This window comes from Halopenitus sp. POP-27, from assembly GCF_029889855.1.
Classification (GTDB): Archaea; Halobacteriota; Halobacteria; order Halobacteriales; family Haloferacaceae; genus Halopenitus; species Halopenitus malekzadehii.
The window spans coordinates 55,851-109,663 of sequence record NZ_JARANU010000010.1 but is presented as its reverse complement, the minus strand read 5'-3'; the positions used below and the strand labels follow the sequence as shown (position 1 = coordinate 109,663).

Annotated in this window: 56 protein-coding genes, 2 tRNA genes and 1 pseudogene (1 of these 59 only partly in view); 32 read left to right on the top strand and 27 right to left on the bottom strand. The window is 67.9% G+C overall.

Annotated features, from left to right (window positions below):
- Positions 1-34: 34 nt before the first annotated feature.
- A complete protein-coding gene (locus OQF70_RS08095) occupies positions 35-1,108 on the bottom strand; it encodes a nucleoside recognition protein (RefSeq protein WP_280536894.1) in 1,074 nt (357 codons plus the stop codon).
- A 191-nt stretch (positions 1,109-1,299) separates the two neighbouring features.
- A pseudogene (locus OQF70_RS08090) lies at positions 1,300-2,420 on the bottom strand (aminopeptidase).
- 146 nt (positions 2,421-2,566) lie between these two features.
- On the opposite strand from OQF70_RS08090, the gene OQF70_RS08085 reads away from it, so the two are divergent.
- Both OQF70_RS08085 and OQF70_RS08080 read left to right on the top strand, forming a co-directional pair.
- On the top strand, positions 2,567-3,139 hold the full coding sequence (locus OQF70_RS08085) for an HIT domain-containing protein (protein WP_280536888.1): 573 nt from the start codon (positions 2,567-2,569) through the stop codon (positions 3,137-3,139).
- 62 nt (positions 3,140-3,201) lie between these two features.
- A complete protein-coding gene (locus tag OQF70_RS08080; RefSeq protein WP_280536887.1) occupies positions 3,202-4,068 on the top strand; it encodes a TatD family hydrolase in 867 nt (288 codons plus the stop codon).
- 28 nt (positions 4,069-4,096) lie between these two features.
- Here OQF70_RS08080 and OQF70_RS08075 read toward each other — a convergent pair whose 3' ends face one another.
- Entirely contained in the window at positions 4,097-4,840 is a 744-nt protein-coding gene (locus OQF70_RS08075; RefSeq protein WP_280536886.1) for a DUF1405 domain-containing protein, read from the bottom strand.
- Between the two features lie 170 nt (positions 4,841-5,010).
- Between OQF70_RS08075 and OQF70_RS08070 the strand changes: the two genes are divergently transcribed.
- Positions 5,011-5,685, top strand: coding sequence for an FxsA family protein (locus tag OQF70_RS08070; RefSeq protein WP_280536885.1), 675 nt, complete (start codon positions 5,011-5,013; stop codon positions 5,683-5,685).
- A gap of 120 nt (positions 5,686-5,805) precedes the next feature.
- Positions 5,806-5,879, top strand: a tRNA-Ile gene (locus tag OQF70_RS08065).
- A gap of 502 nt (positions 5,880-6,381) precedes the next feature.
- Here OQF70_RS08065 and OQF70_RS08060 read toward each other — a convergent pair.
- Both OQF70_RS08060 and OQF70_RS08055 read right to left on the bottom strand, forming a co-directional pair.
- Positions 6,382-6,630 (bottom strand): type II toxin-antitoxin system HicA family toxin, encoded by a 249-nt coding sequence (locus tag OQF70_RS08060; RefSeq protein ID WP_280536884.1) that lies wholly within the window; start codon positions 6,628-6,630, stop codon positions 6,382-6,384.
- Positions 6,631-6,633: 3 nt separating this feature from the next.
- On the bottom strand, positions 6,634-6,930 hold the full coding sequence (locus OQF70_RS08055) for a type II toxin-antitoxin system HicB family antitoxin (protein ID WP_280536883.1): 297 nt from the start codon (positions 6,928-6,930) through the stop codon (positions 6,634-6,636).
- Between the two features lie 905 nt (positions 6,931-7,835).
- On the opposite strand from OQF70_RS08055, the gene OQF70_RS08050 reads away from it, so the two are divergent.
- Positions 7,836-8,087, top strand: a complete 252-nt coding sequence (locus OQF70_RS08050; RefSeq protein WP_092817427.1) for a hypothetical protein — start codon at positions 7,836-7,838, stop codon at positions 8,085-8,087.
- 106 nt (positions 8,088-8,193) lie between these two features.
- A complete protein-coding gene (locus OQF70_RS08045; protein WP_280536882.1) occupies positions 8,194-9,069 on the top strand; it encodes a homoserine kinase in 876 nt (291 codons plus the stop codon).
- Between the two features lie 176 nt (positions 9,070-9,245).
- Here OQF70_RS08045 and pdxS read toward each other — a convergent pair whose 3' ends face one another.
- A complete protein-coding gene (gene pdxS, locus OQF70_RS08040; RefSeq protein ID WP_280536881.1) occupies positions 9,246-10,154 on the bottom strand; it encodes a pyridoxal 5'-phosphate synthase lyase subunit PdxS in 909 nt (302 codons plus the stop codon).
- 218 nt (positions 10,155-10,372) lie between these two features.
- On the opposite strand from pdxS, the gene fer reads away from it, so the two are divergent.
- Entirely contained in the window at positions 10,373-11,083 is a 711-nt protein-coding gene (gene fer, locus OQF70_RS08035; protein ID WP_280536880.1) for a ferredoxin Fer, read from the top strand.
- Positions 11,084-11,146: 63 nt separating this feature from the next.
- Here the strand turns inward: fer and OQF70_RS08030 are convergent, their stop codons facing one another.
- Positions 11,147-11,680, bottom strand: coding sequence for a J domain-containing protein (locus OQF70_RS08030; RefSeq protein WP_280536879.1), 534 nt, complete (start codon positions 11,678-11,680; stop codon positions 11,147-11,149).
- 85 nt (positions 11,681-11,765) lie between these two features.
- On the opposite strand from OQF70_RS08030, the gene mutS reads away from it, so the two are divergent.
- The gene (gene mutS, locus OQF70_RS08025) at positions 11,766-14,567 is read left to right on the top strand and encodes a DNA mismatch repair protein MutS (RefSeq protein ID WP_280536878.1); all 2,802 of its coding nucleotides are present in this window, start codon (positions 11,766-11,768) and stop codon (positions 14,565-14,567) included.
- A 35-nt stretch (positions 14,568-14,602) separates the two neighbouring features.
- Complete coding sequence (locus OQF70_RS08020; RefSeq protein WP_280536892.1) at positions 14,603-16,420, top strand: DNA mismatch repair endonuclease MutL; 1,818 nt, start codon at positions 14,603-14,605, stop codon at positions 16,418-16,420.
- A 6-nt stretch (positions 16,421-16,426) separates the two neighbouring features.
- Here OQF70_RS08020 and OQF70_RS08015 read toward each other — a convergent pair whose 3' ends face one another.
- The 5 genes from OQF70_RS08015 to OQF70_RS07995 all read right to left on the bottom strand — a co-directional run bounded on the left by OQF70_RS08015 (position 16,427) and on the right by OQF70_RS07995 (position 21,530).
- Complete coding sequence (locus OQF70_RS08015; RefSeq protein ID WP_280536877.1) at positions 16,427-16,606, bottom strand: hypothetical protein; 180 nt, start codon at positions 16,604-16,606, stop codon at positions 16,427-16,429.
- Position 16,607: 1 nt separating this feature from the next.
- A complete protein-coding gene (lysS, locus tag OQF70_RS08010; protein ID WP_280536891.1) occupies positions 16,608-18,302 on the bottom strand; it encodes a lysine--tRNA ligase in 1,695 nt (564 codons plus the stop codon).
- An 18-nt stretch (positions 18,303-18,320) separates the two neighbouring features.
- Positions 18,321-19,034, bottom strand: coding sequence for a UMP kinase (pyrH, locus tag OQF70_RS08005; RefSeq protein WP_280536876.1), 714 nt, complete (start codon positions 19,032-19,034; stop codon positions 18,321-18,323).
- A gap of 85 nt (positions 19,035-19,119) precedes the next feature.
- On the bottom strand, positions 19,120-20,154 hold the full coding sequence (locus OQF70_RS08000) for a lysylphosphatidylglycerol synthase transmembrane domain-containing protein (protein WP_280536875.1): 1,035 nt from the start codon (positions 20,152-20,154) through the stop codon (positions 19,120-19,122).
- A 119-nt stretch (positions 20,155-20,273) separates the two neighbouring features.
- Positions 20,274-21,530: a glycosyltransferase family 2 protein gene (locus OQF70_RS07995; protein ID WP_280536873.1), complete on the bottom strand. Its 1,257-nt coding sequence runs from the start codon at positions 21,528-21,530 to the stop codon at positions 20,274-20,276.
- A 173-nt stretch (positions 21,531-21,703) separates the two neighbouring features.
- Here OQF70_RS07995 and OQF70_RS07990 point away from each other — a divergent pair, with 173 nt between their 5' ends.
- The 6 genes from OQF70_RS07990 (at position 21,704) to OQF70_RS07965 (ending at position 26,700) form a co-directional block, all read left to right on the top strand.
- Positions 21,704-22,576, top strand: coding sequence for a molybdopterin synthase (locus OQF70_RS07990; RefSeq protein ID WP_280536872.1), 873 nt, complete (start codon positions 21,704-21,706; stop codon positions 22,574-22,576).
- A 66-nt stretch (positions 22,577-22,642) separates the two neighbouring features.
- Positions 22,643-23,068, top strand: a complete 426-nt coding sequence (gene sdhC, locus OQF70_RS07985) for a succinate dehydrogenase, cytochrome b556 subunit (protein WP_092817439.1) — start codon at positions 22,643-22,645, stop codon at positions 23,066-23,068.
- Position 23,069: 1 nt separating this feature from the next.
- Positions 23,070-23,441 (top strand): succinate dehydrogenase hydrophobic membrane anchor subunit, encoded by a 372-nt coding sequence (locus OQF70_RS07980; protein ID WP_280536871.1) that lies wholly within the window; start codon positions 23,070-23,072, stop codon positions 23,439-23,441.
- A gap of 10 nt (positions 23,442-23,451) precedes the next feature.
- The gene (locus tag OQF70_RS07975; protein ID WP_280536870.1) at positions 23,452-24,342 is read left to right on the top strand and encodes a succinate dehydrogenase/fumarate reductase iron-sulfur subunit; all 891 of its coding nucleotides are present in this window, start codon (positions 23,452-23,454) and stop codon (positions 24,340-24,342) included.
- Positions 24,343-24,371: 29 nt separating this feature from the next.
- The gene (locus tag OQF70_RS07970) at positions 24,372-26,231 is read left to right on the top strand and encodes an FAD-binding protein (protein WP_280536869.1); all 1,860 of its coding nucleotides are present in this window, start codon (positions 24,372-24,374) and stop codon (positions 26,229-26,231) included.
- 241 nt (positions 26,232-26,472) lie between these two features.
- Complete coding sequence (locus tag OQF70_RS07965) at positions 26,473-26,700, top strand: helix-turn-helix domain-containing protein (RefSeq protein ID WP_280536868.1); 228 nt, start codon at positions 26,473-26,475, stop codon at positions 26,698-26,700.
- Between the two features lie 191 nt (positions 26,701-26,891).
- Here the strand turns inward: OQF70_RS07965 and OQF70_RS07960 are convergent, their stop codons facing one another.
- Positions 26,892-27,053 (bottom strand): hypothetical protein, encoded by a 162-nt coding sequence (locus tag OQF70_RS07960; protein WP_280536866.1) that lies wholly within the window; start codon positions 27,051-27,053, stop codon positions 26,892-26,894.
- Between the two features lie 125 nt (positions 27,054-27,178).
- Between OQF70_RS07960 and OQF70_RS07955 the strand changes: the two genes are divergently transcribed.
- The gene (locus OQF70_RS07955) at positions 27,179-27,814 is read left to right on the top strand and encodes a uracil-DNA glycosylase family protein (RefSeq protein WP_280536865.1); all 636 of its coding nucleotides are present in this window, start codon (positions 27,179-27,181) and stop codon (positions 27,812-27,814) included.
- A 42-nt stretch (positions 27,815-27,856) separates the two neighbouring features.
- Here OQF70_RS07955 and OQF70_RS07950 read toward each other — a convergent pair whose 3' ends face one another.
- Complete coding sequence (locus tag OQF70_RS07950; protein ID WP_092817443.1) at positions 27,857-28,051, bottom strand: hypothetical protein; 195 nt, start codon at positions 28,049-28,051, stop codon at positions 27,857-27,859.
- Positions 28,052-28,119: 68 nt separating this feature from the next.
- Here OQF70_RS07950 and OQF70_RS07945 point away from each other — a divergent pair, with 68 nt between their 5' ends.
- The 11 genes from OQF70_RS07945 to OQF70_RS07895 all read left to right on the top strand — a co-directional run bounded on the left by OQF70_RS07945 (position 28,120) and on the right by OQF70_RS07895 (position 37,542).
- Entirely contained in the window at positions 28,120-28,881 is a 762-nt protein-coding gene (locus OQF70_RS07945) for a hypothetical protein (RefSeq protein ID WP_280536863.1), read from the top strand.
- 178 nt (positions 28,882-29,059) lie between these two features.
- Positions 29,060-29,143, top strand: a tRNA-Ser gene (locus OQF70_RS07940).
- A gap of 166 nt (positions 29,144-29,309) precedes the next feature.
- The gene (sod, locus tag OQF70_RS07935; RefSeq protein ID WP_280536861.1) at positions 29,310-29,912 is read left to right on the top strand and encodes a superoxide dismutase; all 603 of its coding nucleotides are present in this window, start codon (positions 29,310-29,312) and stop codon (positions 29,910-29,912) included.
- A 137-nt stretch (positions 29,913-30,049) separates the two neighbouring features.
- On the top strand, positions 30,050-30,394 hold the full coding sequence (locus OQF70_RS07930; RefSeq protein ID WP_280536859.1) for a DUF5827 family protein: 345 nt from the start codon (positions 30,050-30,052) through the stop codon (positions 30,392-30,394).
- Positions 30,391-31,308, top strand: a complete 918-nt coding sequence (locus OQF70_RS07925; protein WP_280536858.1) for an ATPase — start codon at positions 30,391-30,393, stop codon at positions 31,306-31,308. The genes OQF70_RS07930 and OQF70_RS07925 overlap by 4 nt, the downstream gene beginning before the upstream one ends.
- Positions 31,309-31,453: 145 nt before the next feature.
- Complete coding sequence (locus OQF70_RS07920; protein WP_280536857.1) at positions 31,454-33,217, top strand: GTP-binding protein; 1,764 nt, start codon at positions 31,454-31,456, stop codon at positions 33,215-33,217.
- A gap of 129 nt (positions 33,218-33,346) precedes the next feature.
- On the top strand, positions 33,347-33,916 hold the full coding sequence (locus OQF70_RS07915; RefSeq protein ID WP_280536856.1) for a magnesium transporter: 570 nt from the start codon (positions 33,347-33,349) through the stop codon (positions 33,914-33,916).
- Positions 33,916-34,494 carry a magnesium transporter gene (locus OQF70_RS07910; RefSeq protein ID WP_280536855.1) on the top strand — a complete coding sequence of 193 codons (579 nt, stop codon included), beginning with the start codon at positions 33,916-33,918 and terminating at the stop codon, positions 34,492-34,494. Before OQF70_RS07915 ends, OQF70_RS07910 begins: the two co-directional genes overlap by 1 nt.
- A 119-nt stretch (positions 34,495-34,613) precedes the next feature.
- Complete coding sequence (locus tag OQF70_RS07905) at positions 34,614-36,272, top strand: CTP synthase (RefSeq protein WP_280536853.1); 1,659 nt, start codon at positions 34,614-34,616, stop codon at positions 36,270-36,272.
- Complete coding sequence (gene guaA / locus OQF70_RS07900) at positions 36,272-37,189, top strand: glutamine-hydrolyzing GMP synthase (protein WP_092817451.1); 918 nt, start codon at positions 36,272-36,274, stop codon at positions 37,187-37,189. The genes OQF70_RS07905 and guaA overlap by 1 nt, the downstream gene beginning before the upstream one ends.
- A 2-nt stretch (positions 37,190-37,191) precedes the next feature.
- Positions 37,192-37,542 carry a CTP synthetase gene (locus OQF70_RS07895; protein WP_280536851.1) on the top strand — a complete coding sequence of 117 codons (351 nt, stop codon included), beginning with the start codon at positions 37,192-37,194 and terminating at the stop codon, positions 37,540-37,542.
- 73 nt (positions 37,543-37,615) lie between these two features.
- Here the strand turns inward: OQF70_RS07895 and OQF70_RS07890 are convergent, their stop codons facing one another.
- The 9 genes from OQF70_RS07890 to cofH all read right to left on the bottom strand — a co-directional run bounded on the left by OQF70_RS07890 (position 37,616) and on the right by cofH (position 43,965).
- A complete protein-coding gene (locus OQF70_RS07890; RefSeq protein ID WP_280536849.1) occupies positions 37,616-38,215 on the bottom strand; it encodes a GTP-dependent dephospho-CoA kinase family protein in 600 nt (199 codons plus the stop codon).
- A gap of 30 nt (positions 38,216-38,245) precedes the next feature.
- On the bottom strand, positions 38,246-38,443 hold the full coding sequence (gene spt4, locus OQF70_RS07885; protein WP_092817454.1) for a transcription elongation factor subunit Spt4: 198 nt from the start codon (positions 38,441-38,443) through the stop codon (positions 38,246-38,248).
- Positions 38,443-39,027: a DNA-directed RNA polymerase gene (locus OQF70_RS07880; protein ID WP_280536848.1), complete on the bottom strand. Its 585-nt coding sequence runs from the start codon at positions 39,025-39,027 to the stop codon at positions 38,443-38,445. Before OQF70_RS07880 ends, spt4 begins: the two co-directional genes overlap by 1 nt.
- A gap of 8 nt (positions 39,028-39,035) precedes the next feature.
- Positions 39,036-39,482 (bottom strand): twitching motility protein PilT, encoded by a 447-nt coding sequence (locus OQF70_RS07875; protein WP_280536890.1) that lies wholly within the window; start codon positions 39,480-39,482, stop codon positions 39,036-39,038.
- Positions 39,483-39,573: 91 nt separating this feature from the next.
- Positions 39,574-40,797: a translation initiation factor IF-2 subunit gamma gene (locus OQF70_RS07870; RefSeq protein ID WP_092817476.1), complete on the bottom strand. Its 1,224-nt coding sequence runs from the start codon at positions 40,795-40,797 to the stop codon at positions 39,574-39,576.
- A 239-nt stretch (positions 40,798-41,036) separates the two neighbouring features.
- On the bottom strand, positions 41,037-41,477 hold the full coding sequence (locus OQF70_RS07865) for a DUF5809 family protein (protein ID WP_280536846.1): 441 nt from the start codon (positions 41,475-41,477) through the stop codon (positions 41,037-41,039).
- A 47-nt stretch (positions 41,478-41,524) separates the two neighbouring features.
- Positions 41,525-42,022 carry a DUF5810 domain-containing protein gene (locus tag OQF70_RS07860; RefSeq protein WP_280536845.1) on the bottom strand — a complete coding sequence of 166 codons (498 nt, stop codon included), beginning with the start codon at positions 42,020-42,022 and terminating at the stop codon, positions 41,525-41,527.
- A gap of 65 nt (positions 42,023-42,087) precedes the next feature.
- On the bottom strand, positions 42,088-42,342 hold the full coding sequence (locus OQF70_RS07855; protein ID WP_092817457.1) for a DUF2250 domain-containing protein: 255 nt from the start codon (positions 42,340-42,342) through the stop codon (positions 42,088-42,090).
- 219 nt (positions 42,343-42,561) lie between these two features.
- Positions 42,562-43,965 carry a 7,8-didemethyl-8-hydroxy-5-deazariboflavin synthase subunit CofH gene (gene cofH, locus OQF70_RS07850; protein WP_280536842.1) on the bottom strand — a complete coding sequence of 468 codons (1,404 nt, stop codon included), beginning with the start codon at positions 43,963-43,965 and terminating at the stop codon, positions 42,562-42,564.
- A gap of 334 nt (positions 43,966-44,299) precedes the next feature.
- Between cofH and OQF70_RS07845 the strand changes: the two genes are divergently transcribed.
- A complete protein-coding gene (locus OQF70_RS07845; RefSeq protein ID WP_280536840.1) occupies positions 44,300-45,937 on the top strand; it encodes a COG1361 S-layer family protein in 1,638 nt (545 codons plus the stop codon).
- 3 nt (positions 45,938-45,940) lie between these two features.
- A complete protein-coding gene (locus tag OQF70_RS07840; protein ID WP_280536839.1) occupies positions 45,941-48,421 on the top strand; it encodes an MMPL family transporter in 2,481 nt (826 codons plus the stop codon).
- A gap of 34 nt (positions 48,422-48,455) precedes the next feature.
- Here OQF70_RS07840 and OQF70_RS07835 read toward each other — a convergent pair whose 3' ends face one another.
- The 3 genes from OQF70_RS07835 to OQF70_RS07825 all read right to left on the bottom strand — a co-directional run bounded on the left by OQF70_RS07835 (position 48,456) and on the right by OQF70_RS07825 (position 49,907).
- Positions 48,456-48,905 carry a hypothetical protein gene (locus OQF70_RS07835; protein WP_177167493.1) on the bottom strand — a complete coding sequence of 150 codons (450 nt, stop codon included), beginning with the start codon at positions 48,903-48,905 and terminating at the stop codon, positions 48,456-48,458.
- A 265-nt stretch (positions 48,906-49,170) separates the two neighbouring features.
- Positions 49,171-49,602: a hypothetical protein gene (locus OQF70_RS07830; protein WP_092817462.1), complete on the bottom strand. Its 432-nt coding sequence runs from the start codon at positions 49,600-49,602 to the stop codon at positions 49,171-49,173.
- Between the two features lie 23 nt (positions 49,603-49,625).
- Positions 49,626-49,907, bottom strand: a complete 282-nt coding sequence (locus OQF70_RS07825) for a DUF6516 family protein (RefSeq protein WP_092817463.1) — start codon at positions 49,905-49,907, stop codon at positions 49,626-49,628.
- A gap of 257 nt (positions 49,908-50,164) precedes the next feature.
- Here OQF70_RS07825 and OQF70_RS07820 point away from each other — a divergent pair, with 257 nt between their 5' ends.
- Positions 50,165-52,345 (top strand): BGTF surface domain-containing protein, encoded by a 2,181-nt coding sequence (locus tag OQF70_RS07820; RefSeq protein WP_280536838.1) that lies wholly within the window; start codon positions 50,165-50,167, stop codon positions 52,343-52,345.
- 175 nt (positions 52,346-52,520) lie between these two features.
- Positions 52,521-53,066, top strand: coding sequence for a hypothetical protein (locus tag OQF70_RS07815; RefSeq protein WP_280536837.1), 546 nt, complete (start codon positions 52,521-52,523; stop codon positions 53,064-53,066).
- Positions 53,067-53,084: 18 nt separating this feature from the next.
- Here the strand turns inward: OQF70_RS07815 and OQF70_RS07810 are convergent, their stop codons facing one another.
- The gene (locus OQF70_RS07810; RefSeq protein ID WP_280536836.1) at positions 53,085-53,342 is read right to left on the bottom strand and encodes a ribbon-helix-helix domain-containing protein; all 258 of its coding nucleotides are present in this window, start codon (positions 53,340-53,342) and stop codon (positions 53,085-53,087) included.
- 305 nt (positions 53,343-53,647) lie between these two features.
- Between OQF70_RS07810 and OQF70_RS07805 the strand changes: the two genes are divergently transcribed.
- Positions 53,648-53,813 carry the 5' portion of a hypothetical protein gene (locus OQF70_RS07805; protein ID WP_280536834.1) on the top strand. 74 nt of this gene lie beyond the right edge of the window, so only the first 166 of its 240 coding nucleotides appear in the window; its start codon is at positions 53,648-53,650; its stop codon lies off the right edge, out of view.

The following is a 53,813-nucleotide window of genomic DNA, read 5'->3' as shown; positions in this document are numbered from 1 at the left end:
CCCCGCCTCCGTCCCCAGCCTCCAGTCCTTCCGCTTACGGCGCCAGCAGCAGGCCCGTGATTGCGACCGAGATGAACACGAGCTTCATCGCGGTGTTGACGGCGATCACCTTCAGGCCGAATTCGGGCCCCCAGATCCCGAACTGGAAGGGGATCGACCGCTTGAACGTCGAGACCGCAAAGGAGACGATCCCGCCAAGCAGCATCGTCACCACCGCGGTCCGCGGGGTGAACGTCTCGCCGATGAGCGGCGCGATCGCGACCGCCCCGGCCGTGGTGTCGAGCGAGTAGACGGCCACGATCGCGACCGACGCGCCGGGCAGCCCGAGCGCTGCGGTGAGGGGCTCGGCGACGCCGGTCAGCGCCTCGACGTCGACGTGGGTGATGAGCGCGATCACGAGCGTGTAGACCACGGCCAGTCTGGGGACGATCCGCCGGAGCGTGCCGGCGGTCTTCCGAGCGGCTTCCCGAGCCCGGTCGCGGGGGGAGTCGGGTGAGCCCTCGGCGTCATCGGACTCGCCGTCGTCCGCTGTGCCGTCCGTCTCGGACTCGCCATCAGCCGATCCACCGTTCCCGTGGCCGGTCTCGAGGTCCGCGAGCGCCGACCGATCGACGTTCCGCGAGGAGAGGACGACGCCGCCGATGGCCACGCCCGCGATCGTGATCGCCAGCGAGATCCCGGCGCGGATCGAGACGTAGAGGACGCCCGTGTGAAACCCGAGGATCGGGATGAGGACGGGGACGTAGTAGGTGAAGACGTGTTGGACGAACCCGAAGAACGTGTTTATCATCACGGCGACGATCGTCGCACGGTCGTCGAGCAGCCCTGACTCGCGGTACTCCGCGAGCGTCGCGTAGCCGGCGGTCGTCGACGCCGCGGTCGTCAGGATCGCGGTGCCGACCTCGTCCGGGAGGTTGGCCGGTCGGGTGAGATACCCCGCGACGCCGGCGATGTACCGGATCAGCCCGAATGAGACGACGAGGTTGGCGAGAAAGACGCCGAGCGCGATGAAGACCGTGATCCGGGCCAGTCGCGGCAGGACCTCACGGAGGAGCGCGATCGTCTCGGCGGCGATCGTGGTCGCCGACACGGACTGAAGTCCGACCATCAACTGGTGTCCGATCACCGACTGGGTCCCGACCATCAACTGGTGTCCGATCACCGACTGGTGAACCGTCCAGAGCGTCGGGTCGGTGATCGCGGCTCCGAACACGGGCTTCCTTCACGATCGGTCGTCAAAGGTGCATCGGACCGGTCCGATCGTCATCCACCGAACGATGGTCATCTCCCGAACGATGGTCATTCCTCGAAGCCGTCCTCCCACCGGAAGGTCCCGTCCCGCTGGATCACCTCGCCGTCGATCGCGATCGACGCGTCCGCCGAGACGTCGGCGATCAGATCGACGTGGACCGCCGAGTCGTTGCCGGACTCGCCCTCGGGCAGGCAGGCGTCGTAGGCGCGGCCGAGCGCGAGGTGCACGGTGCCGGCCATCTTCTCATCGAAGAGGATCGAGTCGGTGAACCGGTCGATCCCGCGGTTCATCCCGATCCCGAGCTCCCCGAACTGCCGAGCGCCCGCGTCGGTTTCGAGGATCGACGCGAGCGCGTCCTCGTTCGTGGCGGTCTCGAAGTCGACGACCTCGCCGTCGGCGACCTCGAGGCGAACGTCCCGGACGCGGCGCCCGGAGATCGTCATCGGCACGTCGAAGCAGACGGTCCCCTCGACGGTCGCCGGCGCGGTGAACACCTCGCCGGAGGGGAGGTTGTGGGAGTCGTAGGCACGGAGGCCGCGGAGTTGACCGCGGTCCGGTTCTCGATCCCGACGGTCAGATCCGTCGTTGGGCGGTCCTCGGGATCGATCCGGATCCGGACCTCCGAGCCGGCATCGAGGCGGTCCTTGAGCCGGTCCATCTCCGCGGCCAGCGACTCCCAGTCGCGCAACACCGCGCCGTAGACGAACTCCCGATACGCCTCGATCGACATCCCCGCCTGCTGGGCGAGGCTCCGGGTCGGGTGCACCGTCGAGACCCAGTCGGTGTCCATTCGCGCCTCACGGATCCCGGTCCGGGATCGGGCGTGCGCCCGGCGCGTCTCGGGGTCGACGTCCGCGGTCGCCATCGTGTTCCGGCCGCCGCCGAGTCGGAGGTACGCGTCGGCCGCCTCGAAGAGCGCGAGCGAGTGGTCCGGGTCCGCCTCGAACGGTTCGTCCCCGTTCTCGCGCCCCTTTAAATACGCCCGGGAGATTTCGCCGGAGCCGTAGGTCACTTCGACGTTCGCTCCGCGCTCGCCGAGCGCCTCGACGACCGCGACGGCCAGGTCGTGTGCCCCCTCGTCGACGTCGACGATCACGTCGTCGCCGGTCTCGATGCGCGCGCTCCAGTCGACGAGCGTCTCCGCGTGGTCGCGTACGCGTGGATCCATTACTCTCGACGTCGGCGTGCGTGGACAAAAACCATCGCTTCGGTCGAGACTGGATCGACGGCCGATTCCGGACCGGCGGCCGACCCTGCCCGGCCGGCGTGGGAATCGACGGAACCCTTCAAGACCCGCCCGCCCACATCGACGGTATGGACCAGATCTACGCCCCCTGGCGGATCGAGTGGGTCGAACGCGATCAGGATCCGATCGACGGCTGTCCGTTCTGCGTCCTTCCCGAGCGCGGCGACGACGTCGACGCCCGGATCGTCGCTCGCGGCGAGCACAACTTCGTCCTCCTGAACAACGCCCCCTACAACCCGGGCCACGCGATGGTGATCCCGTACGATCACGTCGCCGAGTGGGGCGCGCTCGCTGACGACGTGATGCTCGAACACGGGCGGCTCAAGGCGGCGACGATCGCGGCGCTGGAGGGCTCCTCCGGCCCGGACGGCGTCAACACCGGGATGAACCTGGGTGGGTCGGCCGCCGGCGGCTCGATCGACGACCACATCCACACGCACGTGATCCCGCGGTGGAACGGCGACACGAACTTTATGCCGGTGGTCAGCGACACCAAGGTGATCGTCGAGGCGGTCGAGCGGACCTACGAGCACCTCCACGCCGCCTTCGGCGACCTCGAGGCCGCGGTCGAGGTCCCGCCGATCGAAGGGGATGACGCGGACGCCGACGAGGTTGCCGGAGCGGTCCGACTCTCCTTCTGATCGCGGTCACGCCGTCCTGCTGATCGCGGGCACTTTTAGGCGGCCGGCCGAAGACCTCGCCGATGACGGACCCCGACCTTCCAACGCCCGTGCTCGACAACCACCTCCACCTGGATCCGCGACACGGCCGCGGGATGGACGCCGTTAGGGACTTCCGGCACCTCGGCGGCACACACCTGCTCGTGGTGAACAAGCCCTCCTGGCACCTCGGCGTCGAGGCCGGCGAGCCCGCCGACTTCCGGGCGGTTTTCGAGGAGACGATCGACGTCGCGGGCGCGGCGGACGAGCTGCTCGATGGCGGCGCCTGGCCGGTCCTCGGCGTGCATCCGGGGCTGATCAGCCGACTGGTGGACGAACGCGGGTTTTCACCCGACGAGGCGCGCGAGCTGATGCAGGGCGGGCTCTCGGTGGCGGCCGAGTACGTCGCCGGCGGTGACGCGCTCGCGCTCAAGTCGGGGCGGCCACACTACGAGGTGTCCGACGCCGTGTGGGACGCCTCGAACGCGGTCACGAAACACGCCTTCACGCTCGGTGCCGAGCACGACTGTGCGGTCCAGCTGCACACGGAGGCCAGCGAGGACCTCTCCGAGCTGGCCGCGTGGGCCGACGAGCGCGGGCTCGCCCCGGAGCGCGTCGTCAAACACTACGCCGCCGGCCGGCTCCGCGGACCGACCCCGAGCGTGATGAGCGAGCCCGACCGGCTCGAACGCGCCGCCGAGCGCGCGAGCGATCACGGCGACCCCTTCCTGATGGAGACCGACTTCGTCGATGACCCCGACAAACCGGGCGCGGTCCTTGGTCCGAAGACCGTCCCGCGGCGCGTTCGCTGGCTGCTCGAGGAGGGGTACGATGACGCGGTCCGGATCGCCCACGTCGAGACGCCGAAGCACGTCTACGGTATCGATACCGAGGCGACGCTCGACCGGTAGGTACGCATCGACCGCGTCGTCGCGAGGGTCACTCCCAGACGTGTCCGTCGGCGGCGACGATCCGGATTCGGGTCGCCAGCAGCCACGCGATCGGGGCGATCGTCAACACGACTGCGCCCGCCGCCGCGACCTGGAGCACGGTCGTCGTGAACCACGGCGTCGATCCCGCGTACGGAACCGACGTGTGCGTGACCTGCCCGCCGAGCGGGACGAAGTAATCGAACAGCAGGTCGACCGTGTACCACGTCGCGGCGATCGCGATCGCGTGCAGCGGGAACCCCGATATCCGGTGGAGGACGAACGCCTGCACCGCCATCGCGATGTGGCTCCAGAACAGAAAGAGATACATCGGGATCGGGGTGAACTCGAGGAATCCCGGCGCGAACGCCACGAGGACGTACGGCGTCCACAGGCCGAGTTTGATGTTGCCGATGAACGCGAGCGACGCGAGCGTGTCGTTCGGTCGCCCGAGCGCCCACGCCGCGAGCGCGAGCGCGATGAACAGCGTCGCCCCGGGACTGTCCGGGACGAACAGCCACCACTGCGGCTCGATCTGCTGGAGCTGGAACCGGTAGTACCAGAAGCCGAAGGCCGTTCCGAGCAGGTTGATCGCGACGATTACCCAGACCCATCGCAACGCGATCGCCTCGAGTCGGGCCGGCAGCGGGGCGGCCCACCGTGGAAGCGACACCCGCGTCGGCTGCTCCCGCGGCGTTCCTCGTTCCCGCGGATCGGCGGCATCGGTCGATCCGGATGCTGACCCCCGTGACATATCCGTGGGTCGTCGCCGCCTCACAAAGCGGTGGCGGTCCGTTCCGGGCCGGACCGGATCCACCAGCCGTCGTACCGGGCCGATTCGCGGTCTCCAGAGCCGTCTCTCGCCGGAACCCGTGGTCGTCGCCGACGAAAAGGGCTATGGGTCCGCGAGTTGAACCCGGGGATATGCGCCTGCGCTATCTGATCGCGCTTCTTCTCGTGATCCCGCTTGCGGACGCGCTGTTCCTCGTCGTCGTGGCCGACCACCTCGGCTGGCAGCTCACCGTCGCGCTGGTCGTGCTCACGGCATTGTTGGGGATGTTGCTGGTCCGTGCGGAGGGCCGCAACACCCTCGCCCGACTGCAGCGAAAGGCCGCCCGCGGCGAGCCGCCGACCGACGAGCTGCTCGACGGCGCGCTGCTCATCGCCGCGGGCGCCTTCCTGCTCACTCCCGGGCTGGTCACCGACACGATCGGGTTCCTGCTGGCGTTCCCGCCGACGCGGATCCCGATCCGGGCGGTGACGAAGCGCTTCGTCCTCGTCCCGTACCTCGAGCGCCGGACGGACGGCTTCCTGAGCGGGAACGTGTACATCGGCGGCTTCCCCGACGGCGAGGGATTCGACGGGTCCGGCGGCGCGTTCGGCGGTGGATTCACGCCGCCCGGCGATGGCGGCAGCCCCGGAGACGGCGGTGCCGCCGGGTCGGGGCCCCGATCGCGGTCCGGTTCCGGCTCGAGTACCCGGTCCGACACGGCAACGGGAACCGCGGACGGGGCCGACGACGTCGTCGACGTCGACTACACGGTCGAGGATACCGCCGACGACCGCGACGACGATCGCCGGTCTCCCGACGAACGGTGACCCTCGACGGTCGCGTGAATGCGTGGATCGATACCGTGCCGAAAACCGACTGACTGCGCGACGATCTTCAAAGGGAAACCCTTAAACTCTTACCCGCGCAAGCGGGAAATGCGCTCACCTGGGCCAATAGCTCAGTCAGGTTGAGCGCTCGGCTGATAACCGGGAGGTCCACGGTTCAAATCCGTGTTGGCCCATGGCAGTCCGGCCCACATATGGGCTGGACGAAATTGGGGCCGGGAACTCCCCAGCCATCCAATTTCCGTATTCTAACGAAACTGATAACCCGGTCTGTAATTTTGTCCGGTCAAGGGTACTACCACCCCTCGACGCCGTCGGGCGATCGGTCTTAGCCGAAACTGCCGGGCTCACCAAACCGGGTGATCGGCGGTGACGAGTGACGCGGGGATCGAACTCGTGTCGCTGCGGGAATCCCACGTCGCTGCGGATGCAGCGCTTCAACGGAAGTACGACCGGCTGAATCCCTTCGACGCGACCCACCTCCGGACCGCGGACGTGCTCGACGAAACGCTCGTCTCGACGGATACTCTATACACCTCGATCGAGGGGATCTCGACCGTCGACCCCACACGAACTCTGAGGGCCCTCGGTCAACTACTCACTCACGGGATCATCGGCACTGCGGTCGCCTGTGAGGTACGCGCGCATCATGCGTCCGCGGAATCACTTGGTGGAAGGTCACCGGTGCTTCTCGATCCACCGACACCACGCGTGGAAGTCCTCGGCGCCGGACTGCTCGGCAATGTCGCGAAGTGTTCCGCCTTTGATTCGATCGTGCATCGGAACGGTCACGAGCCGAACGTCGTCGTCGTTTTCCGGATGATCGTACCGAAGGCGAACGTGGCTCCCCTGACGACCGATCACTCGAAATTCGTTCTTCGTAAGGGCCTTGACGACGTCCTGGCCGGAAAAGTCGGACGTGACCATTTGTTACTGCATAAACTCCGGCAGTTCCTCGGACTCCGATCGAGCCGCCTCGATCTCGTCGGGATCGAGACCGAGGTCCTCGAAGAGGGCAGCTTCGTCGTCGACGTCCTCACCGTTCTCGGCGTGGAGTGCGACCGCCTCATCGAGCATCTCCAGGGCGTGCTCACGCGTCTCGCCCTGCGTCGTCACACCCGTATCCTCATCGGTGATGATCCACATCTCACCGTCCTCGGATAGCTCCATTCGAATACGGGTCGGCGTGGTCGGCCCGTTCTCCTCCACGCCCGTATCGGTACTCATACGTCCACGTTTCGGGCAAACGGGCAAAAGTGTTCTGTCGACCGGGACCATACGGAACCGATCTCCGTTGGTGCATAATCTCGGCTGCTCCCGTCCGATCGCGTTCCTGCTCGAGCGACACAGCGAATATGAACCCAATTATGAGTGGACGGATTGATTTCAGGCTTCCACGCGTACTGAAGACAGATGGATCTCCTGACGGACAAGCGCTCTGTATTCACCACGACCGCAGAAAAGTATCACCACAATAGGAATCTAACAGAGCTTAAATACTCAATCTTGTAGCTTACGAGCCAGACACCTGTGAGTTCACTTCTCACGCTAACGCGAGTGGGTGCCCGTCGTCCGTGTCACCTCACGCGATTCGAACGGGATCAATTACGGCATTACGTGATTCCCAGATTCCTCGTGAGGTTATTAGCGGTCGGGGTGATATGAGTGAAAAGATTCTGGAGAAGCATTACGATAAGGTGTCGAAACGCCAGCGAATGCGGCGACGACAGGAATATCTCCCGGAGGGTTTCTAGATGTCTGAATCAACGACGGCACGCACAGTTCACTTGGTTGAGCCCGTGTTGGCCCACCTACAACGTCCACGGTCTTTGGCCGTGGCGTATTAGGGGCCGGGAACTCCCCAGCCACCTAACTTCCGCACGATAACGATTCTGAGACGACGGTCCGCGATTCCGTCCGGTCACGGAGGCACCATCTCCAGACACCGTCCGGCGATCGCTCGACGTCGTCGCCCCTTGTGTTCGCGACCAGTCGTCGACGACGCCACGATCCGCACACGACATCCGACCCAGAGCGTCATCACGTGAGGCCGCCGACGTGCCCCGAGACGGACCGATCGGTCGGACGAAACGGAACTTTAATGCGCCGACCGGACGCAGCATCGAACGAGAATGATCCCGCTGCAACCCCTGGTCAACAACTTCCTGCTGAATTATCACCTGGGGCACGTGTTGTTGTTCACGTTCGCGGTGACCACGCTGGGGGCGCTCCCGCTGAAGAGTCAGCGCGTCATCGCTGTCAACCTCGTCGTCTTCGGGTTGATCTTCGCCGTCGCGCCGTTCAGCACGATGTCCGCGCCCTACATCCTCTTCGGTCTCGTGCTCATCGTCGTCGGTCCACTGCTGTGGACGATGGCTGAGTGATCGCGGCCACGGTCCGACCGTTCGTCGCCGTCACGCTCCGGGTTCGTCGGCTTCCGATCGCGGATCGATCCACCTCCTTTTTTGCCCACCGCCGCAACCCCCGAGTATGATCACGGTACGGGCACCCGCCACGAGCGCGAACCTCGGCAGCGGGTTCGACACGTTCGGTGCCGCGCTCGCCCGGCCGGCCGACGTCGTGACCGTCGAGAAAGCGGAGACGACCTCGATCGAGGTCACCGGCGTCGGCGCCCAGTACATCCCCGAGGACCCGAAGAAGAACACGGTCGGCGCGGTCGTCGAGACCCTCGATGCGCCCGCCGAGATCCACATCGATAAGGGCGTGCGGCCGGCGTCGGGGCTCGGCTCCTCGGCGGCCAGCGCCGCCGCGGCCGCCGTCGGCCTCAACGAACTCTACGACCGCGGCCACTCCCGCGAGGAACTCGTGCCGATCGCAGCCAAGGGCGAGGCGGTCGTCTCCGGCGTCGCCCACGCGGACAACGTCGCGCCGGCCATCGTCGGCGGGTTCACGGTCACCACCCCGACCGGGACCCACGGCGTCGATACGGGCGTCCCGCTCGTGGCGTGTCTGCCCGACGTCGCCGTCTCGACCCGTGACGCTCGCCGGGTCGTCCCCGAGACCGCGTCGATGGAGGACGTCGTCGAGACCGTCGGGAACGCCGCGACGCTCACGATCGGGATGTGTCGGTCGGATCCGGCGCTCGTCGGCGAAGGTATGGACGACCCGGTCGTCACGCCCGAACGCGCCCGCCTCATCACCGGCTATGACGACGTCCGCGAGGCGGCCTTCGAGGCGGGTGCCGCAGGGGTCACCGTCAGCGGAGCCGGCCCGACGGTGCTTGCGGTCTGTGAGGAACCACGGCGCCGCCACATCGCCGCCGCGATGGTCGACGCGTTCGCGAACGCCGGCGTCGAATCGCGGGCGTATCAGACCCGTATCGGACGCGGCGCGACGGTGCTGTGAGATCGGCGACGGTGTGACTGCGGCGACGCTGTGACTTCGGCGATGCTGTGACCTCGTTGACGCCGCGATCCCGGTGAAACTGTGGGGTCGGCGGACCCGTCGGTCGATGGTGTGTTGAAAAGCGGGGTGTGAAAAGACCCGGTCCGTCCGGTGAGTCCTCTGTCCTGCGTGTCCGACTAGACGCCGCGACCCTGGAGGCGCTCCTCCTCCGGGATGGAGTCGGTCGACTGGCCCTGCATCCCCTTGCCGACGCCGCGGGCGATCTCGGCGAGCTCGTCGGCGTCGTCCCAGTTGGTGACGGCCTCGACGATCGCCGTGCCCATCTCGCTGGGGTTCTCCGCGCCGAAGATGCCCGAGCCGACGAAGATCCCGTCACAGCCGTAGTACATCATCAGGGCCGCGTCCGCGGGCGTGGCGATCCCGCCGGCGGCGAAGTTGACGACCGGGAGCCGGCCGACCTCGGCGGTCTCGTGAACGAGCTCGCGCGGGGCGCCGTGTTCGCGGGCCCATTTCTCGCGTTCGACGTGTTCGAGGCCGGCGATCTCACGGATCTGTCGCTGCATCGTTCGCTGGTGTTTGACGGCCTGGTTGACGTCGCCGGTGCCGGCCTCGCCCTTCGTCCGGATCATCGCCGCGCCCTCGTTGATACGGCGGAGCGCCTCCGGCAGGTTGCGGGCGCCACAGACGAACGGCGCGGTGAACGCCCGCTTGTCGATGTGGTACTCGTCGTCGGCCGGCGTGAGCACCTCGGACTCGTCGATCATGTCGACGCCGAGCGACTCGAGGATCTCCGCCTCCTTGCGGTGGCCGATCCGGGATTTGCCCATCACCGGGATCGAGACCTCGTCGATGATCTCGGTGACGTTCGTCGGGTCGGGCATCCGGGCGACGCCGCCGCGTTTCCGAATGTCGGCCGGAACGGCCTCGAGCGCCATCACCGCGACCGCGCCGGCGTCCTCCGCGATCCGGGCCTGCTCACGGGTCACGACGTCCATGATCACCCCGCCCTTTTGCATCCGGGCGAACCCGCGTTTGACCAGCTCCGTGCCGCGTTTGAGCTCCTCGAGATCGGTGGCGTCTGCCATACGTTTCCTCTGAACGGTACCCACTTAACGACCGCGCCTTTCGATTTCGATTCAGGTTCCTGGCGGGTGAGACGTTGGCCCTTCAACCGAACCGGCGATCGATCGATGTTTGCGCAACCGTGGTGACGATCGTTTCACGATCTCGAACGGGAGCGACATCCGTCGGCGGTGACGGGTCGGTTGGGAAGGCTTTTGCCTCCGATCCCGTTACCGTGTGTATGGGCTCCCCGTACGACGTGTTGGGGATCGACGCCGATGCGGACGACGGGGAGATCGAACGCGCGTATCGGCGTCGCGTGCTCGAAGCACACCCGGACCACGGCGGTTCAGCCGAGGAGTTTCAGGCGGTCAAAACCGCCTACGAGGCGATCGTCGACGGGAACGCCACGATCGAGGACCATCCCGACGGGGATGGTGACGATCGCGGGGGCGGCGCGGCTGCCGCTGGTGCCGAAAGCGAGGGTGACGACGTCGGCCCCGACCCCGGTTCCGAATCCGCGGACGCGGCCGCGACCGTCGAGTATCTCGACTACGAGGTCCTCACGGACCACGGCTGGGACCTCGGGGACGACGACCTCTTCGAGAAGGCGGCCGGGGCCGACCTTCCGCACGCCGCCTATGGCCGCTTTCTCGTCGAGCCGGGAGAGTCGTTGCTCGAAGCCGCCGAGAATCGCGGCTTTGCGTGGCCGTACGCCTGCCGCGGCGGCGCGTGTGCGAACTGCGCCGTCGCCGTCGTCGAGGGGGAGCTGTCCATCCCCGCGAACAACGTGCTCTCCGAGGAGTTGATCGACAGCGACATCCGGCTCTCCTGTGTCGGCGAGCCGCTCACCGACGACCTGCGGATCGTCTTCAACGTGAAACACCTTCCCGGACTCGAGGAACTCCGGCTCCCGCCACATCCCTTCGACCGGGCCCGCGCCGACGACTGAGCGTTGCGCGCCGGTTCGGTCGGGGATCTCCATCGCTTGATAACCACCGCTGGGTGAACCCGATCACCGCTCCGTGAGCCGGTCGTACGCGCGCGTCAACCTTTTGAACGCCTCCTCGTCGCCCGACTCGGCGTCGGGATGGAGCGATTTCGCCCGCTCGCGGTAGGCACGTTTGATCGTCTCCTCGTCGGCGTCCGGATCGACGCCGAGCGTGCGGTATGCAGCCTCCAGCCCCATCCGATCGCCGCCACCCGCGGCGCCCGCCCGGTGGCGACCGGCGGCTCCGGCCCCGCCGGGGCGTCCGCGCTCCGTCCCGCGAGCGTCGGCGCCGAACGCGTCCGTCCGGTTTCGCCGCGTGCGATCGCGTGCTCGCCGCTCGCGCTCGCGCTGTCGGGCCGCGGCGCGCGAGACGGTTCGCGACCGGATCCGGTCATCCAGTCGTCCCCGTGCGTGCAGCGAGAGGAGGTAGGCCGCGGCGCCGAAGGGGATCGCGACGAACAGCAACACCGGATGCACGACGACGCCGCCGACCGCCAACAGCGCCGTGAGTCCGATGAACGTCGCCGTCAGCCCCACGACGATCGGTCGATCGGTCACACCCGCCGTTGGGGAGCACGGACCGTAAACGTCTCGCCGGGTGCGGTGGGTAACATTCATTTCCGTGCCTCACTGCCTCACGTGTATGCCGACGGCGGATCCCACGACTGTCACCGGGCTGCCGCCCTCGATCGCGGCCGTCCGGGAGGAGTTGACGCCGATGCTCTCCCAGTACGCCGATCTGTGTGCGACCCACGAGGACGCCCTGGTCCTCTTTCAGGTGGGCGACTTCTATGAGGCCTTCTGTGAGGCGGCCGAGGAGGTCGCCCGGGTCTGTGAGGTGACGCTGACACAGCGGGAGGACTCGACGGGCGAGTACCCGATGGCCGGGATCCCGATCGACAACGCGACGAGCTACCTCGAGCGGCTACTTGCGGCCGACTATCGCGTCGCGATCGCCGACCAGATCGAGGATGCGGCGGCCGCGTCCGGACTCGTCGATCGCGCGGTCACACAGGTTATCACGCCCGGAACGGTCGTCGACGAGGAGCTGCTCACTGACCGGACCACGAACTACGTCGCCGCGCTCACTCGGGAGCCCGAGGGGAGTGAGAACGGGCGCGCCGTCGACGGACTCGCGGCGGTCGACGTCGCCACCGGCGAGTGTCTCGTCACGAGCGGCGATCCGGAGACCGTCGCCGAGGAACTCGATCGCCTCGATCCCGCGGAGGTCGTCCGTGGCCCCGGGATCGACGCCATCGGGGACGGCGGCGATTCCTCCGCGAACCACGGTGATGCCCCCGTGCCCCCTGGCGATCCGCGGTGGATGGAGACGACGATCGATGCCGACCACTTCGACTCCCGGACGGCTCGTGACCGCCTCGAGCCGTATCTGTCGGCGCCCGAGGAGCGGTTCGGGACCGAGGCGGAGGTCCGCGCGGCGGGGGCGGTCCTCGCGTACGCCGAGTACACCCAGGGCGACGAGGGACCGCTCGAGTACGTCTCCCGGATCCGCCGGTACGACCCACGCCGACGTCTCCGACTCGATGCGGCCGCCCAGCGTAGCCTGGAACTGTTCGAGAACCGCGGGCCGGGCGCGGGCGACACGCTCTTCGACGTCATCGACGAGACGAGCTGCGCGCTCGGCCGCCGCCGGCTCGAACGCTGGCTCCGGCGTCCCCTGATCGATCCCGACCGGATCCGGTCGCGACACGACGCTGTCGAGTGGTTCGTCGACGAGCCGATCGCCAGGGAGTCGGTGGCCGACGGGCTGGCCAGTGCCTACGACCTCGAACGCCTCGTGGGGCGGATCTCCCGCGGACGGGCGAACGCCCGCGATCTCCGGTCGCTCGCGGCCACCCTCTCGGTCGTTCCGGAGCTTCGCGACGCCCTGTCGATGGGGGAGGAATCGGACGTGACGGCTGACGACTCGAACGTGACGACTAACGACTCGAACGCGCTCTGTGATCACCTCCGGGACCTTCGTGACCGCCTCGATCCCCTCCCCGACGTCCGGAACCTGATCGCGGAGGCGATCGTCGCCGACCCGCCCCAGGAGATCACCGACGGCGACGTGATCCAACGGGGGTTCGACGCGGAACTGGACGACCTCCGGGCGACCGAACGGGAGGGACGGGAGTGGATCGCCGAGCTGGAGGCCCGCGAGCGCGAACGGACCGGGGTCGATTCGTTGACGGTCGGCCACACCCAGGTTCACGGCTACTACATCGAGGTCACCGACCCCAACCTCGATGCCGTTCCCGACGACTACCACCGGCGCCAGACGCTGAAGAACAGCGAGCGGTTCTACACGCCCGAGCTGAAGGAGCGGGAGGACGAGATCGTCGGCGCAAGCGAGCGCGCGGACGCGCTCGAGTACGAACTGTTCACCGACGTCCGCGCCGACGTCGCCGCGGAGGCCGATCGGCTCCAGGCGCTCGCGGACGCGCTGGCCGAACTCGACGCCCTCGTCTCGCTGGCGACCGTGGCACTCGAGCGGGAGTACGTCCGGCCGACGATCGTTGATCCGTCGGCCGGCACCGGGGACCGTGGCGGGATCACGATCGAGGGCGGCCGCCACCCGGTGGTGGAGCGACGGGGCGAGTTCGTCCCGAACGACGTCGACCTCGACCGCGGCGACCTCGCGCTGATCACCGGGCCGAACATGAGCGGGAAGTCGACGTACATGCGCCAGGTCGCGCTCGCGGTCGTGTTGGCACAGCTGGGGTCGTTCGTCCCCGCACAGACGGCCCGGATCCCGGTCGTCGACCGCGTGTTCACCCGCATCGGCGCCTCCGACGACATCGCCGGGGGCCAGTCGACGTTCATGCGCGAGATGAGCGAGCTGACCGAGGTCCTTCACGACGCCACGGCCGACTCGTTGGTCCTGCTCGATGAAGTCGGCCGCGGCACCGCGACCACCGACGGGCGGGCGATCGCGTGTGCCGCCGCCGAGTTCATCGTCGACGAGATCGGCGCGACGACGCTGTTTGCCACCCACTATCACGAGCTGACCGAACTGGCGGATCGCCGCGAGCACGTCCGGAACCTCCACTTTACCGCAACGCGCGAGGACGGCGAGGTGACGTTCCTCCACCGCGTCGCCCGCGGCGCGTCCTCCTCCTCGTACGGGATCGAGGTGGCGTCGTTGGCCGGCGTCCCGCCAGCGGTCGTCGATCGCGCGCGCGAGCGTCTCGCGTCCGAGACGGGATCATCGGCCGACGACCGGAGCGATGTCCCACCCGACGCGGCCGACGAGACCACCCCCGGCGGCGCCGGACTCGATCCTGGGGCCGATCGGGACGCGGATGCCGGTTCCGAGTCCGCCGGAGGGGACGACCCCACCGACGCGGCGCTGGCGGCGGCCATCCGGTCGCTCGACATCGCCACGATGACGCCGATGGAGGCGTTGAACACGCTCCACGACCTCCAGCGGGAGATCGACTGATGAGCGACGAGTCACCGATGAGCGACGAGTCACCGATGACCGGTCATTCATCGACGAGCGACGATCCCGCGGACTCTCCGGCTCCCGAGTCCCGCATCCGGCGGCTTTCCGACCGAACCGTCGACCGGATCGCCGCCGGCGAGGTGATCACGCGGCCGGCCCGGGTCGTCGCGGAGCTGGTCGACAATGCGCTCGATGCGGGCGCGACGCGCGTCTCGGTCGCCGTCGACGGTGACGGAACCGACGCCATCCGGGTTCGCGACGACGGTCACGGGATGTCCCGCGAGGACGCTCGCCTCGCGCTCGAGCGACACGCGACGAGCAAGCTCCGGGACGGCCAGAACCCGGTCGAGGCGGCCTCGCTCGGCTTTCGCGGGGAGGCGCTGGCCGCGATCGCGGAGGCGGCCGGCCGCCTCGAGGTAGTCACCAACGACGGCGGCCCGGTCGGGACGCAGATCGTTGCGGGCGGGAGAGCGGCTCTCGGCGGTGGTTCCGAGGGGGACGCAACCGGCGATGACGCCGAACGGGGAGCCACGGCCGACGGCGTCGGAACCGTCACGGACGCGGGACGAGCCCGCGGCACGACGGTGACCGTCACGGACCTGTTCGCCACCCGTCCCGCCAGACGCGAGTCGCTCGCCGGCCCGAGCGCCGAGTTCGCCCGGATCTCCGCGCTCGTCGCCGACTACGCGCTCGCCCGTCCGGACGTCGCGTTCACCCTCGATCACGACGATACCGAGACGCTCTCCACGCCGGGGACCGGCTGGAGCGACGCCGTTCTCGGCGTCTACGACCGCGACGTGGCGAGTCGGTCGACGGCGCTCGACGCGACGGAGCGCGGGGCGCTCAACGGGACCGATGACGCGGCGGTCGAGATCCGGGGGGTTCTCGCGTATCCCTCGATCACTCGGGCTACGCGCGATCACGTTCGCGTGGCCGTCAACGGTCGTCCAGTGGCCGACGCCGAGCTCGAGCGTGCGATCGTCGCGGGATACGACCGGCTGCTTCCAGACGGACGCGAGCCGGTGGCCGCGATCGACGTTCGGCTGCCGACCGGCGCAGTCGACCCGAACGTGCACCCGGCAAAACGGGAGGTCGGACTGCGGCACGGCGACGCCGTCGCCGAGGCGGTGCGGGACACGATCGCGGACGCGCTGACCGGTGCCGATCTCCGACGACGGGCCGCGGTCGCGACCGACCTCGAGACGGCTCTCTCGCCGGCCTCGGACGATGCGCCGTTCGCCGACGTCGACCCGATCGGTCAGTATCGGGACCTGTATCTGCTGTGTGACGCCGGCGACGAGCTGCTCGTGATCGATGCCCACGCGGCCCACGAGCGCGTCAACTACGAGCGACTGCGGCGTGCGTTCGCGCGCGAGGACGGCGACGACGCGCCGGGCGAGGCTAACCCGTTGCCGGACGCAGTCGCAACGCTTGATCCGCCGGTGACCGTCTCGCTGACGAGCGCCGAGCGAGCAGCGCTGGATGCGCACGGGGATGCCCTCCGGCGGCTCGGGTTCGACGCGGAGCCGTTCGGGGGCGACGTCGTCAGGCTTCGGACCGTTCCCGCACCCTTCGGCCGAGCCGCCGACGCCGACGCGTTCCGCGACGCCATCGGACGGCTCACGAACGGGGAGCCGCCCGCGGACCCGTACGATCCCCTGCTGGCCAACCTCGCGTGCCATCCGTCGGTCAAACGCGGGGACGCGCTCGACCGAACGGCGATGCGAAACCTCCTCGATCGGCTCGGCGAGTGCGAGCAGCCCTTCAGCTGTCCCCACGGACGGCCGACCGTCCTCTCCGTCGAGGAGTCGACGCTGGCAGCCGGCTTCGACCGCCCATCCGGCGACTGACCGAGTTCACCAATCCTTGCAGTCGGTACAGACCCGGTCGCCGTCGGCGAGCCATCGCCGTTCGACGACCGTGTCGCAGCGGTCGCAGGCCGCGCCGTCGGCGGACCAGATCGCGGTGGCCGTCGCCGGTTCGACCGGGGTCTCGTCGGCGGCGGCGACGTCGTCGATCGAACGGTCCTCGGACATCTCACGCCTCCCGTCGGAGCCGATCGACGACGAACTCCCGCTCCAGCTCGCCGAGGAACTCCCCGAGTCGCGGGCCCTGCGTCTCGTCGAAGAAGAGCCGGTAGCCGGCCTCGAAGAACGCCGCCACCTCGAGGTCGTGGTCGCGGGCCGTCTCGTACATCCGCTCTTGGATCGCCTCGCCGGCGTGGCCCTCGGCGACGAAGTCGGCGAGGTCCTCGAGTGCAGCCGACACGTCGTCGTCGAAGGAGACGTCGGGAAGCTCCGTCTGGAGCCGGTAGTTGTACTCGTTGTCCATTCGCTCGGCCCAGCGGCGGGCGCGTTCGACCCGGTCGAGCGCGTCCTCGACCGCCCACTGTGGGGTGTCGTCGTCGAAGTGTCCCTCGTCGCGGGCCAGCTGCTCGCGGAACGCCTCGTCCTCGACCATTCCGAGCACCGCGGCGAAGGTGTACGGGAGCCGGACGCGGTCCTCGCGGACCTCCTCGACGAGGAACGGGTAGGCGCGGTCGGCGACGGCGGTCAGGTCCTCGTCGTCGACCGCGCCGAAGTACGCGCGCTCGAAGCGGTCGAAGCGCTCGACGAGCTGGTCGAGTCGTTCGAGGTCCAGGTCGCGGGCCTTCTTCGGCTCCAGCGCGAAGAAGTACCGAAGCACCTCGGGTTCGAGCAGCTCGAGGATCTCCGGGACGGTGACGATGTTCCCGGCCGAGGAGGAGAGCGCCGCCCCGTTGAGCGTGAACCACTCGTAGACCATCGGGACCGGCGGGTCGATCCCCAGGACGGTCTCGGCGATGTCGACGCCGGAGGGCCAGGAGCCCTCGGCGTGGTCCTTCCCGAACGGCTCGAAGTCGACCCCGAGCACGTCCCACTGGCCGGGCCACTCGAACCGCCAGGGGAGCTTCCCCTCCCGGAACGTCGCGGTTCCCTCGTGGCCACAGCCCTCGATCGTCGAGTCGCCGGCCTCCATATCGGTACAGACGTACTCGACCGTCTCCGCGTCGAGGTCGATCGACGTGACGGTCTCGGTCACTTTGCCGCACTCCTCGCAGATGGGGTTGAACGGAACGTATTCCTCGTCGACCTTGTCCTGGTAGGCGCCGAGGACCTCACGGGCGGTCTCGACGTTCTCGAGGACCGTCCGGACGACCGGGTCGAAGGTGCCGTCGGCGTACAGCTCCGTGTTCGAGACCATCTCGACCGGCACGCCGAGCCGATCGGCGTCGGCCGCGAGGAGGGTCGCGAAGTGGGCCGCGTACGAGTCGGCCTCGCCGAAGGGATCCGGAATGTCCGTGTAGGGCTTGCCGAGGTTTCGTCCGAGCGCGCCGGCGTCGACCTCACCCAGCCCGACGATCTCTCCGTCGGCGTTCGCGAGCTTTCGCGGAACCTTTCGGAGCGGATCGCGGTCGTCGGAGGTGAACACTTGGCGGACCTCGTAGCCGCGGTCACGGAGGACCTCGGCGACGAAGTAGCCGCGCATGATCTCGTTGAAGTTGCCGAGGTGGGCGACCCCCGACGGCGAGACGCCGCCCTTGATCACGATCGGTTCCGTCGGGTCCCGTTCGAGGATCTCGTCGGCGACCGTGTCGGCCCAGAAGGCGTGGCGCGTCTCGCCGCTTGGACCGTCTTCGGCGTCGGTTCCCTCGTCGGGGTCGGCCTGCTCACCGGATGTCGCGTCGGGATCGGTCCCGTCATCGCTTGCCATGTCGGGGTCGGCCATCGGTCACTCCCCCCACTGCGTCGGCTCCGTGCACGCCGCCGGAACGATGTCCGTTCCGCCGTGGTCTCCCTCGAGTACCGCGTCGACGAGGACCGACGGGTCGGTTCCGTCGAGAACGATCGACCGGAGATCCGCGCGATCGATGAGCTTCGCGGCAAGCAGGTCGACCGGCGCTGAGGCGCCGGCATCACGGCTCATCGGCACCACGATGTCGACGAGTTCGGTCGGCGACAGCCGGCCGAACTGCTCCGCATCGGGGTCGGCGTTCGGGTCGGCGTCGTAGACGCCGTTGGCGCTGGTTGCGTACACGAGCAGGTCGGCATCGACCGCCTCGGCGAACTCCGCGGCGACGGCGTCGGTCGTCTGCCCCGGCATCACGCCGCCCATCACCGCGACCTCGTCGCGGCGCAGGGCGCTGACCGCCTCGTCGTAGTCCGTCGCCGGCGAGAGCGTCGCCCGCTCGCCAAGCGCCGCGATCAACAGCCGCGCGTTGAGCCGCGTGACGCCGATCCCGAGCTGGTCGAGCTGGACCTCATTGGCGCCCAACTCGCGGGCCGCGCCGATGTACTCCCGTGCGACGCCACCGCCACCGACGACGACGCCGACGGTACATCCGGCCTCCGACAGTTCCTCGATCGCCGCCGCGTGGGCCGCCACGCGGCCCGGATCGAGATCCGGCGCGAGGACGCTCCCACCGATGGAGATGACGACATTCATTGACTCCGGGTAACCCTGTGGCGCTCTTAAGGATTATCAAGCCGGAACGAGCCCGCGTGGCGGAGTCTCGTCGATCCACCCGTAGTCAGTTCCGTCGGATCACCCACAGCGTCGCCACCCCGCCGACGGCGACGACGAGCCAGTAGCTGACGAGCCGGTAGAGCGTCGTCACGGCGAGCGCGTCGGTCGTCGAGAGCGCGGTCAGCGCCGTCACCAGCGCGACGAGCGTTCCTTCGATCGCGGCGAGTCCGCCGGGAAGCGGCGTCGACCCGGCGATGACGGTCACCGGAACCAGGAAACAAACGAGCAGGAGCGATAGCGGCGTTCCGACCGCGAGGGCGGCGAAGTACAGCGGTAGCGCGAACAGGACCCATCCCACGTAGGCGTAGCCGACGGCGACCACGAGCGCACGCGGCGATCTGGCGATGCGTTCGGTCGCCACCACGAGCCGACCCAGACGGGCTTGCACCGCCTCGATCGAGACGCGGTTCGTCCGACGGGTGATCGGAGAGGCGAGGCGGACCACGGCGGCTTGTGCTCGGTCACGAAACCGCCAGATTGTCGCCGCCAGAAACGGCACCCCGACCGCGAGCACCATCAACACCGCCGCCATCGACCGGACGGCGTCGGGGAGGGTTGCGGTCGTCACCAGCAGATAGCCCAACCCGACGCCGCCGACCGTGAAGAAGGGAAGCGCACGGATCAGGTCGCTCGTCACGACGCTGGCGAGGCTCTGTTCGTAGGTCGCCTCGGTATCACGGGCGAGCACGTACGCGATGAACGGCTCGCCGCCGGCCTGTCCCATCGGCGTCACGTAGTTCGCGAACGTCGCCGACAGGAACGTCACGACCAGGCGCCGATACGGGACGTCGATCCCGATCGTTCCCAACACGACGTGCCAGGTCTTCCCCCAGACGACCAGTCCGATGAGCGACGACGCCGCCCCCGCCAGTATCCATCGCGTCTCGGCCGCTCGGAGGCGATCGATCGTCCGGTCCCAACCGACCACCACGCCGAGCAGGTACACGAGAAGCAGCGCGAGCGTGAATCCCGCGATCGTCTTCGCCGCGGCCGACCGGTCGATCCATCCGGCACCCACCGGCGTCTCGTCTCGGGACACGGTTCGTCCGCCCGGAGGACCACCGGAGCCATAAATCCCGCCGTCCACTGCCGGTCCGTTCCCGAGGTCATCCGTCCGTGTGGTCGGTCACGCAACCGAGGTCATCCGCACACGACCAGTCACGTCCCGGTTTTCGTCACCTGGTACCACTCGCCCTCCCAGGTGAGGAGGTACTCGAGGGCGCATTTGACCGTGAGCACCCCGTGTCCGAGGTAGACGAGCGGCGCGAGTGCGATCGTCCAGGACGGCGGCCCGACCCGGCCATCGAGGAGGTCACGGAGCCAGACGCCGCCGATCGTCGCGATGATGGCCGCGACCGGCACGACGACCGCGCTGGCGTCGAGGACCAACAGGAACAGGACGTGGGCGGCCAGAACGAGGAGGGCGCCGCCGGCGAGCACGGAGCCGACCGCGCGGCCGACGGTGATCAGGTCGCCGCCCCCCGGCCGTCCGCGCAACGCCTCCCGAATGCGGAGGTGTGACACCTGTACGTGGCCGATCCGCCATCGCTTTCGCTGTCCCCAGAGGTCGGCGAGCGTGTGGGGTGCCTCCATCGAGCTGGTACAGCGCCGGTTCTGGGTCACCGTCAGGTCCGCCTTGTAACACTGGTGGGAGAAGTAGAGGTCCTCGGTCAGGACGTCCGCATAGCCCCCGACCGCCGCAAGCGCCTCGCGGGTGACGCCCGTCGCCGAGCTTTGACACTGCGTGAAGCCGACGAAATCGCCGACCCGGTAGCCGGCCTGGACGACCACGCGCTCGCTGTAGGCAAGCGTCTCGACCGGTCCCGTGGGACGCGGCACGCGGCGTCCCTGGAAGACGTCCGTCTCACCGAGCAGTTCCCCCATCGCCGTCGAGACGAACGTCGGTTCGGCGCGTTCGTCCGCGTCGAAGATGACGAAGTGGTCGGCCGGGCTCCACGCCACGGCGTTGTTGATCGCGGTCGCCTTCGACCCGGGATCGTCATTGACCAGGACCTCGACGGGGTCGTAGGTCGCCGCCAGCTCCGCGGCACGATCGTGGGTTCGCTCGTCGTCCGGCTCGACGACGATCACGACCCGGAGCGGGTCGTAGTCGTTTACCAGCAGGCTCGTCACGCTCGCGTCCAGGACGTCGGCGTCGCGGTAGGCCGGGACGATCGCCTGGACGAGCGGGCCCTCCCGGACGCGTTCGGTCTCGTCGTCACGCCAGACGTCGTATCCCAATAGGCCCCCGGTGACGGCGACCACGACGCTGAACGTGCCGACCGAGAGGGCACCCTGGAGGAACTGGATGCGGAGAAACAGCGGTGCGATCACCACGGTCCACACGTCGAGGCTCGTGAGAAAGCCAACGACGAGCAGCCCGAGGATCGCGAGCACCGTCCCCGCTCGTTCCATTACGCGTCGACCTAGCCGGTTCATAGCCGGGATATGGGTCCGTTTCGGTACTTAAACCTGTGGCTCCGCTCCGTCGAACGGTATGGTGGACCGACACACGGTTGACTCGAAGACATCCCGTTCGGTCGCCGATACGGGAAAGCCCTAAGCCGCTGTATCGCTCCGGTTCGGATATGCAACCGATCGCCGTTCTCGGCCCCGACGCCGGCTCGCTGGCGACGCGTCTAACCGACCGACTCGACGGTCGCGTCGTTCGGATCGACAGCGTCGACGACGTCGATCCGGGGCGCGAGGATGACTCGGATGGAGACGGGTCCGCCGGTGACGATTCAGACGGAGATGACTCGAACGCAGCTGTCACGGTTCGGTTCACCGCCGACGGCGACTGGGCCGCGGCCGGCGAGGGGGCCGACCTCACGACCCTTCTCGACCGGTTCGCGCCCGCATATGACTACGCGATTCTCACCGGTGAGACGCGCCTCCGCGTGCCCACTGTACTTCTCGGTGATGCCGGTGATGCCGGTGATGCTGACGCTGATCGCGATCCGACGACCGTCCCCGGAGACGTGATCGCGACCGCCTCGTCCTCGGATGCGCTCGACGTCGGGGAGCTGCTCGGCGCGCTCGAGTCCGCCGAGCCCTGGATCACGCTCGAAGAACTGATCGATCGCGCGAAGGCCGATCCGGCGGCGGACCGATCGGGGGCGATCGCGTCGTTCACGGGACGCGTTCGGGCCAAGGACGCGCCGGATGACGACCGCACACAGCAGCTGGCCTTCGAGGCGTACGAGGGCGTCGCCGCCGATCGGATGGACACGATCGCCGACGAACTCGAGGAGCGTGACGGGGTGTTCCGGGTCCTGATGCACCACCGAACCGGAGTGATCCCGGACGGCGAGGACATCGTGTTCGTCGTCGTCCTCGCCGGCCACCGCGAGGAGGCGTTCCGGACCGTCGCCGACGGCATCGACCGGCTGAAGGAGGAGGTCCCGATCTTCAAAAAGGAGACCACCGAGAGCGAGCAGTTCTGGGTCCACGAGCGGTAGCGGTTCCACCGACGTGCCGGCGCGTTAGTAACTACTTTACCTACTGGGGTCTCACCCACGAACGGTATGAGTCAGTCGCACAATCGGGGCCTCATCGAGGACTTCGGCCGATGGCGGGAGTTCCGCGCGGGGATGTGGGCCTGGATCTTCCACAAGTTCACCGGCTGGGTGCTTGTGGGGTATCTGTTCACCCACATTGCCGTGTTGAGCACCGCGATCCCGGCCTCCGGCCAGGAGACGGCGGTTCTGCAGGCGGGTGACGACGTCTACACGCAGACGATCGTCACCCTCGAAGAGCTGCTTCTCGTTCGGATCCTCGAGGTCGGGCTCCTCGCAGTGGCCGTGTTCCACATCCTCAACGGAACCCGGCTGCTGTTCATCGATCTCGGTGTCGGATTGGAATCGCAGGACAAGAGCTTCTATGCGTCGTTGATCCTGACGGGCCTCATCACGGTCGCGTCGGTGCCGACGTTCCTCGCGGGGGCGTTCTGAGATGGCTGAACGCTACTCCTCGTTCACCCCCGGCGGAACGATGTGGCTGCTCCAGCGGATCACGGCCGCCTTCCTCATCGTCGTGTTGGCGTTCCACTTCTTCCTTCTCCACTTCGTCAACCACGCCGACGAGGTGTCCTTCATCGTGAGCGCCGCGCGGATGGAGACGTTGAGTTACTACTCGCTGATGATCCTCTTTCTCGTGACCGCCACGTTCCACGGCGTGAACGGGGTCTACAACGCATTGATCAACCAGGGACTGACCGGTCGGAAGAAACGGGTCGTCAAGACCACGCTGATCGTCGCCAGCGTCGTCCTGATCGTGCAGGGCGTCCGGACGGCGAACGCCTGGGCCGGCGGAGTCCCGCTGTGAGGTACTGACCATGAGCACGCAAGTCCCACAACAGACCGACGAGACGGACGTAGAGACCGAACCGGATGCCGCAGAGGAGCCCTCGAAGGGCGACCTCCGACGCGAGAAGAAGGCGGAACGCGCCGCCGAGCGCGAGCGCGAGGCCGAGGCAGCCGAGAACGCGGCGGCCGGCGAGAACACGCGCGAGCTGAAGGTGTTCCGGTTCGATCCCGAGGTCGAGGGGAAACAGGAACCCCGGTTCGACGAGTTCCACGTTCCCTTCGAGAAGGGAATGACGGTGCTTGACGCGCTCATCTACGCGCGCGACACCTACGACTCCTCGCTGACCTTCCGACACTCCTGCCGGCAGGCCGTCTGCGGCTCCGACGCGATGTTCGTGAACGGTCAACAGCGACTGGCGTGTAAGACCCAGTTGTCCGAGCTGTCGGAGCCGGTCCGGGTCGAACCGCTGCCCCACGCCGACGTCCGGAAGGACCTCGTCGTGGATATGGAGCACTTCTACGACCAGATGGACGCCGTCGAGCCGTTCTTCGACGCCGACGAGCTGCCCGAGGACGAACTGGCGGAGCAGCGTCAGTCTCGGGAGAACCGCGAGAAGGTGAAGATGTCCACGCGATGCATCTGGTGTGGCGCCTGTATGTCCTCGTGTAACATCGCTGCCGGCGACAACCAGTATCTCGGCCCCGCGGCGCTCAACAAGGCCTATCGCTTCGCGATGGACGATCGGGAGGGCGAGGCGCGCAAGCAGGAACGACTCGAGATCATCGAGCAGGAGCACGGCGTCTGGCGGTGTCAGACCCAGTTCTCCTGTACCGAGGTCTGTCCGAAGGACATTCCGCTCACCGAACACATCCAGGAACTGAAACGGGAAGCGGTCAAGAACAACCTGAAGTTTTGGTGAGCACCCGGCTTCGAACACAGCACAACACAATGGCATCCAACACAACCTACGAACACGACGTGATCGTGGTCGGCGCGGGCGGTGCCGGGCTCAGAGCGGCCATCGCGGCCCAGGAGGCCGGCGCCGACGTGGCGATCGTCTCGAAACTCCACCCGGTCCGGTCGCACACCGGCGCCGCCGAGGGCGGCATCAACGCCGCGATCCGCGACGGCGACTCCTGGGAGGACCACGCCTACGACACGATGAAGGGCTCGGACTACCTCGGCGACGCGCCGGCGATCGAGGCGCTCTGCCGGGAGAGTCCCAAGGAGACGATCCAGCTCGAACACTGGGGAATGGCCTTCTCCCGCGAGGAGGACGGCACCGTCTCCCAGCGACCGTTCGGCGGGCTCTCGTTCCCGCGGACCACCTACGCCGGCGCGGAGACCGGCCACCAGCTGCTGCACACGATGTACGAGCAGGTGGTCAAACGCGGCATCGAGGTCTACGACGAGTGGCACGTGATGAACCTCGCGGTCACCGACGAGGAGGACCCGACCGAGCGGTCCTGCCACGGCGTCGTCGGCTACGAGATCCGCTCCGGCGAGATCGCCGGATTCCGTGCCCGTGACGGCGTCATCCTCGCGACCGGCGGGATGGGGCAGGTCTTCGATCACACGACGAACGCGGTCGCCAACACCGGCGACGGCGTCGCGATGGCCTACCGCGCCGGGGTCCCGATGGAGGACATGGAGTTCATCCAGTTCCACCCGACGACGCTCCCCTCGACTGGCGTGCTCATCTCCGAGGGTGTTCGCGGCGAGGGCGGGATCCTCTACAACGACGAGGGCGAGCGATTCATGTTCGAACACGGCTACGCCAACAACGACGGCGAGCTGGCGAGCCGCGACGTCGTCGCCCGCGCCGAACTGACCGAGGTCAACGAGGGGCGCGGCATCGAGGACGAGTACGTCCACCTCGACATGCGTCACCTCGGGGAGGACCGGATCCTCGACCGCCTCGAGAACATCCTCCACCTCGCGGAGGACTTCGAGGGCGTCGACGGCCTCGATGAGCCGATGCCGGTCAAGCCCGGCCAGCACTACGCGATGGGCGGCATCGAGACGAACGAGTACGGCCGGACCTGCGTCGACGGGCTCTACGCGGTCGGTGAGTGTGCGTGCGCCTCGGTCCACGGCGCGAACCGCCTCGGCGGGAACGCGCTGCCGGAACTCATCGTCTTCGGGAAACTCGCCGGACGCCATGCGGCGGGTGAGGAGTTCGACGACCCCGAGATCGAGACGGGCAAGCGCGGCGATTACGAGGACGCCGACTTCGAGTCGCCGGTGACGCTCGGCACGCGTGCGGGCGACGACGCCGGACCGACCGCCGACGCGGCGGCGGACGGCGGCGAGGCGGTCGCCGACCCGGACGCCGTTCTCGACGTCGCCGTCGACCGGGAGATCGATCGCGTCGAGGAGCTGCTTGCGACCGACGGCGTCAACCACGCGGAGATACGGTCGACGGTTCAGGAGACGATGACGGCGAACGTGAACGTCTTCCGCGAGGAAGAGGGCCTGATGGAGGCGCTTTCGGACCTCCGGGAGGCACGCGACCGCTACGCCGACGTCGGCGTCTCGGACCCCTCCCGAACCTTCAACACCGACCTGCTTCACACCCTGGAGACGCAGAACATCCTCGACATCGCCGAGGCGCTGACGATGGGCGCGCTCGCGCGCAACGAGTTCCGCGGCGCCCACTGGCGCAAGGAGAACCAGATCCGCGACGACGAGAACTGGCTGAAGCACACGCTCATCTCCTGGAACGGCGGCGATCCGGACCTCTGGTACCGTCCGGTCATCCTCGAAGGGGAGAACAAACGCTACGAGCCGAAGGTCCGGTCGTACTGAGACCGGCCGCACCTCGGACGGTCGATTGCCCGCGAGGCACCGTGTGGGGCCCTCACACGACACATACGACGTCGGTCGAAGGCTGACCCGTCGATCGACGCGCTATCCGTCCAGTCGGTACGGTTCGGATCGATCGATTCCGCGTAAGACCGCCGTTTTGGGACGTTTCTCTCCCCGTACCGGAGTTTTCGACGATCGTTGAATGGGGGATTTATTATCGTCGAAGGAATTGATCCTGGTAATGATCGAAACCGACGCCGGATCGGGAACCGCGATGTCGCTCCCGACGGAGTTGCAATCGCCGCGAGCGAAGCTCGTGTATCTGTATCTCACGACCAATCGACGCGCCACGGTGTCCGAGATGGCCGAGTCGCTCGGAATGAAGAAGATCTCGCTCTACGGCATCCTCAAGACCCTGCGCAACGAGGAGTTCATCCAACAGCAGGGCGAGGAATACCGACTCGCCTAATCCCGTCGGCTTCGGCTGCTGATTCGCCGTCCCGTTCGCTGTCCCGTTCACTGTCTCGTTCACCGTCCAGTTCGTCGATCGGTCCGTCGATCGGTCCATCGTTCGGTCTATGGATCGGTCCATCGATCGACGGTGATGTTGGTGGCAGCCGGTCGACGCCGTCTCGCCGTCTCATCGTCTTCCGGTCCGCTTCAACCGGTGTTCCGCGTTGACCGGGCGCTTCTCACCTCCGCACCGTCGCGAACGGTGTCCTCACAGCTCGGACAGACGCGGGGGTCGTCGATCCCGTCGGGGGTAAAAACGCGTGCGTACGCCGGCGTCACGAAGGTGCCGCAGTTTTGACAGTCGGGCATATCGTGTTGGTGTGTCGTGGTTTTTACCATAAATCTTGTGGGGTGGTAACACACAATTGGGGGCCGACAATCGGGTGAGGTCGTAACCACCGGGGCTTTTGCCGGTCGCCCGCCAACGGCTCACCGTGGACGCAGCCCAAACCGACTTCGAGAATCCCTTCGGGATGGACACGGACTGTGCGAACTGCTCGGCGCTGTGTGCCGAGCGGTCGACCGTGGTCCACGGCTACGGCGACGTCGGCGGCGAGTTTCTCGTGGTCGGCGGGGAGCCGAGTGCCGGCGCCGACGAGACCGGCATCCCGTTCGGCGATGACGAGGGTGGGCGGCGGGTCAGATCGATCTTCCGGGAGCTTGGCTTCGTTCGATCGGCTCCCGAGACGGTCGAGATGGACGTCCAGAACGCCTTTTTCACCGCTCTCACCCGGTGTCGTCATCCCGATCGGTCCGCCACCGACGAGGAGGTCGCCAGCTGCGAGCCCTACCTCGATGCGGAGATCCGGATGATCAATCCCCAGATCATCGTCCCGGTCGGCCAGCGTGCGCTGGAGGCGCTCGCGTTCGAGTACACCACGCGGTCGCCGGATTCGTTCGACGTCGCCGCCGAACACGCGACGACGATCCGGGGCCGAGGGTTCGAGCTCGTCCCGTTGCGGGATCCGGAAACGATGAGCGACGAGGCGGAACGGGCCTTCATCGACCACGTTCGCGAGAACGTCCTCGCGCGTGATTATCGGCAGACGAAGGGACGGCGAAGTCGGTGAGCCCGTCCCGGTGAGTCCTCGCGGTGGATCGTCACCGACATCTCACCAGTAGACGGTTCGCGGACCGGCCTCGCGCCCGCCGAGCGCGACGATCGCGGCGACGATGGCCAGACAGATCGCGGCGGTGGCGACGGCGGCCGGCGACCCAAGTGCGGCCGGCAGGCCGAGGACGGCGGTGACACAGACGAGGACGACGGCGACGGCCGCGATCGCGGCTAGCGGACGGAGTGCGGACATACGTGCGGCATCATCCGCGCGGCGCTTAAAAACCGGGGGTTGAAGGCGCCGAGGCAACCAGATACGATATGACCGTTATCGCGGTGCTCGCCGACCCGCCGCGCGAAGGGTGTGGCTATCCGTCCCTGCCGGGGACCAGTCCGCTCTCGACGACGGAGGCGACGGCGCTGTATGAAGCCGTGTTTCGTGACCTGATCCGGTCCGTTGATCGGTCCGGCGGGGATCTCCTCGTGAATCATCCCACGACGGAGCAGCTCCCCGCGGACGCACGAACCGGGACCGATCCGGAAGCGGAGCTGCGCGCGGTCGTGACTGACACCCTGGAAGACGCCGGCGACGTCCGATTCGAACCACAGGTCGGATCGACGTTCAGCGCCCGCGCCGGCAACACGGCGACCCACTTGCTCCGCGAGGAGGATGCCGGTTCCGTCGCGATCGTCACGCCGTCGACGCCGTTCCTCACCCGGTCGGCCATCGATGCGGCGGCGATGAAACTTCGCACCGCCACCGCCGTTCTCGGCCCGTCGACCGCCGGGCGGTGCCACTACGCGGGGTTCACCGAGCCGATCGACTTCGCGGACGCGTTCACGCCACCGAGCGTCCAGACGCTCGCCGAGCGCACGCGTGACGCCGGCGGCGACGTCGATTTCATCCAGGCACTGCCCACGATCGAGACCGGCCGCGATCTCCTCGACGTCGTGCCCCTGTTGCGGGCCCGCTTTGCGGCCGAGCGGATCGTTCCCGAGCACACGGCGACGTTCGTCCACGAACACGGGCTCGCCGTCCACGAGGACGACGCGACCGGCGATCTCACCCTGGTTCGGGACTGAGACCGCGCGCCCTCCGTGGCTCCGGTATGCGCGGGTTCGTCGACGCCGACGTGGTTGATGCCGCCACCGATACGATCGGCGTGATCGATGCCGCCGATCGACGACCACAACCGACATCCATTAGTCGCCCCCCTCACAATCCCCGAGTGCAGCCGGATACCCCGATCGGGTACCCGATGGTGGGATGGCAGAGTGGCCCATTGCGCCGGTCTTGAAAACCGGTAGCCTCACGGCTTCCTGGGTTCAAATCCCAGTCCCACCGTATCGAGCGCGGCGCCGTGTCGCGCCGCGCGAGTATCGTGCGGGGATGTGCGGTCGTCGACCGTATGCTGTCGACCGTCGATCCTGTTTCGTCATTTGTGCCGTGGTAGCGTACGTCTCCTCAATCTTTAACAGGACAGCGACCGATCGATCGACTGGGTGAAAGTATGAGCGAACACGAACTCGATCCACTTCCGTACGACTACGACGCGCTCGAACCGCACATCTCCGAACAGGTGCTCACGTGGCATCACGACACGCACCATCAGGGGTACGTAAACGGGCTCAACGCCGCCGAGGAGACGCTCGCCGAGAACCGTGAGAGCGGGGATTACGGCAGCACGGCGTCGGCGCTCGGGAACGTGACCCACAACGGCAGCGGTCACTATCTCCACACGCTGTTCTGGAACAACATGTCCCCGAACGGCGGCGGCGAACCGGACGGCGATCTCGCCGATCGGATCGCCGAGGACTTCGGGTCCTATGAGGCCTGGAAGGGCGAGTTCGAGGCCGCTGCCGGCGCCGCCGGCGGCTGGGCCCTGCTCGTGTACGATCCGGTCTCCAAGCAGCTGCGCAACCTGAAGGTCGACAAGCACGACCAGGGCGCGCTGTGGGGTGCCCATCCGATCCTGGCGCTCGACGTCTGGGAGCACTCCTACTACCACGATTACGGCCCGGCACGCGGCGAGTTCATCGACGCGTTCTTCGAGGTCGTCGACTGGGGCGAGGTCGCGGACAACTACGAGAACGTCGTGTCCGACTTCGAGTAACGTCGCGTCCGCGAGACGACCGTCCCGTCGATCGACTCCGTCCCGATTTTTTGCGGCCGTGACCTCCCCTCCGAGTCCCGACGCTGTCACTGTCGGTGAACCCGTGTCGTTTAGGGGACGGGCGACCGAGAACGGCTATGCCGACGCCGAAAGACGACTTCGAAGCGACCTACCCGTGTGAGTTCTACACGGCCGCGGAACTGCTCGAACCCGACCTGATGTACACGATTCCGGAAATCGCCCGGCTTCTCCAGGGCGTCGATCCGGACGAACCGCTCGATGAGGGGACCGAGACCGTCCTGATCGACTGGGCGATCCCGTGGGTGATGAACAACGCCGATGACCTCGTGATCGCGGAGCCGCTTGCGGACGACGGTCCCGGGTACTACGGGCTCGCCGAGGCGGCGATCGACGGGGACGACGCCGCGGAGTCGGAAAGCGCCGGGGATTCGACCGCGACGTCGACCGACGACGAACGGTGACCGGGACCGAATCGCCGACGCTGCTCGTGGCCGGTGATTCACGGGTCGACGCCGGAAAGACGACGTTCTCGGTGGGGCTCCTTGCGACCCTCTCGGCGGACGGTGCCGATCCGGTCGGCGTGAAACCCCGGGCCGGCCACGACTTCTGGTACGACCACGACGACTTCCGGGCGGCGGTCGCGGATCGCCGACTCTACGGGACGGACGCGCGCCGACTCGCGGCCGCAAGCGATCGCGGGCTCGCGAACCGATCCGACTCGACGGGATCGACGCCGGTAGCCCCGGAGTCCATCAACCCGCTTCATCGCCTGTGGCGTCCCACACCGGGCCGGACCGGACTGCTCGGCGAGGCCGACCGGACCTTCCTCTGTGACCGACTCGATGGCGCGGGGAACGGCGAACCGACCCTCGTCGTGAACGGCGCTGCCGAGGAGGCGGGGCTGCTTCCGCCCACGGTCGCCGATCGGCTCCCGCTTTCGGAGGCACCCCGCGTCCACGACGTTTCGGGGTTCAACGAGGTGATGGCGTCGTCGTACCTGCCGGTTTTCGAGCGGTTCGCTGCCGCCGTCGCCGCCGATCCCGGCCCGGTCGTGGTCGAGTCGTACGGCGACATCGCGCTCCCGTTCGAGGCCGGAACTGATGCCGGCGACGCCCCGACGATCGACGCCGTGGCCGTCGTCGCACCGACTCGGGTCCGCATCTACGACGGCGGTCGCTACCGCCGCGCGTGCACGGTCGCCGCGGGCAGCGCACGCGAGGGCGCGCTCGAGGAACACACCGACGCCGTCACGTCGATGGTCGAACCGCTCGCGACCGTCGATCTGCCGGCGCTTCCGGGCGACACACGGTCGTCGCCGGGCCGGATCGCGGCGGCGTACGCCGACGCCTACGCAGCCCTCCTCGAGGCCGTGTGAGGGGTGTGGCTGGGGGAGACGTCCGCCGAGTTCCGTCCGTTCCGGAGTGGATTTCGTGTGCTTTTGGCACGCTCGGGAGCAGTATTGTGATATGGATACCCACGGCACGAAAACGCTTAAACGCCGATGCGGCCTACGGGCGGGTATGAGCGCGGACCGGTCTGTCCTCAGGCAGGCCATCGAGCGCGGGGAACGCGACGGCGGGTCGATCGAGTTCAAAGAACGGCTGACTCGGGAGGTCCACCTCGCGGACGGGCGGAAGGAATCGCTCGCCGCGCAACTGCGCCACCGCGTCCTTTCGGGCGACGGCGAGGCGACCTACGTCGTCGGCGTCACGGACGATGGCGGTCTGGCCGGGATCGCTCCCGACCGCTTCTCCGAGACGATGGACGTCCTCTCGTTGCTCGCCGAGGAGGCGGACGCGCACATCCACGACGTCGACACCTGGAGCGTTGCGGACGTTGCGGACGTCGCGGACGCCGCGGCGCGGTCGGACGCCGCAGACGCCACGACCACCGTGGATGCCGGGACCACCGTGGAGGCTGGGGAGACTCCGGCGGCCGGGTCCGCCGCCGATCCGCCCGGACTCGTGGGAATCGCGACGATCCGCGAAGGGGCAACCCTCGAGACCGACGAGGACCACCTGGTGATCGGCACCGCCGGTCACGTCGACCACGGCAAGAGCACGCTCGTCGGCTCGCTCGTCACGGGCCAGGCCGACGACGGCCAGGGTGGAACCCGTGGATTCCTCGACGTCCAGCCCCACGAGATCGAACGCGGCCTCTCCGCGGATCTGTCCTATGCAGTCTACGGGTTCGATGAGACCGGATCGGACGACTGTGTCCCCGTTCGGATGGACAATCCCCACCGCAAGCAGGACCGGGCCCGGATCGTCGCCGAGGCCGACCGGCTCGTCTCGTTCGTGGACACCGTCGGCCACGAGCCCTGGCTCCGGACGACGATCCGCGGGCTCGTCGGCCAGAAGATCGACTACGGACTGCTCGCGGTTGCGGCCGACGACGGGCCGACGAAGACGACTCGGGAACACCTCGGAATCCTGCTTGCCACCGAACTGCCGACGGTGGTCGCGGTGACGAAGACCGATCTCGTGAGCGACGACCGCGTCGACGCGGTGGTTCGTGAGATCGAGTCACTGCTGCGGGACGTCGGGACGACCCCGCTGCCGGTCGCACGCCACGGCGTCGACGCCGCCATCGAAGAGATCGACGCCTCGGTCGTCCCGATCGTGGAGACGAGCGCGGTCAGCCGCGAGGGGCTCGACCGGCTCGATACGCTCTTCGCCGAGCTCCCCAAGCGTGCCACGCCCGAGCGCGGCGAGTTCCGGATGTACGTCGACCGGTCCTACGACGTGAAGGGCGTCGGTGCAGTCGCCTCCGGGACGGTCAACTCGGGGACGGTCGAGGCCGGCGACGAGCTGCTCATCGGTCCGATGGCGGACGGGACCTTCGAGGAGGTGACGGCCCGCTCCATCGAGATGCACTACCACCGCGTCGACCGGGCGAGTGCCGGTCGGATCGTCGGGATCGCCCTGAAGGGGGTCGACGAGTCGGCGATCGAACGCGGGATGGTGTTGGTGCCTCGATCGGCCGACCCCGATCCGGTCAGGGAGTTTGAGGCAGAGGTGATGGTTCTCAACCATCCGACGCGGATCCGGTCGGGGTACGAGCCGGTCGTGCACCTCGAAACGGCCAGCGAGGCGGCCGAGTTCACTCCCGAGTCCGGACGGCTGCTTCCCGGCGACACCGGCCGGACGCAGGTCCGGTTCAAGTTCCGCCCGTACCTCGTCGAGGAGGGTCAGCGGTTCGTCTTCCGCGAGGGGTCGAGCAAGGGCGTCGGGACCGTCACCGACGTGGGAGCCGTCGCGGATCCGTCGCCCGCCGACGACTGATCGGTCGTCCCGACCGGCGACTGATCGGTCATCTCTGCCGGTTCCCGATCGATCGCGTCCGACGGTGACCGGAATCCGTGTGGTTTCGCGAGTAGGTACTTTTAACTTCGAATTCGGCCAGATGAACGTATGGACGTCCCCGAGGAGGTCGTCTCCATCTACCGGGAGTCGCTTCCGGTGTTGCTCGTCGCGCTCGGCGGTGGACTCTTCTCGGGGCTGATCCTCGAGGAGCTGTTGGCGAGCGTCGGCCGCTTCCCCGGGCTGTTGGTGATGGTGCCCGTCTTCCTTGCGACCCGCGGGAACGTGTATGGGGCTCTCGGCGGGCGTATCTCGAGCGGGCTCCACCAGGGGCTCATCGAGCCGCGGTTTCGGTGGGACGCCCGGATCGTGAACGCGGTCGTCGCCTCCTTCATCAACGGGATCGGCGTCTCCGTGGTGATCGCGGTCCTCTCGTGGGGCGCGTTGACGCTGCTTGGCCGTCCCGCTGCACATCCCCTCGAGTTCCTCGGGATCATGCTCATCGCCGGCACCCTGACCTCTGCGGTGCTCATCGTCGGGCTGCTCACGCTGTTGTTCGTCGGCTACACGCGCGGGTATGATCCCGACAACCTGGTCGGACCGATCGTCACGACGCTCGGCGACGTCTTCGGGATGGCGTTCCTGCTGATCGCGGTCGGGGTCATCGAGGTGATCGCCTGATGGACCCGCCCACAAGCGACCTCGGATCGTGGTCGGCCCGGCGGATCGTCCGGAACATGTTTCCACTACTGGTCGGGCTCTCGGTGGTCGTGTTGTGGGCCGGGCTGCGGCTCGAGGACGCCGAGGAGCTGCTCGCCGAGTACGGCCTCCTCGCGGTGATGGTGCCGGTGATGGTCGGGATGGGGGGCAACCTCGGCGCGATCGTGAGTTCGCGGCTCACTACGCGGCTCCACCTCGGCACCACCGCCTTCGACCCGCGGGACCGACACCTCTGGGTGAACGCCGTGGCGACGCTCGCGCTCGCGGCGACCGTGTTCACCGTGCTCGCGGTCGGCACGTGGATCATCGGGCTGCTGGTCGGAAACGGGATGCCCCTCGGCACGTTGCTGTTCATCTCGCTGACGAGCGGGCTGACGCTTGCGGCCATCGCCGTGGTCTTCAGCGTCGCCACGACCTACGGCTCCTACCGGCTGGGGATCGATCCCGACGACACCACCATCCCGATCGTGACGAACGTCGTCGACGTCTTCGGGATGCTCGTCTTCCTGGGGATCGCCCGCTGGACGCTCCTGGGGTAGTCGGATGGGAACCCACGTCCGGAACCGGATCCGGCTGTCTCGGTCCCGTGTGAGTGGGATTTCCACCCAGTCGTCGGCGGTCCCGAAACCGTTTAGGCGGACGCTCGCGCACGGTCGGTATGCCGACGGATCCAGACACGGGGTATGACCCATCGCTGGGTCGCAAGTTCGTGTTCGTTACTGGGGGTGTGATGTCCGGGTTAGGCAAGGGTATCACCGCCGCCAGCACCGGACGACTCCTCTCGAACGCGGGCTTCGACGTCACGGCGGTGAAGATCGACCCCTACCTGAACGTGGACGCGGGTACGATGAACCCCTACGAACACGGGGAGGTGTACGTGCTGAAGGACGGCGGCGAGGTCGATCTGGACCTGGGGAACTACGAGCGGTTCCTCGGGGTCGACATGACCTCCGACCACAACGTCACGACGGGCAAGACCTACCAGCACGTCATCGAGAACGAGCGCGCCGGCGACTATCTGGGCAAGACGGTCCAGATCATCCCGCACGTCACCGACGACATCAAACGCCGCATCCGGGAGGCAGCCGAGGGCACCGACGTCTGCATCGTCGAGATCGGCGGCACCGTCGGGGACATCGAGTCGATGCCGTTCCTCGAGGCGCTCCGACAGTTCTCCCACGAGGAGGACGACGACGACGTCCTCTTCACACACGTCACGCTCGTTCCCTACTCGAAGAACGGCGAGCAGAAGACGAAGCCGACACAACACTCCGTCAAGGAGCTCCGGTCGATCGGTCTCCAGCCGGACGTCCTCGTGGGGCGCTGTGAGGACCGGCTCGACCCCGACGTGAAGGAGAAGATCGCCCTGTTCTGTGACGTGCCGACCGACGCCGTCTTCTCGAACCCCGACGTCGAGGACGTCTATCACGTCCCGCTGATGGTCGAGGACGAGGGGCTCGACGAGTACGTGATGGACCGGCTCGGCTTGACCGACGAGGCGCTTCCGGCCGCCGAGCGGTCGACGCGGTGGCGCGAACTCGTCACCCGGGACCGTGACCGCGAGATCGACGTCGCGCTCGTCGGGAAGTACGCCCTCGAGGACGCGTATATGTCGATCCATGAGGCGCTCAAACACGCCGGCATCCACACCCAGACGGAGGTGAACGTGTTGTGGGTCGACGCCGACGAGATGGCTTCCGAACACGAGGAACGGCTCGCGGAGGCCGACGGAATCGTCGTGCCGGGCGGGTTCGGTTCCCGCGGTACCGACGGCAAGATCGAGGCGATCCGCTACGCCCGGACCAACGACGTTCCCTTCCTCGGGCTCTGTCTCGGCTTCCAGCTCGCGGTCGTCGAGCACGCTCGAAACGTCCTCGGTCTCGAGGACGCTCACTCGGCCGAGCTCGACCCCGAGACGTCTCATCCGGTCATCGACCTGCTGCCCGACCAGTACGAGACGGAGGACATGGGTGGCACGATGCGGCTCGGTGCCCACGAGACCGACATCGATCCCGGAACGCTCGCCGCCGACGTCTACGGCGCCAACTCCTGTACCGAGCGCCACCGTCACCGCTACGAGGTGAATCCCGAGTACATCGACCGACTCGAGTCCGACGATCTCCGGTTCTCCGGATACGCCGACAACCGGATGGAGATCCTCGAGCGCGATGACCACCCCTTCTTCCTCGGGACGCAGTACCACCCCGAGTTCCGGTCCCGGCCGGACCGGGCGAGCCCGCCGTTCGTCTCCTTCGTGGAGACGATTCTGGACCGCGTGGAGGAACCGACCGACGAACGAAACGAGGTATCCGCATAATGGTAGACACGGACACGTTCATTACGGACGCGGTAACGGAGATCGAACAACAGGTCGGCGACTCGAACGCGATCATCGCACTCTCGGGCGGCGTCGACTCCTCGGTCGCCGCCACGCTCGCCTACGAGGCGGTCGGCGACCAGCTCACGCCCGTCTACGTCGATACTGGGCTGATGCGAAAGGGCGAGACCGCGGAGATCCGCGAGACGTTCTCCTTTATGGAGTCGCTGCGGGTCGTCGACGCCGCCGATCGGTACTTCGACCGGCTGGAAGGCGTCACCGACCCCGAGAAGAAACGCGAGGTCATCGGCGACCAGTTCATCCGCGAGTTCGAGCGCGAGGCCCGCGACGTCGACGCCGACGTGCTCGTACAGGGCACCATCTATCCCGACCGGATCGAAAGCGAGGGCGGGATCAAATCCCACCACAACGTCGGTGGGCTCCCCGAGGTGATCGACTTCGAGACGATCGTCGAGCCGGTTCGGGACCTCTACAAGGACGAGGTCCGCGAGGTCGCGCGAGCGCTCGGGCTCGAGGAGATCATCTCCGAACGGATGCCGTTCCCCGGCCCCGGCCTCGCCGTTCGCGTCATCGGCGAGGTGACTCGCGAGAAGGCCGACGTGGCCCGCGAGGCCTGTCACGTCGTCGAGGACGAACTCGAGGAGTACGAGCCCTGGCAGGCGTTCGCCGCCGTGATCGGCAAAGGAACCGGCGTGAAGGGTGACAACCGCGTGCACGGCTGGATCGTCGCGGTTCGCTCCGTCGAGAGCCGGGACGGGATGACTGCCCGGGCCCAGGAGATCGACTGGAACACGCTCCAGCGCATCCAGAGCCGGATCACCGGGGAGAACGACGACGTCGCCCGCGTCGTCTACGACGTCACCCACAAACCGCCCGCGACGATCGAGTACGAGTGACGATGGCGGACGAACCCGTCCGCGCCGTCGTCGCCGGACCCGACGACCACGATCTCGCCGGCGCGCTCGAGGCCGCTGGTGCCACAGTGTCCCGGATCGACGGCGTCGTCTCCGCGGCGACACTTCGGGAGGCCGGGATCGACGCGGCCGACCTCCTCGTGATCACCGATGTCGAGGAGGCGACCGGCATCCCGATCGCCAAGGAGGAGAACTCCGGGGTCCGAACGGTAACCTACGCCGACCGGTCGCTGCCGGAGTTCGTCGCCGGCGTCGCGGATCTGGCCGTCGATCCCGCCCTGCTGGACGCCGAGGCGGTCGCTTCGGAGCTCGTCGAGACGGCCACTGTGGCCTGACTCCCGTTTCGTCCGTTTCGTTCCGTTTCGTTCCGGTCCGTTCCGGTCCGTTTCTTCGCTTCCTCTCGCTTCCTCACTCGCCGTCGCCGTTCATACCGGCGTGGTCGGCAGAATCGACGCCGATCACTGCGAGCGCGCCGTCGACGTCCCCGTCGAACCCTGCGAGGAGCTCGTGGGCCCGATCGCGTGTGTCCGGCGTCACGGCGACGTGGACCATCCCCTCGCCGGGCTGGCCGTAGACGACGCTGCTCCCGAGCGGGGCGGCCAGGATCGCGGGAACGGCGGCCAGGTCCTCCTCGCCGGTCACCTCGATCACGGTCGCTTCCGGGGTCTCGATCGCCTCCCGAAGGGCGACCAGCAGCTCCCGGGAGAGCTCGCCGGGTGGGTTCTCCACGGCGAGTCGCGAGTCGCCGGCGTCGGCGAGCGCGCGGCGGATCTCGACGGCGACCTCCTCGCGTTCGGTCTTGCCGTCGAGCAGCGCCACGTCGGGGTCGGTCCCGGCCTCACGGAGGTGGTACGTGACGACGTCGCCGACGGCGATGAGGGGTGCAGCCGGCGCGTCGTGGTCGGCGCGCGTGCGGGCGACCCGGTCGAGCAACTCGTCGGTGTCCGTCGTGACGGGACCCATCGGCTCCTTGAACTCCGACCGGAGATCGGCAGGAAGAGTCAGCATTCGTGGATGTCGGGTCGGGTCACGGCAAGCCTACCGGACCTTCAGCGCGTAGGAGCCGGGCTCGGTGACGTTCATCTCGTCGGCGATCCGGCTCGATTCGGGGTGCGTGATGATGACGTAGCCGGCCCAGTCCTCGGTCAGCGAGGAGGACCCGCACAGGTCACAGGTCTGTGAATCCGGATCGTTCACGTGGTGACACTCCCGACAGGCGAGTCGGTCCTCGGCCATCAGTTCGCCTCCTCGACGCTCTCGCCCTGCTGCTCACGACGCCGTTGCTCGGACTCGAGCCACTCGTGTTTGCCGAGTCCGGGCTGTTTGGCCGTGAGCCCGATCTTCGAGTCCCGCGGGTTGCGTTCGTCGATGCTCTTGGTCACGATGCGGGCCCGGACGGCGTCGTCGACGCCGAGCGTCTTGTCCGAATCCGAGGAGGCGAGCTGCTGGTTCGCCCCGTCGAAGGTCAGATACTCGTCGGTGATCTGGGAGACGTGCAGCAGGCCGTCAACCGGCCCGATTCCGACGAAGGCGCCGAACTCCACGGTCTCGACGACGGTGCCGTCGATGACCTCCTGCATATCGGGGTCGTAGGTGAGCGCGTCGAACTCGGCCTCGTAGTAGACGCCGGGCCGGTTCGGCAACACCGCTCCCTCGCCGATGTCGTGGACCTCGATGACGCTGACGACGCTGCCGACGTCCTCGTCCATCCGCCCCTCCAGTTTGTCCTGTAGCAGGGCTTTCACCCGTTCGTTCGAGACGTCCGCCAGATGTTTCGGCGGCACTTCGACCGTGTCTGTGAGTCGTACTCGCTTGTACATGCGTGCGCTTATGGTTCCGTTATCGCCAGTGCGTTCCGCCCCCGTAAACCGATTACTGGTACGTTCCGCGCCAGGATCCGGTTCTTGAGGGGGCGATCGTTTGTCACGACGTACGCGACCGCGCCCGCCTCGGCGAGCGCGACCAGCACGTCGTCCGCGTACTCGTTCGTCGATCCGCTTCCGCCCGCGTCGTCGTCGCCGGCCGTCGATCCGTTCTCGTTCGTTCCGTCAGTCTTCACCGTTTCACCGACCGCGTCGACCGTCTCCACACGATCGGCCAGGTCGCTGCCGACGCCTGCGGCGACCGCCTCATGCCCGTTCCCGTCCGCGAGCCGATCGAGTTCGACCCGGACCGCGTGGGGAACGACGGCGCGGTACGTTCCGAGGAGCCGGTCAAGCTCCTCGAACAGGCGGACGTCCGCCTCCACCGGAGCCATCAGGGCGCTCGTGTCGATGGCGACGACGGGTCGTCGTGACGATTCCGGATCGGCGGTCGCCGTCGATCCGCGCTCGGGCGACTGCTCCGATGGAGTGTGCTCGGCCACGTCACTTCAGCGTTCCGACACCGATGAGCCGCCAGCGAGCGCCCACGCGGCGGTTGATGGCGATGCGGACGCCCTCGGCCGCACAGACCGGTCGCTTGAGGTTCACCTCACACTCGCCCTCCCGGGCGCTGGTGACGGCGCCGACAGTCGTGGCCGTCCCGACGGTGAGCATCAGCGGCTCGCCGGTGGAGATCTCCTCGACTTCGCCCTCGCCGACGATCCGGTCGAGGAGGTCGACGTCCATCTCGAAGGCGTGGCGCGTCGGCGGCAGCGTGCCGGGCTCGCCGGCGACCTGGCCGGCCAACGCGTCGCCCTTGGTGAGACTCGGGTCGAGGCCGGTGCCGACGCCGAGCAGCCCGCCCGGCGTGGCGACGTCAGCCTGGTCGTCGCCGGCCTGTAGCGACCGGACCGTCGTCGAGAGGGGCTGCCACTCGGTCTGGCCGCCCTCCTCGACCTCCCGACCGGGTCGGATCTCGATCTCGTCGTCGACGGACAGCTCGCCTCGGACGAGCGACCCGCCGATGACGCCGCCGGTCAGGTCCTCGAAGGTGGTCCCGGGACGGTTGGTGTCGAACGAGCGGGCGACGAACAGCTCCGATGGCGCGTCGGGGTCCCGGTCCGGCGTCGGGATCTCCTCCTCGATCGCCTGGATGAGCAGGTCGAGGTTGACCTCCTGTTGGGCCGAGACGGGGACTATCGGTGCGTCCTCGGCGACGGTTCCCTCGACGAACTCTTGGATCTGCTCGTAGTTTTCGACCGCCCGGTCGCGGTCGACGAGGTCGACCTTGTTCTGGGCGATCACGACGTTGTCGATCCCGATGATGTCGAGCGCCATCAGGTGCTCTTCGGTCTGTGCCTGCGGCACGTCCTCTGTCGCGCTGACGACGAGGACGGCGCCGTCCATGATCGCGGCCCCCGACAGCATCGTCGCCATCAGGGTCTCGTGGCCGGGCGCGTCGACGAACGAGACGGTCCGCAGGGGCTCGCTTTCGGAGCCGTCCGGACACTCCTCCTCGACGGTATATCGCTCCGGCTCCTCGAGGCCGGTGCACTCGCGGAACGTCGCGTCCGCGTAGCCCAACCGGATGGAGATCCCGCGCTTCATCTCCTCCGAGTGCTGGTCGGTCCACGAGCCAGACAACGCCTGAACGAGCGTCGTCTTCCCGTGGTCGACGTGGCCGACGAGTCCGATGTTCACCTCCGGTCGTGTATGGTCTTGTGTCACCGTGAACCTCCTTGAAGCAATCTTGTCCGAGATTCGCTCCGTGCGAGTGATAAAGGTGCTGTTCTCGGGTCGGGACCGGGGATCGGTGTCACCCGACGGTGCGACGATCGACGTCGGCGACGTCGCCTCGGGCGGGGACCCGAACGAGGTCACACCCGGAGTCCGGACGGATCTCTCTCGGAAGCCGGACGGATCTCCCTCGGAAGCCGGATGGATCTCACTCGGAAGCCGGATGGATCTCACTCGGCCGCACGCCGCAGCTGATCGCGGTAGATCCGCCCGAATGCGTTCCGACGGAGGGTCCCGGTCGCGGCCGCCTCCTCCTCGTGAAACGTCGCAGCGACGACCGACTCCGCGAACGGCGCGGCGTGCCAAACGATCCGATCGACGTGTTCGGATCCGAGCAGCTCGACGTCCTCGGAGGCATACCGGTCGGTGTCGGCGAGCCACTCGTCGAACGCGTCACGATCGGCCACGTGAACCTCGAGCAGGGAGGCGAAGAGGGCGTCGCGGGCGGTCTCGACGACCTCGCCGGTGACGCGTTCGTCGTACTCGGCGGCGTCGAACGACATCGCCTTCGCGGTCTCTCGAACGACCACCTGTGCCGCCGGGCCGGCCTCCTCGTAGTGATCCCGCGCCGCCGCGATCGTCTCGGGAGCGATCAGTCCTCGTGTCTCCATACCGCCGCATACGCGCAGCGATTGAAAAGGGCGTTCGGTTCGTGGCGTTACGATCCGGCCCCGGCGTCGAATTCGTCGTTGTTTGCGTTGCCGTCGCTTCCGTCGCTGTTTACGTCGCCGTCGCTTCCACCGCCGTCCTCGTCATCCGTCATCATTCGGCGGGTCAGATCCCGTGCCTCCTCGAGCACCGCCCGCGTCTCGTCGTCGATGGGACCCTGGTCCGAGCCGGCCACGTTCGTGTGCGTGTGATCGTGGCCCGCGTGGTCGTGCGTGTTCCCGTCGGTTCCTGGCCCGCCTCCACCCACGTCCGGTCGACCGCGGTCGTGGACGGTGTCCTCGAAGACCTCGTGGTACTCGGCGTCGTCGGCGTACTCGGCGACCTCGGCGGCGAGCGCCTCGGGCTCACGGCCAGCCCACTCGGGCGCGTGCTCGTCGAGCCACGCCTCGTGGTCGCCGCCGTGCAACATCGCAGTGAACGCGAGGTGGTGTGCGAGGTGCTCGCCGTCGCGCTGTGGAGTTTCACAGACCGGGCACGCGTATCCCATATGGGGACTACTCGGCGAGAGAACGGCTTGAAAGCGTCGCTGCGGAGTCGATCGCGCCGGCGTGGCTAGACCGAGGGGCCGCCGTCCGGCGTCGACTCGATCACGTCCGTTCCCTCGTCGGTCAGCCGGTAGATGACCTCGCCGCTCACGGGTTCGACGAGCCCCGTGTCCGCCAGTGTCTCGAGCCGTCGTTCGACGTGGGCGACGTGCAGCCCCGTGTTCCCGGCGATGAGCGCCGGATAGTCGGCGCCGCACTCCTGGAGGTACGACAACACCCGCTCGTCGGTACGATCGAGATCGGCACACCGGCTTGCGGCCATATGTGGTACTCGTTAGCACACCTTAAATATTTATTGGGACCTAAAGGACGCGATTTGCCTCCCGATAGTCTCGTATCAAGCCGTGTCGTCCTCCATCCCGTCCTCCATCGAGTGACCCCGCCCGCGGAGTGGCGGGAGGTCACCGGCCACGGATCGACGCCGCTCACGGAGCGACACCGATCACGGATCGACGGTCCCCGAACGGAACCAGTCACACCTTCAATCGTCCGCAGGCGCCGGACTGCTCCCATTAGGGTTGCCGGCGTCGTCGAGCATCGGGGTGCCGTCCGCACGCGGGCCGATCGTCGGGCCGAAGGGCTTGGCGTCCGGATCGTGGGGGTCGATCCGGCGGCGCGTCCGGTAGTCGGTCGAGCGCTCGACGGGGACGCGGCCGATCGCGTCGATCATCTCGACGTAGTCGGCGACGCTGCGGAACTGGCCGAACTCGCCGCCGGCGCGGGCGGTGATCTCCTCGGAGAGGATCGTCCCCATGAAGTCGTCGGCGCCGCAGTTGAGCAGCTTGAGCCCCTTCTCGTCGCCGTATTTGACCCAGGAGGACTGGATGTGGTCGATGTTGTCCAGAAAGAGTCGGGAAACCGCGATCAACAGCTCGTCCTCGGCGTCGCTGGCGCCGGAGTCGACGACGCCGTGTTCGGCGAGGGGGGTGTTCTCGTGGATGAACGACAGCGGAACGAACTCCCGGATGCCGCCGGTCCGGTCCTGCAGGTCGCGGACGACCTGCAGGTGTTCGACGCGGTGGGCCGCGTTCTCGACGTGGCCGTACATGATCGTCGCGGTCGTGTCGAGGCCGGCGGCCATCGCGCCCTCCATCGCGGCGACCCAGTCGTCGGTTCGGATCTTGCCCGGACAGATGACGTCCCGGACCTCGTCGACGAGGATCTCCGCGGCGGTGCCCGGCGCGCTGTCGAGACCCGCGTCGGCCAGCTCGCGATAGACGTCCTCGTAGCTCCAGTCGGTGCCACGTTTGGCGTGGGCCGCCTCCTCGGGGGTTATCGAGTGGAGATGGACGTCGCCGACCGACATCGCCGTTAGCTGCTCGCGGTAGGTTCCGGGGTCGGTGGCGTAGGCCGCGGGCGGTTTGTAGTTCACCTCGCGTGCGGGGTCGTCGTGCGCGCGAAGGATCTCGTGGTGCTCCGCGTTCAGCGCGAAGGCGGGATGGAGCCCCGAGACGGAGGTCACCTCGGAGATGCCCATCTCGAGGGCGTCGGCGACGATCTCGCGGGACTCGGCCGGGGTCTTGGTGAACCCCGGGTGGTCGATCCCGCTGTCGGCCTCGAAGGCGTGGGCGCTGTCCTTGAAGTTGCAGAACAGACACCCCGTGTTGCACGCGGTCGTGACGTTGTTGTTGAGGTTGGCGACGAAGGTGACCTCCTCGCCGACGACCTCGGCACGCCGCCGGTCGGCAGCCTCGAGGACGGCCTCCTTGCGCGCCGAGTCGATCCCCTCGCGGTCCGTACCCGTCGTGATGAGTTCGATCCCGTCGGCGACCGAGAGTCGGCGGCCGTCGCGGGCGTTCGCGAGCGCGTTCTCGAAGGACTGGTCCGTCTCCGGGACGTGCTCGTAGTCGATCGCCTCCGGGTCCACCTCGCTCGCCGACGTCATTACGCTCCCCTCGTCGGTCCACCCTCAAAAAGGACCGGGCAGCGGCCATCCACCGGGGGCGGATCCGACCGCCGATGGGTCGGGGTCCTCGGGGGGCGTTTCGGAGGCGATCGCCGGTCGTCCGGCGTGAATTCGGACAGCGTTCAACGAGGAACCAACGGATTGATGTGTATCCCTGATGGAATGTAACTGAGTAGTTAGTCAACCGACGATCGAGGCCTCGATCGCCGACCGCCGATCGGGAGGGCGGGTCGGCGTTTCCCCTCGAGTGCGTGCGGCTCCCTCCCCCAGTCAGCACACAGATGATATCCGACCCACCCTCCGGTGTTCGAGAATGAGTTCGCATCGACTTCCCACCCTTCTTGCCCTCCTCGTGGTCGGCGCCGCCCTCGGCGGCGTCGCCCTCGTGCCCGCGACGGGCGTGGCCCAACAGCAGTCCGGCGAGGTGATCGGCCAGCCGGACATCAGCTTCGCGACGGCGAGCGGCGAGATGATCGCTGGCAGCCATCACGAACTCTCCATCGCGATCACGAACCGCGGAAAGATCGACAAGGGCGGTCCCGCCCAGTACGAGGAGCGCGTCACGACCGCCCGCGGGATGACGATGGAGATCGACGACTCGAACGTCCCGATCGACGTCCGGACCGGGCAGATCACGGTCGGGAACGGGAACCTCCCGACCGGCTCCACGGAGACGGCGGTCCCGATCACGGTCTCGGAGAGTGCCGAACCGGGAACCTACCGGCTCCCGATCGAGTACGAGTACCAGTTCACCCGCCTCGTCGACTACGACCCCTACGGAGTTGATTACAGCGAGTTCACGCGTGAGCGAACCGGGTCGATCACGGTCGAGGTGACCGAGGACGCGCGCTTCGAGGTCGTCGACACCAACGCCACCGCCCAGATCGGCGACCGGAGCGACGTCTCGATGACCCTGCGGAACGTCGGATCCGAGCCGGCGGGCGACGCGAGCGTCGCCGCGGAATCGCGCAGCGGCGCGTTGACCTTCGAGTCCGGTGGCACGAGTTCGACCGCCTTCGTCGGCGACTGGGATCCGGGCGAGACGCGGACGATCAACTACACCGTCTCGCTGGCCGACGACGCGCCACGTCGGGGGTACACCCTCGACCTCTCGGTGAACTACGAGGACACGGACGGCATCGGTACGTCCGCCCCACCGATGACGGCCGGCATCTCGACCGTCGATGAGCAGTCGTTCGCCTTCGAGGACGTCTCCTCCACGCTGCGCGTCGGCGAGGACGGCGAGATCGCCGGCACCGTCACAAACACCGGGCCGCAGACGGCCGACGGCGTCGTGGTCCAGTATGCCGATGACTCGGCGAACGTGCTCCCGATCGAGGAGTCCGTCGCCGTGGGGTCGCTGGGTCCCGGCGAGTCCGCGTCCTTCGAACTCCCGATCGAGGTTGGCAGCGAGGCGGAGGCCGGCGCGAAATCGATCGGCTTTGCCGTCAGCTACCGGAACCAGAACGGCGACCGGCGCAGCTACGACAAGCTCGACGTGACCGCCGACGTCGCGCCCGAACGCGACCAGTTCGACGTCTCGATCGACAACGCGACCATCGAGTCCGGCGGTTCGCGGACGATCTCGGTCGCGGTCACGAACAACCTCGACGAGACGGCTTCGGACGTCGAGGCGCGGCTGTTCGCCAACGACCCGCTCGACACTGGGGAGACCGATACCGGATACGTCCAGTCCATCGAGCCGGGTGAGACCGTCGAGGTGACCTTCGAGTTGGCGGCGTCCGGTACCGCGACGCCCGGGAAGACGTACCCGATATCCTTCGACTTCCGGTACGACGACGCCGACGGCAACAGCCAGCTGACGGATACGGTCCGGGCCCCGGTCGACGTCGTCGAGTCCGAGGGCGGCGGGTTGCCGGTGCCGCTGCTGGTGGGGGCCGTCCTCGGTATCGCGGTCATCGGCGCGGTCGTCTGGTACCGGAGGCAGTAGCTGATGTCGCTCGGCGACCGGATCGAGACGGCGACGACGCGGCTCAACACGACGATCGTCGACAGCCCGCGGCGCGTCGTGATCGCGTTCCTGGTGCTCACCGTCCTCTTTACGGGCGGATTCGGGCTCATCAGCACCGAGACGGACTCCACCGAGTCGTTCACCGAGGATCTCCCCGAGCAGGAGGCGCTCGATGCGGTCAACGCGGAGTTCGAGGACCCATTCGAGGCGGACGACGAGTCGACACAGCTGATCCACACCGGCGGTAACGTCCTCTCGAAGCAGGCGCTCGAGCGGAACCTCCGGATCCTCGAGCGCGTCGAGCGGCGCGACGACCTCCGGATGGCGGGGGCTGGCGGGCCCGCACCGATGATCGCACAGGCGATCGACCCGTCGGCGACGACCGCCGCCGAGCAGCGGCGCGTCATCGAGCGGTCCTCCCCGAGCGAGATCCGGCGGGCGATCCGGGATCTTTCGGGGACCGAGCAGTTTTCACGGCTCCTCTCGGAGGACTTCAACCCGAGCGACCCCTCCGCCTCGGCGTCGATGACGAGCATCTCCCACGACGTGCCGAGCGGCTTCACTGACGGCGACCTCACGGACATCCAGACGAGCGTCGAGACGATCGCCTCGGACGTCCCCGGCGACATCCGGGTGTTCGGCACCGGGATCACGAACGCGGAGATGGGCAACGTCATCGCCGACTCGCTGTCGATCGTGATGCCCGTGGTCGTCGTCCTGCTGTTGGCCTTTCTGACGGTCGCCTACCGGGACCCGATCGACCTGGCCTTGGGGCTGTTGGCGCTGTTGATGACGGTGATCTGGACGTTCGGCTTCCTCGGGTACGCGGGCATCCCGTTCAACCAACAGATGATCTCCGTGCCGGTGTTGCTGTTGGCGGTCGGGGTCGACTTCGGGATCCACATCATCAACCGCTACCGCGAGGAGGCGGTTCGGGGCTTCGAGCCGACCGAGGCGATGCGGGAGGCCAACGGCCAGCTGCTGGTCGCGTTCGTGATCGTCACGATCACGACCGTCTTCGGGTTCGGGGCGAACGTGATCTCGGATCTGGGACCGATCCGGAACATGGGGATCGCCTCCTCGGTGGGCATCATCTTCACGTTCCTCATCTTCGGACTGTTCCTTCCGGCGGCCAAACTCGAGGTGGACCGCGTCCGGGAGCGACTCGGCGTTCCCGAGTTCAACTCGGCGCCGATCGCCTCCGAGGACTCCGCGCTCGGGCGGGCGCTCGCGTTTCCCGCGGTCGTCAGCCGCTACGCGCCCGTGGCCTTCGTGGTCCTCCTGCTGCTGTCCGGCGGGGTGGCGACGGCGTACGGTAGCGGCGTCGACACCTCCTTCGAGACGGAGGACTTCCTCCCGCCCGAGGAGCAGCCGGCGTACGTGACCGTCCTCCCCGAACCGTTCGCGCCCGGCGAGTACACCGTCACGGAGACGATCAACCTGCTCGAGGAGAGGTTCGCGACCAACCAGGACCAGTCGGTGAAGCTGTACGTCGAGGGGAACTTCGAGGAGGACCACGCCCTCGAGTCGCTCGCGGCGCCCAACGACGACCCGCCCGACTCGTTGGCGGTGGGCGAGGGCGGCGGCGCGCGACCGCAGGGGAGCATCCTCACCGTGATCAACGACCACGCCGATCGGGACCCCGAGTTCGCGGCGCTCGTGGCGCGTAACGACCGGGACGGCAACGGGATCCCGGACCGGAACCTCGACCGGATCTACGACGAGCTGTTCGCGGCCGACGCCGGCGCCGACGCGGTCCTGACCGAGGACCGCCGCAGCGCACAGGTCACCTATGCGATCGAGTCCGACGCCTCCCAGTCGGAGGCGGCCGCCGACACGCGCGAGTTCGCCGAGGACTTCCGGTACACGGCGACCGCCACCGGGTCGCTCGTCGTCTTCGACGCGGTGACGGACGTCATCTTCGCCTCGGCGATCAACGGGCTGATCGTGGCCGTCGGGCTGACCGGGGTGTTCCTCGTGATCTCCTACGGGGCCCTGGAGCGCAAGCCGATGCTGGGCGTCGTCAACGTCTTCCCGATCCTGATCGCGATCGCCTACCTGCTGGGGACGATGCGGCTGCTCGGGATGTCGCTGAACGCGCTCACGGCGACCATCCTCTCCATCTCGATCGGGCTCGGGATCGCCTACTCCGTCCACACCACCCACCGGTTCATCGACGAGTACAACGCCGGCCACGACGCCCACGAGGCGATGGTGATCACCCTCTCGGGGACCGGCGGCGCGCTGTTGGGCAGCATGCTCACCACGTCGCTGGGGACCGGCGCGCTTGCGCTCGCGATCACGCCCGTGCTCGGCGACTTCGGGCTCCTGATGGCGCTGAGCGTGACCTACTCGTTCGTGATGGCCGTGGTCGCGTTGCCCCCCGCGATGTTGCTGTGGGCGCGCTACGACGCGGCGGGGTCGATCACGGGACTGGTCGCGTCCGCGAGCGGGAGTTCGTAGGCGGCGTTCGAGACGATACATAGCTCGTCGGATCTCACGGTGCTGCGGCTGCGGCGTCTCCCGTCTCCGGGTCGAACGGGAGGGTGATGACGAGTTCGTCGAACCAGACGACCGGGCGCTTCCGCTGGCCGTCTTCCTCGAAGAAGATGATGCCCAGCTGGGCGAGCCGGCCCAGCTCCTCGTGGACGTTCTTCACGTCCCGGTCGACGACACGTGCGGTCTCGTTGATGCTGGCTGGCTCTTCCCGGCGGATCGCTTCGATGAGATCGAGGACACGCGGCGTCAGCGTCTCCATCAGGTCGTCGTAACTGGTGAACGAGAGCGTCGGCGTGGAATCCGCCGCGTTCCCCCGTTCGAGCGCCTCGATGTCATCGGTACCGTCCTCGTGGAACTCACTGGACGACGTGACGGTCACGACGAGGGTTGATTCGGCCCGAAGCCGTTCGCGCTCCATCCGGTGCAGCGGTGGCGTGGTATCGTTCATGGTATCACCGTGGTGTGACGGCCTCACGTGACCTCGAACTCGAATTTCGAAATCTCGCTCCGGAACCGTTCCCGGAGCTCGACCACTCCTCGCGTCCGGCAGTCGCGGTGTCCAGTGGGTGAACGCGGGTCACAGCCGGGTCCCGTTCCGTTTCGTCGGCGTTATGCTGTGACATTTTTGGGTGGATGGCGTCGAGTACGATCGTCGTTCGTTCCGGCTTCCGTTCATACGCTTCGTCGGATATGCGGTACCGCCGGCTGCCTCGCTACGCTCCGGCTCCTTCCTTCGCCGCGTCGTCGTTCACCAGTGAGTAGTGGACCTGGATGTCGTCGTACTGCGCGACGGGGCGTTTCGAACGGCCGTCGGACACCAGATCGATGACGCCGAGTTCGGCGAGTTCGGTGAGATTTCGATGGACCTGCTTGAAATCCCGGTCAGCCAGATCTGCCGCCGCCCGCATACTTTCCGGCTGGTGCTGACGGATCACGCGCAGCAGTTCCAAGTTTGCTGGACTCAGGAGCCGGGAGAGTTCGGCTTCGGACTCGAAGTTGAGCACGTGAACGTGTCCGATATCCGTGGGATCGTCGCCGGATTCGGTCGCTCGAAGCATCTCCTTCGTTTGGTTTCGGAGTCGGTTCTGGGCCCCAACGTAGACGTGGAGCGTTCGATCGTCGGGAGTCGGTTCGGAGTCCGTCATTGTGTCGTGTGTCTGGTGGCGGTTCAGGGACGGCGTTCGTCGACCTCCGTCTCGAAGCGTTCCAGGAGTTCGATCATTCCGGGAAACTCGATTTCCGTCACACCCTCGGACGTGTGGCGTTCGTGTCCCTTCGTGTCCTCATGAGCGTTATCATACCTGAGGACCGTCTCTCCGTCAAGCGTGCCGAAGTGGAGCGAATACTTGTAGCCCGATGGGTATGCCGGATCGTCCGTTTCGATGATGGTCTGTCGTTCGACGTAGCCATCGAAGGTGTTGGTGAAGTCCCGGATGATCCGAGCGTCCATCGACGTATGATGGATCGATCCACATCACAATAAATCTATGGTGAGCGCTTCTTGTGGCGCTCACGGTCCTATCGAGCATCGCGCTCGGTCCATCGCCCAAAGTATTTACCCACGCCATCGCTCTTTCGGGATGAACACGCAGGATCCGGGGCGTCGATCCGCCCCGGTCCGGACCCGGAACGTCGACCGCGGGCGTCGACGACGTCGGTTCGGGGCCGCGGCGCCCCGCCGGTCGACCCGGGTCGAGACATACAACGATGACACGCGACACCTACGTCCCACCGATCCTTCTCGCGGCACTCTGCTGTGCGGTCGTCTGTGCGGTCGCGATCGCGCCGGCCGCGGCCGCCGCCTCGCCGTCCGCCGTCTCTCCATCGGCCACCGCCCCGTCCGCCGCCACGACCGTCGAGACCGCGACCGCGATGCCCGAGTCGGCGACCACCGCGACCGCGACGCCCGACCCGGCGTCGACCGACGGGAACGCGACGATCACGGTCGGGTCGGCGGGGGACGCGAACTCGACCGCCCAGGTCGCGGAGCCGGACGCCGAGGCGGTCGGGGGCTGGAGCGAAGCGACCTACGAGGACCCGGCGGGCGACATCGTCACGCTCACGCTGGACCTCTCGGCGGCGGCCGGCGCCGAGGGTGCGGACGGGGACGCGGCCACGTCCGCCGGCGCGGACGCGTCCGACCACGCGTACGTCCAGATCGGGAGCGCCGCGGTCGGGTTCGTGGACGTGCTCTACCTCGCCGACGCGAACGACGACGGCGAGGTGACGGTCTCGGTCAACACGCGGACGCTGGGCACGAGCGACAGCGTGAGCGCGACTAACACGGACCTGGTCTATCACGCGCCCGAGGACGAGGTCCGGAGCGCGGTCCACGGCCGGCTGCCCTCGGGATCGGACGCGCCGGCGCCGACGTTCGTGGGCCCGGACGGCGAGGAGCTGTCGGGCTTCGACGCGTACCTCGAGACGCTGGGACTGATCGGCTCGGCCGACACCGATCGCGGGATCGACCAGCTCGACCGTCCTCTGCAGCCAGGGACGTATCCGGTGGCGGCCGGCACGGAGGGGACGTTCCGGGTGCTCGAGGCGGGCTCGACCACGCCGGGAACGTCGGCGCCGGGGACGTCCGCGATGGTCGGCGGCGGCGATGGCGGCGATGGCGCCGGCGATGCGGACGACGGTGCGGAGGACGCGGCCGGCGAGGACGACGCGGGCGGCGATGGCGCGGACGCCGGGGACGACCCCGCCACGCTCGGGCGGGCAACGATCGAGTTGACCCGGCCGGGGATCGGGGACGTCTCGGTGCACGCGGCGCCGGCGGCGCCGGCGAACGCGGCGGCCAACCACACCGAGCTGGAGGCGTCGCTGAGCGATCGGGGGACGGTGGCGGCCGGGGACCGGCTGGTGATCGCGGCGGAGGCGACCGGGATCTACGGGCATCTGGTGGCGATCGAGGGCGACTTCGAGTCGCTTTCGGGGCGCTTCGACGCGAACTCGCTGCTGACGCTGGAGACGCGGCGGGGCGAGGGGGTGCGGTTCGCCCTGGAGGCGCTCGACGGGCCGGTGATCCAGGGGCCCGGGTCGACCCCGGGCGTGGACTCGCCCTCGGAGGTGCTCGTGCTCGCGGAGACGGACCCGGAGGCGGTGTCGGTGTACACTGACGAGACGGCCGGCGAGCTGTACGTGGTGATCGACACGCGTGCGATGAGCGAGGTGCGGCCGACCTCCGGGGAGACGCGGCGCTTCCGGGCGTCGCTGGCCTACGAGACCGACGCCGCCGAGCCGTTCCTGTTCGACCGGGCGGACCGGCACATCCAGCGGTTCCGGCGCGGGCTGGTTGGCGGGGCCGGGGGCGACCCGGGTCGGCCGGCGTTCCCGTACCTCGAGCCGGGGACGAACGCGTCCGCGCGGAGCACGGTCGCGGTGGCGCGCCCCTACGCGCGGTTCACGGTCGGCGGCGCTGGCGGCGACGCGGGCGGTGACGCCGCCGGCGGCACGCTCCGGCTGCCGAACACGGGGTCGGTCCCGATCGGGGGCGAGACGAACCTGGCGCCGGGGACGGCGGCGCGGATCCAGGTGGCCTCGGGGGAGACGAGCGCGCTGTCGTACGTGCAGCTGTCGACGGTGCGGGTCGGGACGGACGGGACGTTCGGGGAGCGGTTCGACCTCTCGGCGGCGTCGGTCGGGGACACGGCGACGGTGACGGTGTCGACGGAGCGACACGGGACGCTGGTGCGCGCGAACGCGACGATCGTCGGGCCGGCCGGAGAGGCCGACCCCGCGGCGGAGCCGACCGACCTGCCGTCGTTCACGCCCCCGTCGTCGGAGCCGACCGCGGCGTCGACGCCCGGGTTCGGCGTCGGGATCGCGCTGCTTGCGCTCGGGGCCGTGCTCCTGGGCGCGGCGGGGGTCCGGCGCCGCCGGTCGTGACGCCGCTCCGATGCCGGTCGTGACGTTGCCTCGGTGCCGGTCGTGACGTCGCCTCGGTGCCGGTCGTGACGCCGCCCCGATGCCGGTCGTGACGCTGCGTTCGCCCCGCTTGGGCCTGTCGTGGCGATCCCGCGCGGCGACACCCTCTTGCCAACGTGGTCCCTATCGAAACGCAATGGTGAAACTGGTGGAGGCGGCGGAGCTCCTGTGGGTGGTGGACCACCTGGAGCCGGCCCTGACACGCGAGATCGCGGACAGGCTGCCGATCGATCAGAACACGACGTACATCCGGTTGCGACATTTCGACCGCCGGAAGCTGGTGACACACGAGACGGCGGCCGACGGGGGCGGGCGCTACAGCTGGTCGCTGACGGCGGCCGGGCGGAACCGGCTGGCGGACGCCGGTCTCCCGCCCGCCGACGAGACGGACTTCGGGGACCACTTCGCGGGGCGGGCGGCGGCCATCGACCCGGTGATGGTGCTCGAGGCGCTCGCGGTTCGGGAGGACGAGTGGCAGCCCTCGGGGGCGGTCTACGACGCGTTGCCGTTCTCGAAGCCGGGGATCCGGAACAACCTGCACGCGCTGCGGGAGGCGGGCGCGGTCGAACTCGACCGCGGCGACGCCGGGCGGACGCACCGCTGGCGGCTGACCGAGGCCGGACGCGACCGGCTCGTCGACGCCGACGACGAGGAGACGCCAGAGTACGTCTGGGTGGAGTGAATACGGTCCCGGTCGCCGTTACTCGCCGCCATCCGTCTCCTCGTTCGGACGCGATCGAATCTCGTCGCCATCGTCCGTGTCTCCCTCCCCGGTCGCCAGTTGGTGCTCGCTCACCGCGATCTCCTTCCACGCCTTGCGCGAGAAGGAGGGGTGCGTGATCGCATCGCGGAGGGCCCAGCGAACGAACTCGCTTCGGGACGGGAAGTCCTCGGCACGCCAGGTCGCGTCGAGGTCGTCGAGGAACGCCTGCGGCACCTTCAGGGTGATCGTCGTCATGGCGGGATCATCGGCGGCCCCGGAGTCAGCATCGGACAGACCGTCGTATTACTTTCGTGTGATCATAACGGCGTCGGCGTCGATCGGGGACCGGGAGATCGAGCGCGTCGACGCGACGATCGTGGCGCCCCCCGGGACCGAGACGGCGACCGCGAGGCGGGGATGGCTCAGTCGTCCGCGAGGCGGGGGTGTCCCGGTCGTCCGTGGCGGTTCGACCCCCGAAACGGGCCGACCGGTCGGCGTGAAACATCCCTCAACATTCTGAGACCACAAAACGTTTATCACCCTGTGTTAAATGGCGCCCTATGAACCGACGTGAGATATTGACGTTCGCTGCGGCCACCGGTAGCGCGTCGATCCTCTTCGTCTCATCTGCTGCCGCCCGGGGGGAGTCCGACGACGAGCGGTCCGATGCCGGCGACGAGACTTCGAACGGCGACGCCGACGACGGGACTTCGAACGACGATGCCG

Bases quoted from the DNA above. Each gene is read 5' to 3' on its own strand.
- OQF70_RS08095 (WP_280536894.1), bottom strand. From the start codon at position 1,108: ATGGTCGGACTTCAGTCCGTGTCGGCGACCACGATCGCCGCCGAGACG.
- OQF70_RS07855 (WP_092817457.1), bottom strand. From the start codon at position 42,342: ATGGCCGCAAGCCGGTGTGCCGATCTCGATCGTACCGACGAGCGGGTG.
- OQF70_RS07920 (WP_280536857.1), top strand. From the start codon at position 31,454: ATGAGCGCGGACCGGTCTGTCCTCAGGCAGGCCATCGAGCGCGGGGAA.
- OQF70_RS07965 (WP_280536868.1), top strand. From the start codon at position 26,473: ATGATCGAAACCGACGCCGGATCGGGAACCGCGATGTCGCTCCCGACG.
- OQF70_RS07860 (WP_280536845.1), bottom strand. From the start codon at position 42,022: ATGGGATACGCGTGCCCGGTCTGTGAAACTCCACAGCGCGACGGCGAG.
- OQF70_RS08085 (WP_280536888.1), top strand. From the start codon at position 2,567: ATGGACCAGATCTACGCCCCCTGGCGGATCGAGTGGGTCGAACGCGAT.
- OQF70_RS07895 (WP_280536851.1), top strand. From the start codon at position 37,192: ATGGCGGACGAACCCGTCCGCGCCGTCGTCGCCGGACCCGACGACCAC.
- OQF70_RS08045 (WP_280536882.1), top strand. From the start codon at position 8,194: ATGATCACGGTACGGGCACCCGCCACGAGCGCGAACCTCGGCAGCGGG.
- OQF70_RS08050 (WP_092817427.1), top strand. From the start codon at position 7,836: ATGATCCCGCTGCAACCCCTGGTCAACAACTTCCTGCTGAATTATCAC.
- OQF70_RS07915 (WP_280536856.1), top strand. From the start codon at position 33,347: ATGGACGTCCCCGAGGAGGTCGTCTCCATCTACCGGGAGTCGCTTCCG.
- OQF70_RS07840 (WP_280536839.1), top strand. From the start codon at position 45,941: ATGTCGCTCGGCGACCGGATCGAGACGGCGACGACGCGGCTCAACACG.
- OQF70_RS07830 (WP_092817462.1), bottom strand. From the start codon at position 49,602: ATGACGGACTCCGAACCGACTCCCGACGATCGAACGCTCCACGTCTAC.
- OQF70_RS07945 (WP_280536863.1), top strand. From the start codon at position 28,120: ATGACCGTTATCGCGGTGCTCGCCGACCCGCCGCGCGAAGGGTGTGGC.
- OQF70_RS07810 (WP_280536836.1), bottom strand. From the start codon at position 53,342: ATGACGACGATCACCCTGAAGGTGCCGCAGGCGTTCCTCGACGACCTC.
- OQF70_RS07845 (WP_280536840.1), top strand. From the start codon at position 44,300: ATGAGTTCGCATCGACTTCCCACCCTTCTTGCCCTCCTCGTGGTCGGC.
- fer (WP_280536880.1), top strand. From the start codon at position 10,373: ATGGGCTCCCCGTACGACGTGTTGGGGATCGACGCCGATGCGGACGAC.
- OQF70_RS08055 (WP_280536883.1), bottom strand. From the start codon at position 6,930: ATGAGTACCGATACGGGCGTGGAGGAGAACGGGCCGACCACGCCGACC.
- OQF70_RS07950 (WP_092817443.1), bottom strand. From the start codon at position 28,051: ATGTCCGCACTCCGTCCGCTAGCCGCGATCGCGGCCGTCGCCGTCGTC.
- pdxS (WP_280536881.1), bottom strand. From the start codon at position 10,154: ATGGCAGACGCCACCGATCTCGAGGAGCTCAAACGCGGCACGGAGCTG.
- OQF70_RS07995 (WP_280536873.1), bottom strand. From the start codon at position 21,530: ATGGAACGAGCGGGGACGGTGCTCGCGATCCTCGGGCTGCTCGTCGTT.
- OQF70_RS07905 (WP_280536853.1), top strand. From the start codon at position 34,614: ATGCCGACGGATCCAGACACGGGGTATGACCCATCGCTGGGTCGCAAG.
- cofH (WP_280536842.1), bottom strand. From the start codon at position 43,965: ATGACGTCGGCGAGCGAGGTGGACCCGGAGGCGATCGACTACGAGCAC.
- OQF70_RS07930 (WP_280536859.1), top strand. From the start codon at position 30,050: ATGCCGACGCCGAAAGACGACTTCGAAGCGACCTACCCGTGTGAGTTC.
- OQF70_RS08020 (WP_280536892.1), top strand. From the start codon at position 14,603: ATGACCGGTCATTCATCGACGAGCGACGATCCCGCGGACTCTCCGGCT.
- OQF70_RS07880 (WP_280536848.1), bottom strand. From the start codon at position 39,027: ATGTACAAGCGAGTACGACTCACAGACACGGTCGAAGTGCCGCCGAAA.
- spt4 (WP_092817454.1), bottom strand. From the start codon at position 38,443: ATGGCCGAGGACCGACTCGCCTGTCGGGAGTGTCACCACGTGAACGAT.
- OQF70_RS07835 (WP_177167493.1), bottom strand. From the start codon at position 48,905: ATGAACGATACCACGCCACCGCTGCACCGGATGGAGCGCGAACGGCTT.
- OQF70_RS07820 (WP_280536838.1), top strand. From the start codon at position 50,165: ATGACACGCGACACCTACGTCCCACCGATCCTTCTCGCGGCACTCTGC.
- OQF70_RS08070 (WP_280536885.1), top strand. From the start codon at position 5,011: ATGCGCCTGCGCTATCTGATCGCGCTTCTTCTCGTGATCCCGCTTGCG.
- sdhC (WP_092817439.1), top strand. From the start codon at position 22,643: ATGAGTCAGTCGCACAATCGGGGCCTCATCGAGGACTTCGGCCGATGG.
- OQF70_RS07825 (WP_092817463.1), bottom strand. From the start codon at position 49,907: ATGGACGCTCGGATCATCCGGGACTTCACCAACACCTTCGATGGCTAC.
- OQF70_RS08080 (WP_280536887.1), top strand. From the start codon at position 3,202: ATGACGGACCCCGACCTTCCAACGCCCGTGCTCGACAACCACCTCCAC.
- OQF70_RS08075 (WP_280536886.1), bottom strand. From the start codon at position 4,840: ATGTCACGGGGGTCAGCATCCGGATCGACCGATGCCGCCGATCCGCGG.
- OQF70_RS07975 (WP_280536870.1), top strand. From the start codon at position 23,452: ATGAGCACGCAAGTCCCACAACAGACCGACGAGACGGACGTAGAGACC.
- OQF70_RS07990 (WP_280536872.1), top strand. From the start codon at position 21,704: ATGCAACCGATCGCCGTTCTCGGCCCCGACGCCGGCTCGCTGGCGACG.
- OQF70_RS07865 (WP_280536846.1), bottom strand. From the start codon at position 41,477: ATGGAGACACGAGGACTGATCGCTCCCGAGACGATCGCGGCGGCGCGG.
- lysS (WP_280536891.1), bottom strand. From the start codon at position 18,302: ATGGCAAGCGATGACGGGACCGATCCCGACGCGACATCCGGTGAGCAG.
- sod (WP_280536861.1), top strand. From the start codon at position 29,310: ATGAGCGAACACGAACTCGATCCACTTCCGTACGACTACGACGCGCTC.
- OQF70_RS07890 (WP_280536849.1), bottom strand. From the start codon at position 38,215: ATGCTGACTCTTCCTGCCGATCTCCGGTCGGAGTTCAAGGAGCCGATG.
- OQF70_RS07960 (WP_280536866.1), bottom strand. From the start codon at position 27,053: ATGCCCGACTGTCAAAACTGCGGCACCTTCGTGACGCCGGCGTACGCA.
- OQF70_RS08060 (WP_280536884.1), bottom strand. From the start codon at position 6,630: ATGGTCACGTCCGACTTTTCCGGCCAGGACGTCGTCAAGGCCCTTACG.
- pyrH (WP_280536876.1), bottom strand. From the start codon at position 19,034: ATGAATGTCGTCATCTCCATCGGTGGGAGCGTCCTCGCGCCGGATCTC.
- mutS (WP_280536878.1), top strand. From the start codon at position 11,766: ATGCCGACGGCGGATCCCACGACTGTCACCGGGCTGCCGCCCTCGATC.
- OQF70_RS07970 (WP_280536869.1), top strand. From the start codon at position 24,372: ATGGCATCCAACACAACCTACGAACACGACGTGATCGTGGTCGGCGCG.
- OQF70_RS07815 (WP_280536837.1), top strand. From the start codon at position 52,521: ATGGTGAAACTGGTGGAGGCGGCGGAGCTCCTGTGGGTGGTGGACCAC.
- OQF70_RS07980 (WP_280536871.1), top strand. From the start codon at position 23,070: ATGGCTGAACGCTACTCCTCGTTCACCCCCGGCGGAACGATGTGGCTG.
- OQF70_RS07910 (WP_280536855.1), top strand. From the start codon at position 33,916: ATGGACCCGCCCACAAGCGACCTCGGATCGTGGTCGGCCCGGCGGATC.
- OQF70_RS08015 (WP_280536877.1), bottom strand. From the start codon at position 16,606: ATGTCCGAGGACCGTTCGATCGACGACGTCGCCGCCGCCGACGAGACC.
- guaA (WP_092817451.1), top strand. From the start codon at position 36,272: ATGGTAGACACGGACACGTTCATTACGGACGCGGTAACGGAGATCGAA.